57 protein-coding genes (2 of these 57 running past the window's edge) are annotated in these 57,671 nt (G+C 55.9%); 22 read left to right on the plus strand and 35 right to left on the minus strand.

All coding sequences use genetic code 11. The features are described 5' to 3' along the window. From ntrX to dusB, 5 genes are all read right to left on the minus strand, one after another. Positions 1-41: the start of a nitrogen assimilation response regulator NtrX gene (gene ntrX, locus BM320_RS07090; protein WP_090198193.1), read on the minus strand. The gene continues 1,366 nt to the left of window position 1, outside the view; 41 of the gene's 1,407 nt are visible here — the first part of the coding sequence; the start codon lies at positions 39-41; its stop codon lies off the left edge, out of view. An 8-nt stretch (positions 42-49) separates the two neighbouring features. Continuing rightward, positions 50-2,299, minus strand: coding sequence for a sensor histidine kinase NtrY-like (locus BM320_RS07095; RefSeq protein ID WP_090198194.1), 2,250 nt, complete (start codon positions 2,297-2,299; stop codon positions 50-52). Between the two features lie 105 nt (positions 2,300-2,404). Beyond that, positions 2,405-3,775, minus strand: coding sequence for a response regulator (locus BM320_RS07100; RefSeq protein WP_090198196.1), 1,371 nt, complete (start codon positions 3,773-3,775; stop codon positions 2,405-2,407). Further along, positions 3,775-4,851 carry a two-component system sensor histidine kinase NtrB gene (locus tag BM320_RS07105; protein WP_090198199.1) on the minus strand — a complete coding sequence of 359 codons (1,077 nt, stop codon included), beginning with the start codon at positions 4,849-4,851 and terminating at the stop codon, positions 3,775-3,777. Before BM320_RS07105 ends, BM320_RS07100 begins: the two co-directional genes overlap by 1 nt. Next, positions 4,848-5,849 (minus strand): tRNA dihydrouridine synthase DusB, encoded by a 1,002-nt coding sequence (dusB, locus tag BM320_RS07110; protein WP_090198202.1) that lies wholly within the window; start codon positions 5,847-5,849, stop codon positions 4,848-4,850. The genes BM320_RS07105 and dusB overlap by 4 nt, the downstream gene beginning before the upstream one ends. A gap of 183 nt (positions 5,850-6,032) precedes the next feature. On the opposite strand from dusB, the gene BM320_RS07115 reads away from it, so the two are divergent. The 4 genes from BM320_RS07115 (at position 6,033) to BM320_RS07130 (ending at position 9,447) form a co-directional block, all read left to right on the plus strand. Continuing rightward, positions 6,033-7,157, plus strand: coding sequence for a bifunctional 2-C-methyl-D-erythritol 4-phosphate cytidylyltransferase/2-C-methyl-D-erythritol 2,4-cyclodiphosphate synthase (locus tag BM320_RS07115; RefSeq protein WP_090198204.1), 1,125 nt, complete (start codon positions 6,033-6,035; stop codon positions 7,155-7,157). After that, positions 7,154-7,636 (plus strand): phosphatidylglycerophosphatase A family protein, encoded by a 483-nt coding sequence (locus BM320_RS07120; RefSeq protein ID WP_090198207.1) that lies wholly within the window; start codon positions 7,154-7,156, stop codon positions 7,634-7,636. Before BM320_RS07115 ends, BM320_RS07120 begins: the two co-directional genes overlap by 4 nt. Continuing rightward, entirely contained in the window at positions 7,633-8,118 is a 486-nt protein-coding gene (locus tag BM320_RS07125; RefSeq protein ID WP_090198210.1) for a CinA family protein, read from the plus strand. Before BM320_RS07120 ends, BM320_RS07125 begins: the two co-directional genes overlap by 4 nt. A 147-nt stretch (positions 8,119-8,265) precedes the next feature. Further along, positions 8,266-9,447 (plus strand): ammonium transporter, encoded by a 1,182-nt coding sequence (locus tag BM320_RS07130; protein ID WP_090198213.1) that lies wholly within the window; start codon positions 8,266-8,268, stop codon positions 9,445-9,447. 40 nt (positions 9,448-9,487) lie between these two features. Here the strand turns inward: BM320_RS07130 and BM320_RS07135 are convergent, their stop codons facing one another. Next, positions 9,488-9,931 (minus strand): type II toxin-antitoxin system RatA family toxin, encoded by a 444-nt coding sequence (locus BM320_RS07135; protein WP_090198216.1) that lies wholly within the window; start codon positions 9,929-9,931, stop codon positions 9,488-9,490. A gap of 80 nt (positions 9,932-10,011) precedes the next feature. On the opposite strand from BM320_RS07135, the gene hpt reads away from it, so the two are divergent. Next, positions 10,012-10,557, plus strand: coding sequence for a hypoxanthine phosphoribosyltransferase (gene hpt, locus BM320_RS07140; RefSeq protein ID WP_090198219.1), 546 nt, complete (start codon positions 10,012-10,014; stop codon positions 10,555-10,557). Beyond that, positions 10,554-10,739 (plus strand): hypothetical protein, encoded by a 186-nt coding sequence (locus tag BM320_RS07145; RefSeq protein ID WP_090198222.1) that lies wholly within the window; start codon positions 10,554-10,556, stop codon positions 10,737-10,739. The genes hpt and BM320_RS07145 overlap by 4 nt, the downstream gene beginning before the upstream one ends. On the opposite strand, the gene lipA is transcribed toward BM320_RS07145, so the two are convergent. Both lipA and BM320_RS07155 read right to left on the minus strand, forming a co-directional pair. Further along, positions 10,740-11,696, minus strand: a complete 957-nt coding sequence (lipA, locus tag BM320_RS07150) for a lipoyl synthase (RefSeq protein ID WP_090200447.1) — start codon at positions 11,694-11,696, stop codon at positions 10,740-10,742. A 100-nt stretch (positions 11,697-11,796) separates the two neighbouring features. Then, on the minus strand, positions 11,797-12,891 hold the full coding sequence (locus tag BM320_RS07155; RefSeq protein WP_090200450.1) for a DUF6456 domain-containing protein: 1,095 nt from the start codon (positions 12,889-12,891) through the stop codon (positions 11,797-11,799). 249 nt (positions 12,892-13,140) lie between these two features. Here BM320_RS07155 and BM320_RS07160 point away from each other — a divergent pair, with 249 nt between their 5' ends. Then, positions 13,141-13,443: a DUF6477 family protein gene (locus BM320_RS07160; RefSeq protein WP_090198225.1), complete on the plus strand. Its 303-nt coding sequence runs from the start codon at positions 13,141-13,143 to the stop codon at positions 13,441-13,443. Here BM320_RS07160 and BM320_RS07165 read toward each other — a convergent pair. Next, positions 13,440-14,990, minus strand: a complete 1,551-nt coding sequence (locus BM320_RS07165) for a trimethylamine methyltransferase family protein (protein WP_090198226.1) — start codon at positions 14,988-14,990, stop codon at positions 13,440-13,442. The genes BM320_RS07160 and BM320_RS07165 overlap by 4 nt on opposite strands. Positions 14,991-15,159: 169 nt before the next feature. Here BM320_RS07165 and guaA point away from each other — a divergent pair, with 169 nt between their 5' ends. The 4 genes from guaA to BM320_RS07185 all read left to right on the plus strand — a co-directional run bounded on the left by guaA (position 15,160) and on the right by BM320_RS07185 (position 19,120). After that, entirely contained in the window at positions 15,160-16,719 is a 1,560-nt protein-coding gene (gene guaA, locus BM320_RS07170; RefSeq protein WP_090200453.1) for a glutamine-hydrolyzing GMP synthase, read from the plus strand. Further along, on the plus strand, positions 16,710-17,006 hold the full coding sequence (locus BM320_RS07175; protein ID WP_090198239.1) for a putative quinol monooxygenase: 297 nt from the start codon (positions 16,710-16,712) through the stop codon (positions 17,004-17,006). Before guaA ends, BM320_RS07175 begins: the two co-directional genes overlap by 10 nt. A gap of 53 nt (positions 17,007-17,059) precedes the next feature. Then, a complete protein-coding gene (locus BM320_RS07180) occupies positions 17,060-17,935 on the plus strand; it encodes a DMT family transporter (protein WP_090198243.1) in 876 nt (291 codons plus the stop codon). A gap of 135 nt (positions 17,936-18,070) precedes the next feature. Continuing rightward, entirely contained in the window at positions 18,071-19,120 is a 1,050-nt protein-coding gene (locus BM320_RS07185; RefSeq protein WP_090198246.1) for an OmpP1/FadL family transporter, read from the plus strand. A gap of 49 nt (positions 19,121-19,169) precedes the next feature. On the opposite strand, the gene lpxB is transcribed toward BM320_RS07185, so the two are convergent. The 12 genes from lpxB to pyrH all read right to left on the minus strand — a co-directional run bounded on the left by lpxB (position 19,170) and on the right by pyrH (position 30,850). Then, positions 19,170-20,288 (minus strand): lipid-A-disaccharide synthase, encoded by a 1,119-nt coding sequence (gene lpxB / locus BM320_RS07190; RefSeq protein WP_090198248.1) that lies wholly within the window; start codon positions 20,286-20,288, stop codon positions 19,170-19,172. Beyond that, complete coding sequence (locus BM320_RS07195; RefSeq protein ID WP_090198251.1) at positions 20,285-21,163, minus strand: LpxI family protein; 879 nt, start codon at positions 21,161-21,163, stop codon at positions 20,285-20,287. Before BM320_RS07195 ends, lpxB begins: the two co-directional genes overlap by 4 nt. Further along, positions 21,163-21,945, minus strand: a complete 783-nt coding sequence (gene lpxA, locus BM320_RS07200; RefSeq protein ID WP_090198254.1) for an acyl-ACP--UDP-N-acetylglucosamine O-acyltransferase — start codon at positions 21,943-21,945, stop codon at positions 21,163-21,165. Before lpxA ends, BM320_RS07195 begins: the two co-directional genes overlap by 1 nt. Beyond that, positions 21,942-22,406 carry a 3-hydroxyacyl-ACP dehydratase FabZ gene (fabZ, locus tag BM320_RS07205; RefSeq protein WP_090198257.1) on the minus strand — a complete coding sequence of 155 codons (465 nt, stop codon included), beginning with the start codon at positions 22,404-22,406 and terminating at the stop codon, positions 21,942-21,944. Before fabZ ends, lpxA begins: the two co-directional genes overlap by 4 nt. Before the next feature lie 65 nt (positions 22,407-22,471). Then, positions 22,472-22,996, minus strand: coding sequence for an OmpH/Skp family outer membrane protein (locus BM320_RS07210; protein WP_090198259.1), 525 nt, complete (start codon positions 22,994-22,996; stop codon positions 22,472-22,474). After that, positions 22,996-25,302 carry an outer membrane protein assembly factor BamA gene (gene bamA, locus BM320_RS07215; RefSeq protein WP_090198262.1) on the minus strand — a complete coding sequence of 769 codons (2,307 nt, stop codon included), beginning with the start codon at positions 25,300-25,302 and terminating at the stop codon, positions 22,996-22,998. Before bamA ends, BM320_RS07210 begins: the two co-directional genes overlap by 1 nt. Before the next feature lie 88 nt (positions 25,303-25,390). Continuing rightward, positions 25,391-26,728 (minus strand): RIP metalloprotease RseP, encoded by a 1,338-nt coding sequence (rseP, locus tag BM320_RS07220; RefSeq protein WP_242650972.1) that lies wholly within the window; start codon positions 26,726-26,728, stop codon positions 25,391-25,393. 4 nt (positions 26,729-26,732) lie between these two features. Further along, positions 26,733-27,902: a 1-deoxy-D-xylulose-5-phosphate reductoisomerase gene (dxr, locus tag BM320_RS07225; RefSeq protein ID WP_090198264.1), complete on the minus strand. Its 1,170-nt coding sequence runs from the start codon at positions 27,900-27,902 to the stop codon at positions 26,733-26,735. Then, positions 27,899-28,684, minus strand: coding sequence for a phosphatidate cytidylyltransferase (locus BM320_RS07230; RefSeq protein WP_090198267.1), 786 nt, complete (start codon positions 28,682-28,684; stop codon positions 27,899-27,901). The genes dxr and BM320_RS07230 overlap by 4 nt, the downstream gene beginning before the upstream one ends. Then, on the minus strand, positions 28,685-29,413 hold the full coding sequence (uppS, locus tag BM320_RS07235; protein WP_090198269.1) for a polyprenyl diphosphate synthase: 729 nt from the start codon (positions 29,411-29,413) through the stop codon (positions 28,685-28,687). Between the two features lie 30 nt (positions 29,414-29,443). Then, entirely contained in the window at positions 29,444-30,007 is a 564-nt protein-coding gene (frr, locus tag BM320_RS07240; RefSeq protein WP_090198272.1) for a ribosome recycling factor, read from the minus strand. A 117-nt stretch (positions 30,008-30,124) separates the two neighbouring features. Beyond that, entirely contained in the window at positions 30,125-30,850 is a 726-nt protein-coding gene (pyrH, locus tag BM320_RS07245) for a UMP kinase (RefSeq protein WP_090198275.1), read from the minus strand. Positions 30,851-30,954: 104 nt separating this feature from the next. Here pyrH and miaA point away from each other — a divergent pair, with 104 nt between their 5' ends. After that, entirely contained in the window at positions 30,955-31,845 is an 891-nt protein-coding gene (miaA, locus tag BM320_RS07250) for a tRNA (adenosine(37)-N6)-dimethylallyltransferase MiaA (RefSeq protein ID WP_090198278.1), read from the plus strand. Between the two features lie 67 nt (positions 31,846-31,912). Next, positions 31,913-32,725, plus strand: a complete 813-nt coding sequence (locus BM320_RS07255; protein ID WP_090198281.1) for a helix-turn-helix domain-containing protein — start codon at positions 31,913-31,915, stop codon at positions 32,723-32,725. Here the strand turns inward: BM320_RS07255 and BM320_RS07260 are convergent. Then, on the minus strand, positions 32,709-33,290 hold the full coding sequence (locus BM320_RS07260; protein WP_090200456.1) for a lytic transglycosylase domain-containing protein: 582 nt from the start codon (positions 33,288-33,290) through the stop codon (positions 32,709-32,711). The genes BM320_RS07255 and BM320_RS07260 overlap by 17 nt on opposite strands. Positions 33,291-33,437: 147 nt before the next feature. On the opposite strand from BM320_RS07260, the gene BM320_RS07265 reads away from it, so the two are divergent. Further along, complete coding sequence (locus tag BM320_RS07265; protein WP_090198284.1) at positions 33,438-33,950, plus strand: single-stranded DNA-binding protein; 513 nt, start codon at positions 33,438-33,440, stop codon at positions 33,948-33,950. A gap of 5 nt (positions 33,951-33,955) precedes the next feature. After that, positions 33,956-34,261, plus strand: coding sequence for a hypothetical protein (locus BM320_RS07270; protein ID WP_090198287.1), 306 nt, complete (start codon positions 33,956-33,958; stop codon positions 34,259-34,261). Here the strand turns inward: BM320_RS07270 and aroB are convergent. Further along, positions 34,258-35,379: a 3-dehydroquinate synthase gene (gene aroB, locus BM320_RS07275; RefSeq protein ID WP_090198290.1), complete on the minus strand. Its 1,122-nt coding sequence runs from the start codon at positions 35,377-35,379 to the stop codon at positions 34,258-34,260. The genes BM320_RS07270 and aroB overlap by 4 nt on opposite strands. Next, positions 35,380-35,937: a shikimate kinase gene (locus BM320_RS07280; RefSeq protein ID WP_090198292.1), complete on the minus strand. Its 558-nt coding sequence runs from the start codon at positions 35,935-35,937 to the stop codon at positions 35,380-35,382. Between the two features lie 151 nt (positions 35,938-36,088). Here BM320_RS07280 and BM320_RS16385 point away from each other — a divergent pair, with 151 nt between their 5' ends. The 4 genes from BM320_RS16385 to BM320_RS07300 are packed head-to-tail and all read left to right on the plus strand — an operon-like array spanning position 36,089 to position 39,987. Further along, complete coding sequence (locus BM320_RS16385; RefSeq protein WP_090198295.1) at positions 36,089-36,241, plus strand: hypothetical protein; 153 nt, start codon at positions 36,089-36,091, stop codon at positions 36,239-36,241. Between the two features lie 25 nt (positions 36,242-36,266). Then, a complete protein-coding gene (locus tag BM320_RS07290; RefSeq protein ID WP_090198297.1) occupies positions 36,267-37,745 on the plus strand; it encodes a hypothetical protein in 1,479 nt (492 codons plus the stop codon). A 17-nt stretch (positions 37,746-37,762) separates the two neighbouring features. Next, positions 37,763-38,692, plus strand: a complete 930-nt coding sequence (locus BM320_RS07295) for a site-specific tyrosine recombinase XerD (protein WP_090200458.1) — start codon at positions 37,763-37,765, stop codon at positions 38,690-38,692. Continuing rightward, positions 38,692-39,987, plus strand: coding sequence for an HlyC/CorC family transporter (locus tag BM320_RS07300; RefSeq protein ID WP_090198300.1), 1,296 nt, complete (start codon positions 38,692-38,694; stop codon positions 39,985-39,987). Before BM320_RS07295 ends, BM320_RS07300 begins: the two co-directional genes overlap by 1 nt. Before the next feature lie 74 nt (positions 39,988-40,061). On the opposite strand, the gene BM320_RS07305 is transcribed toward BM320_RS07300, so the two are convergent. Next, entirely contained in the window at positions 40,062-41,591 is a 1,530-nt protein-coding gene (locus BM320_RS07305; protein ID WP_090198302.1) for a helicase HerA-like domain-containing protein, read from the minus strand. 373 nt (positions 41,592-41,964) lie between these two features. On the opposite strand from BM320_RS07305, the gene BM320_RS07310 reads away from it, so the two are divergent. Continuing rightward, the gene (locus tag BM320_RS07310) at positions 41,965-42,567 is read left to right on the plus strand and encodes an invasion associated locus B family protein (RefSeq protein ID WP_090198305.1); all 603 of its coding nucleotides are present in this window, start codon (positions 41,965-41,967) and stop codon (positions 42,565-42,567) included. Between the two features lie 40 nt (positions 42,568-42,607). Here the strand turns inward: BM320_RS07310 and BM320_RS07315 are convergent, their stop codons facing one another. The 4 genes from BM320_RS07315 to BM320_RS07330 all read right to left on the minus strand — a co-directional run bounded on the left by BM320_RS07315 (position 42,608) and on the right by BM320_RS07330 (position 46,842). Further along, positions 42,608-43,819: a beta-ketoacyl-[acyl-carrier-protein] synthase family protein gene (locus BM320_RS07315; protein WP_090198308.1), complete on the minus strand. Its 1,212-nt coding sequence runs from the start codon at positions 43,817-43,819 to the stop codon at positions 42,608-42,610. Beyond that, positions 43,819-44,079, minus strand: a complete 261-nt coding sequence (locus BM320_RS07320) for an acyl carrier protein (protein WP_090198311.1) — start codon at positions 44,077-44,079, stop codon at positions 43,819-43,821. The genes BM320_RS07315 and BM320_RS07320 overlap by 1 nt, the downstream gene beginning before the upstream one ends. A gap of 64 nt (positions 44,080-44,143) precedes the next feature. Continuing rightward, entirely contained in the window at positions 44,144-45,205 is a 1,062-nt protein-coding gene (locus BM320_RS07325; RefSeq protein ID WP_090198314.1) for a UDP-3-O-(3-hydroxymyristoyl)glucosamine N-acyltransferase, read from the minus strand. 32 nt (positions 45,206-45,237) lie between these two features. After that, the gene (locus BM320_RS07330) at positions 45,238-46,842 is read right to left on the minus strand and encodes a L,D-transpeptidase family protein (protein ID WP_242650973.1); all 1,605 of its coding nucleotides are present in this window, start codon (positions 46,840-46,842) and stop codon (positions 45,238-45,240) included. A gap of 347 nt (positions 46,843-47,189) precedes the next feature. Here BM320_RS07330 and mepK point away from each other — a divergent pair, with 347 nt between their 5' ends. Further along, positions 47,190-47,759, plus strand: a complete 570-nt coding sequence (gene mepK / locus BM320_RS07335) for a peptidoglycan L,D-endopeptidase MepK (protein WP_090198321.1) — start codon at positions 47,190-47,192, stop codon at positions 47,757-47,759. Positions 47,760-47,919: 160 nt separating this feature from the next. Next, on the plus strand, positions 47,920-50,271 hold the full coding sequence (locus BM320_RS07340) for a methyl-accepting chemotaxis protein (RefSeq protein WP_165615004.1): 2,352 nt from the start codon (positions 47,920-47,922) through the stop codon (positions 50,269-50,271). Positions 50,272-50,981: 710 nt separating this feature from the next. Here the strand turns inward: BM320_RS07340 and BM320_RS16265 are convergent. The 6 genes from BM320_RS16265 to BM320_RS07375 form a co-directional block, all read right to left on the minus strand. Then, the gene (locus BM320_RS16265; RefSeq protein WP_131802309.1) at positions 50,982-51,626 is read right to left on the minus strand and encodes a hypothetical protein; all 645 of its coding nucleotides are present in this window, start codon (positions 51,624-51,626) and stop codon (positions 50,982-50,984) included. Then, a complete protein-coding gene (locus BM320_RS07355; RefSeq protein WP_165615005.1) occupies positions 51,610-53,580 on the minus strand; it encodes a calcium-binding protein in 1,971 nt (656 codons plus the stop codon). Before BM320_RS07355 ends, BM320_RS16265 begins: the two co-directional genes overlap by 17 nt. A gap of 462 nt (positions 53,581-54,042) precedes the next feature. Next, positions 54,043-54,429: a hypothetical protein gene (locus BM320_RS07360; protein WP_090198334.1), complete on the minus strand. Its 387-nt coding sequence runs from the start codon at positions 54,427-54,429 to the stop codon at positions 54,043-54,045. A gap of 1,128 nt (positions 54,430-55,557) precedes the next feature. Beyond that, a complete protein-coding gene (locus BM320_RS16270; protein WP_131802311.1) occupies positions 55,558-56,424 on the minus strand; it encodes a hypothetical protein in 867 nt (288 codons plus the stop codon). A 12-nt stretch (positions 56,425-56,436) separates the two neighbouring features. Next, positions 56,437-57,159: a hypothetical protein gene (locus tag BM320_RS16275; RefSeq protein ID WP_131802313.1), complete on the minus strand. Its 723-nt coding sequence runs from the start codon at positions 57,157-57,159 to the stop codon at positions 56,437-56,439. Positions 57,160-57,161: 2 nt separating this feature from the next. Then, on the minus strand, positions 57,162-57,671 hold the 3' portion of the coding sequence (locus tag BM320_RS07375) for a TIGR04255 family protein (RefSeq protein ID WP_165615006.1). It continues 303 nt past the right edge of the window; 510 of the gene's 813 nt are visible here — the last part of the coding sequence; the start codon falls outside the window, past its right edge; the stop codon is at positions 57,162-57,164.

Here is a 57,671-nt window from a genome sequence, read left to right on the forward strand (position 1 = left end):
CGGATATCGCGTTCGTCGTCGGTAATCAGAATATCGCCCATAATGGTCCTCACGCTGGTATTTTTATGGCCTGCGCTGCGGCAGGCGTTATTGGTAATTGTACGATCGCGCAGGCACCTGCGTGATCTTCGCCGTCAAATTTTTCGGCATCGACAAGCGCCAATGTGCCGCCGTGTTCTTCGATGATCTTTTTGACAATCGGCAAGCCAAGTCCGGTGCCCTTGTCGCGCGTTGTGACATAGGGTTCAAACAAACGCGCGCGGTCGGATGGCAGCCCGACGCCATTGTCGGAAATGGTGATCTTTACATGCGTACCCTCTTGAGTCATCGCCACACGCACTTGCGGTTCATAGCCATCAGTATCAGTATTTTCCATATACGTTTCAGTAGCTTCGCCTGCGTTTTTAATCAAGTTCAACAAGGCTTGCGAAATCATCGTGCCGTCCATATCGGTCAGAATTGGCGCATCGGGCAATTCCGCAGATATTTTTACAGACGGCTGCCCGACCTGTTGCAATGTCACCGCATCAGTCACAAGCTTGGTCAAATCGGCAACGGACAATTGAGGTTCCGGCATGCGTGCAAACTTCGAAAAATCATCAACAATGCGCCGCAAGTCATTTGTCTGGCGAACAATCACATCCGTCAGTTGCTCCAATGCCTGCGCATCATCGCCCAGCAAACGCGCAAATTTACGTTTGATGCGTTCCGCGGACAGTTGGATCGGGGTGAGCGGGTTCTTGATTTCATGGGCGATCCGGCGCGCAACATCGCCCCATGCGGCCATGCGCTGGGCGCTGACCAGATCGGTCACATCATCAAAGGCCACAACATACCCTTCAAGCGCCCCGTCGGCATTGCGCCGCGGCGACATGCGCACCAGCAGGCTTTCTTGCTTGCCCATCCGCACGAGGTTGATCTGATCTTGCACATTTTCGGCCCCGTCCCCGCGCAACCTGTTGAAAAGCTGTGAAAATTCCGGAATAGCAACCGGAAGCGCCGTCGGACCATGATCAGGATCGACCGACAAAAGCCGCTGTGCAGAGGGGTTCATCATCGTCACGCGCCCTTCGGCATCTAGCCCGACAACGCCCGACGTCACCGAACTGAGCACAGAATCAAACAAGCGCCTGCGTTGCTCTGTCAGGCGGTTGGTTGCCAGCAATTCGTCGCGCTGGCCCTTAAGCTGACCGGTCATCTGGTTAAAATACTGCCCAAGCTGCGCGATTTCATCATCACCATCATCTTCGATAACGCGCACATCAAGATCACCGGCACCCACGCGCTGTGACGCCGAAACAAGCCGCCCGATCGGCCGCGACAGGCGTTCAGCGAACCAAAGTCCGGCCCAAATAGCCGCAAGGATCAAGATAACCGCAAACCCGAGGTATAGCAGCCCGAACTGGAACAGCATCTTACCGCGCTCGCTCGACAATAGTTCATATTGTTCAACGGTTTGCGTGGTGTCATTGAGCAGCGACAAAACGTTGCCATCAACCGACCGAGTCACATAGAGATACCGGTTCTGAAACGCCGAGAGCGCGACAAGCGCACGGAATTCGTTGTTTTGCGCGTCTTCGATCAGGATCAGCCCCTCGACATCGGCGCGCGCAATATCATCCGCGCTCGGGCGTTCGAAATTGAAATCATAAGAATTGCCGCCCCGCGCTTTGATGTCGCCGGATCCGTCGATCACAAAAGATTCGGTCAGTGATCTTTCGATCTGGGTTTGCACATCTCCCAAGGCGCGACGCACGGCACCGTCATCCATGAAAAGATCGGCTTGGCGTTCGCGGTTCAGGTAATTGGCCAGACCGCGCGCATCGCGTGTCAGTTCCTCACGGTGTTCTTGTTCGTAGGCCTGCGCGGTGGTGAGCGATGTGCGCAAAACATTGCCCACAGGCTCCGAAAACAACCCGTCAAGCGCGACCGAAATCAGCAGCACCGAAAACACAGCCACCAAAACCGTAGGGATCAATGCCCATGCTGCGAAAACGCCCGTCAGTCGGAAATGCAGCCGCGATCCGGCGGATTTGGCGCGCCGTGCGGCCACCATGCGTGCCACCTGCCGCATTACCACGGCCATAACCACCAACACATAAACCAGATCGGTCAGCAAGATAATGCGCAGCGGCGGCGAAGACGCGCCCTGCCCCAACGGGCCAATCACTAGATAGGTGGCAATCGCAAGCACGGGTCCGGCGACGATCAGGACGCTGGTCACAAAGCTTTGTACATGCCGCCGGCGCTGCCAGTGCGTGAACGCCTTTAGATTTGAGGCCAGAAAAGAACGCCGCACGCCTCGGTCTCGATTCTATTAGGGTGGGTCTTCCCCACGTTTACGCCAGAAAACAGTGGCTATTGCGCATCAATGACACCCAACAGCCACGGTCCTGTTGCGGTTTTACATCAATTTGCGACGGCGTGTCACGCGAATATCGAGATCGGTAATCTTCTTGCGCAAAGTATTGCGGTTGATGCCAAGCAAATCGGCGCATTTGGCCTGATTTCCACCTGTCGCATCCAGTGCTATTTCGATCAGCGGGCCTTCGACCTCTTTGAGAATACGGTTATAAAGTCCGGGCGCAGGCAAAACGCCGCCATGCAGGTCAAAGTAGCGGCGCAAGTGTTTGCCGACGCTGACGGACAGTTTTTCGCCCTCGCCGCCCGACCGCAGCGGTTCAATCGCAGGCTGGTTGCCCAGCACGGTTTCGACCTCGGCGCGCGAAATTTCCTCTTCGGCGGCGGTAAACACCAGACGGCGCACCGCGTTTTCAAGCTGGCGCACGTTGCCCGGCCAGCTATAGGCGCGCACCAGTTCCAGCGCCGCATCGCCAAAGCGCCGAACAGGCGCGCCGTCACGTTCTGATCGGGCAAGAAAATGTTCCGCCAAAAGCGGGATATCATCAACCCGTTCGCGCAAAGACGGCACATCAACCGTGACCCCGCCCAGCCGGTAAAACAGGTCTTCGCGGAATTTGCCGTCTTCCATGCGGGCCATCAAATCCGACTGCGACGTCGCCATAATGCGCGGCGCATTATCGCCAAGCGCATCAAGCATGCGCACAATCCGCCCTTGCGCCTCGTCGGACAGGTCTGAGACCTCGTCGAATAGTATCGTGCCGCCTTTTGCACGGCTCAGCACAGCAGACGGGCCGTCCATCCCTTCGAGATCCGCCGCAGAGACCACCACAAACGGCAGGCTGCGCCTGTCGGAAAAATCATGGACCGCGCGCGCGATCAGCGATTTTCCGGTGCCGCTTTCGCCGGTGATCAGCACGGGCAATTGCGTATTCATCACCCGCGCAACCAGCCGGTATAGCGACTGCATGACAGGGGTGCGCCCGACCAGCGGCAGATCGCCCGAATTTTCGCTTGCCGTTTCAGAGGGCCGCGATTGCGGCGCGCGGCGCTTGACCTCAAGCGCGCGGGCGGCGCGTTTCATCAGGTCAGGCAGATCAAACGGTTTAGGTAGGTAATCATAGGCGTCGGCTTCGGCGGCTTGGATCGCGGTCATGATCGTATTTTGCGCCGAAATCACGATGACCGGCAGGCCCGGGCGTGCCGCCGCGATTTTTGGCAGTTGTTCCAAGCCGTTACCATCGGGCATGACAACATCGGAAATCACCAGATCGCCTTTGCCTTCATCCACCCAGCGCATCAAGGTCACTAAAGACGATGTCGCGTGCACCTTGCATCCTGCCCGCGTCAAGGCTTGGGTCAAAACCGTACGGATCGTCCGGTCATCATCTGCAACAAGAACGGTTCCGTCCATTAGTTTTCTCCTGTTTCGCTGTCTTTGGGGGCCAAGGGCAATGAAATGCGGAACACCGTGCGGCCCGGCACGCTATCGACGGATATCCACCCGCCGCCGTCGCCGATCAGTTTGGACACAAGTGCAAGACCCAGCCCCGTTCCGTTTTCTTTGCCCGAGACAAAGGGTTCAAAAATGTCGTTTGCAATCGCGGGCGGCAGGCCTGGCCCGTCGTCGATGATTTCGATCTGCAAAGGCAGGCGCGCTTGGGTGCCATCGGCACGCCGCACACGCAAAGATGTATCATAAAAACTGTGCAAGCGGATCATGCCGCCCGTCTTGTTCGCCTCGGACGCGTTTTTCAAAAGGTTCAGAAACACCTGCAAAAGCTGGTCCGCATCGGCCATGGTTTGCGGCAGCGATGGGTCATAATCTTCGACAAACAGCATATGCGCGCCAAACCCGACCGAGGCCGATTGCCGCGCGCGGTCCAGCACGTCGTGGATATTCACCGGTTTCAGGAGCGGCGGGCGCAAGTTCCCGAACTGTTCAACCTGCTCAAGCAGCTTCACGATCCGGCGGCTTTCTTCGACGATCAGGTCGGTCATTTCCTGATCTTGCGCGCTAAGCCCCATCGACAGCAATTGCGCCGCACCCGTGATCCCCGCCAGCGGGTTCTTGATTTCATGCGCCAGCATTTCAGCCATGCCAATCGCGGATTTTGCGGCTTTTTCAGTGGAATGGTGCTGATTCATCCGGCTTGCGATTTCGCGCGGGCTGATCATCACGATCATCACATCCTCACTGCCCTGAAGCGGCGCAAATTGCAGGTTGCAGGTCAGTGGCGCGCGTTCGCCGCTGCCGACATCAACGTCGTTCACAAACAGCGACGACCGGTTGGCGCGTGCGCGCGCAAATGGCGCTTCGAGAGGCGCATCAATCATGACCTTCTCCCAAATGCGCTGTCCGGTCAGCGATCTGGACGACATGTTCAGAAAGCTTTCCGCGGCCGCATTGCTTGTGATGATCAGGTCATCCTTGTCGATCATCAACGCTGGCACAGGCAGCGATGTCCAAAGTGCGGTATCAAGTATCATGCGGCCACCTTTTGGGTCAAAGCATCTGGAAGATCGCGCAGCACATCGCGCGGGTTGATATGGGTAAGAATGGCCTTGCGCAGGGCCGGATCGGTTTGTGTACCGTCCATGTACCAGCCGAGATGTTTGCGTGACACGCGCCGCCCCAGATCAGTGCCATAAAACGACAGCATTGCCTCGTAGTGATCGCAGACCAATTGGGTCAGCGCCCCACCGGTCGGGGCAATCACCGTGCTGCCGCCGTGCAGCGCGGCTGCAACCTGCGCCAGCACCCAAGGCCGCCCCTGCGCGCCGCGTCCGATCATCACGCCGTTCGCGCCGGAAAGATCAAGCGCGCGCCTTGCCGTGGTCGCGTCAACAATGTCACCGTTCGCAATCACCGGAATGCTGACCACGTCCTTGATCGCGGCAATCGCCGCCCAATCTGCGGCACCCTTGTAGAACTGGCAGCGCGTGCGCCCGTGGATTGTCACCAGCTTGATCCCTGCATCTTCGGCCCGTTTGGCAACATCGGCCGCGTTCAGGCTGTCATCATCCCAGCCAAGCCGCGTTTTCAGCGTCACCGGAATATCTACCGCATTCACCACGGCTTCGATCAGCGACAGCGCATGGTCGGGCGTGCGCAACAGCGCCGACCCCGAATAGCCGTTGGTGACTTTTTTCGCGGGGCAGCCCATGTTGATATCGATCATCGCCGCTCCATTGGCTTCGATCATGCGCGCGGCCTCGGCCATCCAATAGGCGTCGCGCCCCGCAATCTGGACGGCGGTACCAGCCTGATCATAGCCCAGTTCAGCACGTTCGCGCACGCCAGGTTTAGCCTGCACCATTTCCTGGCTTGCGACCATTTCGGAAACCACCCAGCCCGCCCCGAATGACGCAACGAGCTGGCGAAACGGCAGATCCGTGATCCCCGCCAGCGGCGCAAGCGCGACAGGTGGTTGCAGAGCCACGTCGTTCAAAAGGATTGATTCGTCATTTGCCAAAGGATCAGTCATTCGCTTAATAGGTGGGCGTTGCCTCTGAATTACGTAGAAATGCCTGATTTCACAACGAATCTGACCCACAAAACACCAAATAAATCAGCATACGCCTAAAAATTAGGCACAATGCCGCGCAAACTGACGAATTGCACCAATCCCCTGTGCGGCATAAACCTGTGCCACCAAGGAAAGAACAAGATGACAATCACCGCCATCATTGTCGCTGCCGGACGCGGAACGCGCGCGGGTGGTGACACCCCCAAACAGTGGCAAATGCTGCACGGCAAGACGATTGCAGCGCGCGCGATGCGCCCTTTTGCCGGTCATCCGGCGATTTCGCAGATGGTGCTGGTCGTCCATCCCGACGATGATCCGGTGCTTTGGGCGGATACACCTGCGGCAACCATCGTCAAAGGCGGCGCAACCCGACAAGCATCAGTCCGCGCAGGGTTGCAGGCCGCGACCGGTGAGCTGGTGTTGATCCATGATGCGGCGCGCCCACTGATCAGCACAGCAGTGATCGACCGCGTTATCGCCGCACTTGCACATCACACAGGTGCTGCCCCAGCGATTGCAGTGACAGATACGCTTTGGCAGGGGGCCAGCGATCGGGTTAACGGCGTGCAGGACCGAACAGGGCTGTACCGCGCGCAAACCCCGCAAGGGTTCCATCGCGCCCCGCTATTGGCTGCGCATCTGGCATGCGACACGGACGCCACGGATGATGTGTCCGTCGCATGCGGCGCGGGACACCATGTTGCCATTGTTGCTGGCGACGAAAACAATATAAAAATCACAACGCCCGGCGATTTCGCCCGCGCAGAACAGCTATTGGGGCAAACGATGGATATCAGATGCGGCAACGGGTACGATGTACACCGGTTCGGGCCAGGCGACCATGTCTGGCTGTGCGGTGTCAAAGTACCATTTGATCGCGGCCTGCAGGGCCATTCGGATGCGGATGTTGGCATGCATGCTGTAACCGATGCGATTTACGGCGCGCTGGGGCGCGGCGATATCGGCCAGCATTTCCCGCCCTCCGACCCGCAATGGAAAGGCGCGGAAAGCCATATTTTCCTGACCCATGCCGTCACGCTTGCGCGTGATCTGGGCTATGTGATCAGCAATGTCGATTGCACGCTGGTTTGCGAATTCCCGAAAATCGGCCCGCACCAACCCGCGATGAAGGCCGCGCTTGCGCATATCATGGGGCTGGATGCCGACCGGATCAGCGTCAAGGCGACCACTTCTGAACGACTGGGCTTTACCGGTCGTGGCGAAGGCATCGCCGCAATCGCAACTGCAACATTGGTGAAACCATGACACATCTGATCGCGACTTTCTTTTATGTGGGGCATTTTCGTCCGGCCCCGGGCACTTGGGGGTCGCTGGCCGCCCTGCCCGCTGCATTATTCATCTTTACCCTATTTGGGGCTTGGGGGCTGCTGGTGGCGGTGTTTGCGTCCTATGCGCTTGGCGTTTGGGCAACGGCTGTGGAAACACGCGGCAAGGACAACCACGACCCGTCCGAAATTGTGATTGATGAAGTCTGCGGCCAATGGATTGCCCTGCTGCCCGTCGCGTTCGGGGCACAGATAATGGGCGCACCTTTCATGGCGCTTTGGCCGGGCTGGATCGCGGCATTTGCACTATTTCGCTTCTTTGACATCACCAAATGGGGGCCAATTGGCTGGGCGGACCGGATGCACGGGCCGACAGGCGTGATGCTGGATGACGTGATCGCGGGCATCTTTGCCGCCATCGGGGTTTGCCTGCTCGCGGCGGCGGCGCATTTGTTGTGAGCCTTGCCGCCGATATTCTGGCCAAGGCCCGCGCAAAAGGCGTCATGATCGCCACTGCCGAAAGCTGCACCGGCGGCATGGTTGCCGCTGCACTTACCGATATCGCAGGCAGTTCCGCGATTTTTGATCGCGGCTTTGTCACCTATACCAATGCGGCGAAAATGCAGATGCTGGGCGTGACCAAGACCAGTCTTGACGCGCATGGCGCTGTGTCCGAACAGGTTGCAATCGAAATGGCGCTGGGGGCCATCGCGCATTCTGCGGCGCAAATTTCCGTATCTATCACAGGCATCGCAGGCCCCGGCGGGTCGGACCATAAACCCGAGGGGCGGGTTTGTTTCGGGGTTGCGCAAGCGGGCGAATGTCTGGCGCAAACGATCGAGTTCGGGGCCTTGGGGCGCGCCAATGTCCGGCAAGCGGCGCGCGACCACGCATTGCAACTGCTGCTAACGACGCTTGATTCATTTGCGCCCAAAAATTAGACAAAGCGCCAAAATTCCGGTCATTACCCGCGCAATGTGCGAAGTGATGCAAACTTAGGCGGGTATTTGCGTGCTTGCCACTTTATTTAGCAGATCAAATCCGCACTAAGCCATTCCAACGGGGACATCCCAACGGAGGGGAACACTATGAACGGAGCCGATACCGCCTGGATCATCGTAGCCACGGCGCTTGTATTATTCATGACTTTGCCAGGGCTGGCATTGTTTTACGGCGGGCTTGTACGCGCGCGCAACGTGCTGAGCGTGTTTATGCACTGCTATGCAATTGCCTGTCTGATGAGCATTCTATGGCTCGCATTTGGCTATTCCATCGCCTTTGGCGGATCTGGCAATGCGTTCTGGGGCGGTTTGGACAAGATGTTCTTGCTGGGCATTGATGCGGACACATTGGCAGGCACCCTGCCCGAAGTGCTGTTCTTTGCCTTTCAAATGACCTTTGCGATCATTACGCCCGCGCTAATCGTCGGTGCATATGTGGAACGGATCGGCTTTGGCTTTGTCTTGCTGTTTTCATCGCTTTGGATGCTGTTGTGCTATGCGCCGGTGGTGCATTGGATCTGGGGCGGCGGGTTTCTGGCTGATGGCGGGATTTTTGGCGACACAGGCGTGCGCGATTTCGCGGGCGGGATTGTTGTGCATGAAACCGCAGGGCTTGCCGCGCTGATCCTTGCGGTCTTCCTTGGCGCGCGGCGCGAAGCCACCAAGCCGCCGCATAACCCCGGAATGGTGATGATCGGGGCGGCGATGCTTTGGGTTGGCTGGTTCGGCTTTAACGGCGGATCACAGCTTGCGGCCGATGGCGGCGCGGCGATGGCGATCACAGTCACACATATTTCGGCGGCAACCGCATCGTTGACATGGGCATTGTGGGAACGGATAAAATTTGGCCGCGCGTCACTGGTTGGCATTGTCACAGGCACCATCGCAGGGCTTGCGTCGATCACGCCGGCATCCGGTTTTGTCGGACCGATCGAAGCGCTGGTCATCGGGGCCGTCGCGGGCATCATGTGTCAGGAAATGGTCAATTTGATCCGCAACAAATTCAAGATCGACGACACATTGGACGTCTTTGCAGTGCACGGCGTCGGCGGGATTTTCGGCACGATCATGATCGCGGTCTTCGGGGCTGGCGCATGGGCTGCGCAGCTTGGTTCGCTGGTCATTGTGGGCGTCTTTACCACGGTCGTGACAGTGGCGCTGATCTATATCTGCAAAGCGATCACACCGCTGCGCGTGGATCACGAATCAGAAAATCTGGGGCTTGATATCACTGTGCATGGCGAAAGCGCCTATCACCTGAATTCGTAAATAAATCAAGGTGCTGCGCCATCTAGGCGCGGCACCTACCCTAGAGGTAAAGCTCTGCTGCACGCCGTTCAAACGCGCGCACCACACGCTGCATCGCCTCGTTAAAGAACATCCCAGCGGCCCCTTGCAGCAGACGGTTCTTGAATTCGAAATCCACATCAAACGACACTTCGCACCCGCCCTGCACATCACGAAACTGCCACTGGCTTTCAAGATGTTTGAACGGGCCGTCCAGATATGCCGTGTCGATCTTTTGCGCTTCTGGCCACAGGGTCACTTGGCTTAGGAATGTTTCGCGGAACACTTTGAACGAAATCACCAGATCCGCCAGCATCACCTGTTTTTTACCCTGATCATCCACACTGCGCACCCGTGCAGCCGCCGTCCAAGGCAGAAATTTCGGATAATTACCCACATCAGCCACCAAATCATACATTTGCTTTGCCGTATAAGGCAGCGTTTTTATCTCTGAGTGGCTCGGCATTTTGCGTCTTTCGCGGGTGACTTCACGCCCTGATGTCGTAAACTGCGGCCAGAAATGCAACCCTTGTCTAAGGCCACCAAATGACGCACCGCCCCTATGTGATTGATGAAATGATCAGCGCCAAGGCCATTGCCGCCAGAATCGAAGGGCTTGCGCGTGAAATCGGGCGCGAATTTGCCGATACCAACAAACTGGTCGTGGTCGGCCTGCTGCGCGGATCATTTGTGTTTATCGCTGATCTGGTGCGCGAATTCGACCTGCCGGTCGAGGTCGATTTTCTTGAGGCGTCGTCCTATGGCGACGGCATGGAAAGCAGCCGCGAGGTGCGTATTCTCAAGGATCTGCGCGGCCAGATTGAAGGGCGCGATGTGCTGGTCGTCGAAGACATCGTTGATACGGGCCATACGCTCAAACATGTGACCGAATATTTGCAAACCCGCCACCCCGCACGGCTGCGCAGTATTGCGTTGCTTGATAAACCCGCACGCCGCGAGGTCGACTTTAAGGCCGACCTGATAGGCTTTGAAATCCCTGATGAATTTGTTGTTGGCTACGGCATCGACTTTGCGCAACGCAACCGCAACCTGCCGTTTATTGGCAAGGTGCGGTTCACGGATGATGTATGAATATCCGCTGGCTTTTGCGCGCAAAACGAATGGCCCAAAACCCGCCGTCAGAAGCCAGATTCTGGCTTGTCGTGGGGGTTATCGCGGTTTGTGCGCTGCTGTGGGGCATCGAACATATCTTTGGCTGGCCGGAATGGCTTAGCGCCGATGACATGCGCAAGCTGCGCGTGAAACCGCAGTGATCAGGCGCCGAATTTTGCCAGACGTGCAGCCCGCAAACGCGCAAAATCATCGCCCGCATGATAGGATGACCGCGTAAGCGGCGTGGCAGAAACCATCAAGAACCCTTTGTTATAAGCGGCTTTTTCATAAGACGCGAATTCTTCGGGGGTCACAAAGCGGTCCACCTTATGGTGCTTTGGGGTTGGTTGCAGATATTGCCCGATCGTCAGGAAATCGATGTTGGCGGCGCGCATGTCTTCCATGACCTGAATGACAGCTTGGCGATCCTCGCCCAGCCCCACCATAATGCCCGATTTGGTAAACATAGTCGGGTCAAGTTCCTTGACACGTTGCAACAGGCGCAAGGAATGGAAATAGCGCGCGCCGGGGCGGACTTCGGGGTAAAGGCCGGGCACGGTTTCAAGGTTGTGGTTGAATACGTCAGGGCGTGCTTTCACAACAACTTCAAGCACTTCCGGCGCACAGCGGATAAAATCGGGCGTCAGGATTTCAATCGTCGTATCGGGTGACTGGCGGCGCACGGCACGGATTGTCTGTGCGAAATGCTCGGCTCCGCCGTCTTCAACATCGTCGCGGTCCACGGATGTGATCACAACGTGTTTCAGGCCCAGTTTCTTGACTGCATCGGCCACACGACCCGGTTCAAATACATCCAAGGCTTCGGGCGGTTTGCCGGTTGCGATATTGCAGAATGTGCAGGCGCGGGTGCAGACCTCGCCCATGATCATCATTGTTGCGTGGCCTTGCGACCAGCATTCACCGACATTGGGGCAGCCCGCCTCTTCGCAGACAGTTACCAGCTTGTTTTCGCGCATAATATCGCGGGTTTGCTTGTAACCCTCCGAAGTCGGCGCCTTGACCCTGATCCATTCCGGCTTTTTAGGTTGCGCAGAATCCGGACGGCGCTGTTTTTCTGGATGGCGCTGCGCCGGAATTTTCAGATCACGAGTGGTCATGGCGGTCTCCGCTGGTTTAAACGGATATTTAGCCGCGGGCGGCATGTTTGTCCAACGCTGATAGGCACGTCATGACGGAGCTGCATGTGACGCATAGACGCTATCCGATCAAAGGGCCAAATTTGCCGCCCGTCGTTTCATAGTGCCGCTGCAACCGCTCGAGCGCGATACGCAGCACGATCTTGCCCGAGCGCGCCGACCAACCCATTGATTTTTCTGTGGTTTCCAACCCCTCAAGAAAGCAGCAACATTGCAATACGATATCCCCCAAACCTGGCCCCAGTTCCGCAAGCGCCGCACGCACACGCATGCGCGCAGGGTCATCGGGCGTCGGGCCATCCATAATATCTTCCCACTTTGTGATCACATCGCCGGACAATTGCGCCAGTTCAAAGTCCTCGCGCAGCCGTTCACCGACAACGACCAGCGCGCGGTCCAGAAACGGGCTGCCATCGCGGTCTTTGCGGCGGGCAAGCCCCACCAGCGGGCTTTCGGTGCCGTGATAGCGGCGCGTGCGACGTGAACCGCCTTCGATAGCATCCAGATCCCATGCGGCCTCGGCCGCTGGATCACCCCGCCGTTGTCCCAGACCATGGGCGCGGTTTTCATCTTCGGCGGTGAGACGCCGCAGCGCCGCGCGCCCGTTATTGGTAATGAAATAACGCGCGATCCGGTTCTCGGGCTCCGGACAGCTGATCCAGTCCTTGAGCGCCATCGCCTGCGCAATTTCGCGTTCAACCATGGCCGTGCGCAGTTGGTCATCGTGACCTGCCGCGCGCACGACAACGGCCGTTTCCATCTCGCGCGCGACAGCCAGCACCGCACCCGGTTCGCAAAGACGCCGCAAAATGCGCTTTGCTTCCTGGTCAATCCGGCGCTGTGTTAGCTCTTGGTTCGGATCTGCACGGTCAATTTTCCGCTGTGTCATCAATTTGTTTTCTCCCCAGTTTTTTGTGGCCTCAGCAAGTGCAACCTGATCAGAAAGCGCATCAAGCGCCGCATCAATCAGCGGATCGTCGCGGCGGGTTTCAAAACGGCGGATCTGGCGCAATACGGTTGACGGATGACAGGCGCATTCACGCGCAACCGCCCGTATTGACAGACCTTTTTGTGTATGCGCCAAGTAATTGCGCGCCGCATGCGGAACCCAAACCGGGAACCGCCCAGACCGCAGCGGTCCCTTTTGTGCAGTCATCATCACGCGTCCTCTTTCGCAGGTTTCGATGCGCCAGCACAAAGCCGAAACCCCTACAAGCACATCGAAAAATCAACCTATGAATGCTTGGTTACCTAAGTGTTAACGGCCATGTTGGCCCGTCAACTATTCTTGCCAAAAGATAAACAAACCTGAGCGAAGCGTTCTTAACAAATCGGCATCCCGCAACACCCGCCCACGGCGTGCCATAGTTCGGCGACTCGGTAATTTGCTTGGAAAGGATTGATTATGCTGGATTTGGAAACACGGATCGCCGCGCTCAAACGCCCCACGTTACTGGCACGTGCGGCGCGCTTTGGCGTTGATGACTACCGGCGCGAGGTGCATTTGCCGCGTATTCTGGGGGTAGGTCACCTGCCGCGCCCTGCCGATGCAATCATGCGCCTGCTTGATCACGAATCCCAGATGAATGCGCTGCGGATCGCACGCGCAGGCGACTACCGGCTGGCGCAACATGTCGACATTCTGATCGCGATCGCAGCCGAGGCCCAATTGATGCGCGCAACCCGATTGCGGCTTGTCGCGCCCTAGCCGAATGCGTCGGGCATACTATCTTTTTTCGCGGCGACATAGGCGCGCAAACGGGTCTCGATCTCGGCGTCCAAAGGTGGCTGCTGATAAGTATCAATCATCTTTTTGACCCGCACCGCGGCCAGCGTCTGCGTGTCGCGCGCGCCTTCTTCGTCCCATGTCTCGAAGGGTTTATAGTCAAGTAGATCAGTGCGCCAGAAGGCGTTTTTAAAGTTAGCTTGCGTATGCGCGCAGCCCAGATAATGCCCGCCGGGGCCGACCTCGGCGATGGCATCCATCGCCTGCCCGTTTTCGGACAGATCCACGCCCCGCGCAAAATGGTGCAACGTACCCAGTTGATCCGCGTCCATCACAAATTTTTCAAAGGATGCAACCATCCCGCCTTCAAGCCAGCCACAAGCGTGCAACATAAAGTTCACGCCAGACAAAAGCCCCATCTTCAAGCTGCTGCCGGTTTCATAGCCCGCCTGCGCATCGGGGAGCTTTGATCCGCAAAAAGACCCCGCAGAACGGTAAGGCAGCCCCATCCGCCGCGCCAGTTGCCCAGCCCCATAGGTGATATGCTCAGCCTCGGGCGTGCCAAATGTCGGCGCGCCAGAATTCATGTCGATCGAGGTCACCATGGTGCCGAAAATCGCCGGCGAACCGGGGCGCACCAATTGTGAATAGGCCACGCCGGCCAGCACCTCGGCCAATGTCTGCGTTAATGTGCCTGCGACCGACACAGGGGCCATCGCACCACCAACAATGAACGGGCTGATGATCGACGCTTGGTTATTTGCCGCATAGACCTCGAGCGCGCCCATCATCGTGCTGTCAAATGTCAGCGGAGAGTTAATATTGATCAGCGAGGTCATCACTGTGTGGTCGCGCACAAATTCCTTACCGAACAGGATTTCACACATTTCAACGGAATCCTGCGCGCGCGATGGTTCGGTCACGGCGCCCATAAACGGTTTGTCGCTATAGACCATATGCGCAAGCAGCATATCCAGATGCCGCTTATTCACCGCAATATCAGTCGGTTCGCAGACGGTTCCGCCCGAATGGTGCAGCCATTTCGACATATAGCCCAGTTTCACGAATTTTTCGAAATCCGCGATTGTCGCATAGCGCCGCCCGCCTTCGACATCACGCACAAACGGTGGTCCGTAAACCGGCGCAAGCACAAGCGTATTGCCGCCAATTTCCACATTGCGCGCCGGATTGCGCGCGTGCTGGGTAAATTTTGACGGCGCCGTCGCACAAAGCTTGCGCGCAAGACCGCGCGGGATTCGCACCCGTTCGCCGTCAATTTCCGCACCGGCAGCGCGCCAGCGTTCCAGCGCGGCAGGGTTATCAACAAAATTGACGCCGATTTCCGCCAATACGGTTTCCGCATTGGTTTCAATTGTTTGCAGCGCTTCTTCGGTCAACACCTCGTAATTGGGGATGTTGCGTTCGATGTATTTCGCAGTCTCGATGCTGATGGCTGTGCGTTCGGCACGGCGCGCGGCCCCGCCGCCGCCACGTGCGCGCCGCCCTGTTGTTACTGGTGCATCTGACATGGTGTTTCCCTTTGCTATTGGCACCAATTTACCAACGCCCGAATTTTCGCCATGTATGCTTTGCGCCACTTTCCAATCGAAAACGACATTCACCGACAAAGCAAATTCGCGCCCGTTGAATCGCCCGCACCCTCTTGCACAAACGGGCGTCTGGCTTTACCGAAGCGCCATGGAAAACAGCACCCACGAACGCCTTCTCATCATTGATTTTGGCAGCCAGGTTACGCAGCTGATTGCGCGCCGCCTGCGCGAATTGAATGTCTATTGCGAAATTCACCCCTTTCAACTGGTGACAGACGCGTTTTTGGCGGAATTTGCGCCAAAGGCCGTGATTTTGTCAGGTGGCCCCGACAGCGTGACCCGCGAAGGGGCACCGCGCGCGCCGCAATCCGTCTTTGATCTGGGCGTGCCAATTTTGGGCATCTGCTATGGCCAGCAAACGATGATGACCCAATTGGGCGGCAAGGTCGTTTCCGGTCACGGCACCGCTGAATTCGGCCGCGCCTATGTCACCCCGAAAGACCCGCTTGATCTGTTGCAGGGTTGGTTCACCGCCGACAAAGAACAGGTATGGATGAGCCACGGCGACCATGTGTCTGAAATCGCACCCGGCTTTGATGTTTACGGCACATCGCCCAATGCACCGTTTGCGATCACCGCAGATGTGTCGCGCCATTTCTACGCAGTGCAATTCCACCCAGAGGTCCACCACACCCCGAATGGCGCCAAATTGTACGAAAACTTTGTGCGTATCGCGGGGTTTACGGGCGATTGGACGATGGGCCTTTACCGCGAACAGGCGATTGCCGCGATCCGTGAACAGGTTGGCGATAAACAGGTCATTTGCGGTCTGTCCGGCGGGGTTGATTCATCTGTTGCCGCCGTTCTGCTGCACGAGGCGATCGGTGATCAGCTGACTTGCGTCTTTGTCGACCACGGCCTGCTGCGCTTGGGCGAGGCCGAAGAAGTCGTGACCATGTTCCGCGACAACTATAATATGAAACTGATCCACGCCGACGAACAGGAATTGTTCTTGGGCGAATTGGATGGCGTCAGCGACCCCGAAACCAAACGCAAGATCATTGGCCGCCTGTTCATCGACGTGTTCCAGAAATACGCCAATGAAATCGAAGGGGCCGAATTTCTGGCCCAAGGCACGCTGTACCCTGATGTGATTGAATCCGTGTCATTTTCCGGCGGCCCTTCGGTGACGATCAAATCGCACCACAATGTCGGCGGGTTGCCCGAAAAAATGGGGCTCAAGCTGGTTGAACCCTTGCGTGAATTGTTCAAGGACGAAGTGCGCGCGCTGGGTGCAGAACTTGGGTTGCCGGCCAGCTTTATCGGGCGTCACCCGTTCCCCGGGCCGGGCCTCGCCATTCGTTGCCCCGGCGAGATTACTCGCGAAAAGCTGGAAATTCTGCGCAAGGCTGATGCCGTCTATATCGACCAGATCCGCAAACACGGGCTGTATGACGAGATCTGGCAAGCATTTGTCGCCATCCTGCCTGTGCGCACCGTTGGCGTGATGGGCGACGGGCGGACCTATGATTTTGCCTGTGCGTTGCGTGCGGTCACGTCTGTTGACGGGATGACGGCGGATTATTATCCGTTCACCCATGAATTTCTTGGTGAAACCGCCACGCGGATCATCAACGAAATCCAAGGCATCAACCGCGTGACCTATGATATCACATCAAAACCACCCGGCACGATCGAATGGGAATAGCGGGAAAATCGGGCAATGTGCGCCTTACCGGAACTATCACAATTCCGGTGGCGCAGATTGCGGATCTGCAGCCCCTGCTAGAAGAACATATCGCCCTGACCCGCGCAGAGCCGGGGTGCCTGCATTTCGACGTGACCCAAGACGCCAAAACACCCGCACTGTTCCATGTCAGCGAATTATTCACGGATGCAAATGCATTTGACGCGCATCAGGCCGCAGGCCGCGCGCGGGCATGGGGGCCTGCAAGTGCCGGATTGACACGCGATTTTTGCAAAGAAATTCTCTAGATGGTTGCATTTCACCGCTTGCAATCACGGCTATCACAGGCGCAACTGTCACGATGAATAACACCCTCAAAGCCGCGCTTTGGATGCTTGCCGCCATTGCCTCATTTACCAGCATGGCCGTCGCAGGGCGGGCGGTCAGCGGTGATCTTGATACGTTTGAAATCATGCTGTTTCGCAGCCTGACCGGAATTGTCATTGTCTTGGTCGTTGCCAGCGTCACGGGCAATCTGGGGCAAATCGGGCGTAACAAGCTTGGCCTGCATATGCTGCGCAACATTTGCCATTTTACGGGGCAAAATCTGTGGTTCTTTGCGATTGCGACGATTCCTCTGGCGCAGGTCTTTGCGCTTGAATTCACCACACCAATTTGGGTGATCCTCTTGGCCCCGTTGATATTGCGCGAAAAAATGACAGCTGTCGGCATGTTCAGCGCGCTTTTGGGGTTTGTCGGTGTGTTGATCGTTACCCGTCCCGATACAGCCGTGATGAGTCCGGGACTGATTGCAGGCGCGATCTGCGCGATCTTCTTTGCGCTCTCTGCGATTTTCACCCGCAAGCTGACATTAACCGAACCGATTACCGTCATCATGTTCTATTTGACAGTGACCCAAGCCGTCTTTGGCCTGATCTGCGCGGGCTACGACGGCGATATCACCCTGCCAACCGGCACCACCATCCCGCTGATCATCCTGATCGGTTTTGCGGGGCTATTCGCGCATTTCTGCCTGACCACCGCACTTAGCATTGCGCCGCTTAACGTTGTGATGCCGTTCGATTTTTTCCGCCTGCCGACGATCGCTGTTGTCGGGATGATCTGGTTTGACGAGCCAATTCAAATGATGGTTTTTGCGGGCGCTGCGCTGATATTTGGGGCCAATTACCTGAACATCAGCTACGGGTCAGCAAAACGCGGCCACGTTCATAAATAACTAAACAGTTCAGTTTATTGCAATTTTATGACGCCACGTTCCGAACCCTCGACTGACGCAGCGTCAAGAATTGACGCAAACCTTGCGTGATCCATAGGGTCACATCACGAGGAGATTCATGACAGGGATGAGGACATGAAAAACGTAATGACCGTCAGCGCAGCACTGCTGCTGACAACCACAATCGCACATGCGGGCGGGCTAGACCGTTCAGGACAAAGCATCAGTTTTATCTTTGAAGAGGGTGATGCAGCTTTCGGATCATTCGGGATCGTAAGCCCGACAATTAGCTCTGATCCAGAAGCGGCTGCCGGTGATACGGGCCAGAACTACACAAGTCTGAGCTTTGGTTACAAGCGCGCAATTAACGATAACATTGAACTGTCTGTGATCTTTGACCAGCCATTTGGCGCGGACATTGCGTATGAAACCGGCCCGCTTACCGGCACTAACGCAAGCGTGACTTCAAACGCGATCACCAGCATCTTGCGCTATTCTGCAAATGAAAACATCAGCGTTTATGGCGGTTTGCGCCTGCAATCGCTGCAAGGCGAAGCCGCTGTTCCGGCAGCCGCGTATACGCTCACAACAGATCCGTCATATTCTGGCGGCTATCTGGTTGGTGCCGCATACGAACGCAAGGATATCGCGTTGCGCGTTGCGCTGACATATAACTCGGCGATTGAGCACACGCTTGCTGGCGAAGAAACCTCGCCGATTCCGGGCGGGCCGATCACAGATTTCGACGTCACAACGCCGCAATCTGTTAACCTTGATTTCCAGTCAGGCGTTGCCGCCGATACGCTTGTTTTTGGCTCGATCCGCTGGGTCGACTGGTCTGAATTTGATATTACGCCAGCGCGTTACGCCGGTGGTTCGCTTGTTGATTACTCCGAAGATGTGGTCACATATACTTTGGGTGTCGGGCGTCGCTTTAGCGATGTGTTCTCTGGACAATTCTCGGTTTCTTATGAAGAAGCACAGGGTGGTCTGGCGCCAAACCTCGGGCCAACTGACGGCTATATCAGCTATTCGATTGGCGGCGAATACAAGGTCAACGACCAGACCAAGATCCGCGGCGGCATTCGTTATGTTGATATCGGCGATGCGACAACAACAGCCGGCATTCCTTTTGCTGACAACAGCGCAATCGCGATTGGCGCGAGTGTCGTTTACTCGTTCTAAGCGGTTTGCAATAATATGCAAAAGCCCCGTCATTATTTGGCGGGGCTTTTTATTTGGGCATCCGGTCCAGCACGGCTTGCGCGGCACGTAGCCCCGGCGCCTGCCCGCCCGCCCCAAGCCGTTTCATCGTCGCACGCATGGCATCTGTTTGGGCCTCCGGATTGCGCAGGGTTGCAACCACCGCATCGGCAATCGGTCCGGCCTCGCAGTTTTTACCAATAAATTCAGGAATCACACGGGTTTCCGAGACCAGATTAACCAGCGTCACCGTATCGATCCGCAACATGCGTCCGATAATTATCCTGCTCAGCCACGCCATATCATAGGCGATCACCATTGGTGTTTCGCTGGCGGCAAGTTCAAGTGAAACCGTTCCGGACGCAGCTAACGCGACATCCGCGCGCCGGAACCACGCCGCTTTATCCACTGAGCCGGGGGGCAGGATGGCGAGCGGCACGTCCCATGTGGCGGTTTTTTCGCGGACCAGATCGACAACGCCCGCAGTGGTGGGCACAACAAACATCGCATCAGGGATCTGCGCGGCGATCAGCTTGGCTGCCTCGCCAAACCGGTCGGACAGCCGCCCGACCTCGCCTTTGCGGCTGCCTGGTAGCAGCAGGACAACCGTGCCCTGCCCCAGCGCGTCGGCCTGTTCTTGCGTTGGAATCGGATCGGTCACAACCGGATGCCCGACAAAATCGCAATCCATGCCCGCGGCCTGCATATAAGGTGGTTCAAACGGGAAAAGTGCGAGCACATGATCAACATGCGCGGCCATTTTTTTGGCCCGTCCAGGCCGCCATGCCCAAACAGTCGGGGCGACGTAATGCACGGTGCGGATATCGCTTTGCGCCTTGACCAGTTTCGCAACCCGCAGACAAAAATCGGGGCTGTCGATAGTGATCAACACATCGGGTTTGGTGGCAAGAATTGCATCCGCCATTTCCCTAATACGCGCCTTAAGTGCGCGGTATTTGGGCAGGATTTCAGCCAAGCCCATTACGCTCAGCTCGTCCATCGGAAAGCGGCTGACCAGCCCTTGGGCCTGCATCAACGGCCCGCCAACCCCGTCAAAGGTCACATCGGGACGCAACTGTTTCAGCCCATCCATCATGGCTGCACCCAATTTATCGCCCGATGCCTCGCCCGCGATAACAAAGACCTTCATGCGCCACCTCTGGGCCGGACCCATAAAAACATGCCCTGCGCGTCAAGAACCTTGCGAACTGTGGGCAGGTCCAAAACCATGACGCCGCCCGCCTCGATCACGATTCCGTCGAGCCCCGCTTCGGCTGCCATCATCACCGTGCGTAGCCCGATCAGCGGCAGATCGGCGCGTTGATCTTGGTCGGGTTTTGGAGCCTTGAACAGGATGCCACCCTTGCGCGCGCCCTGCCCGTCTGGTGCACGCTTCAGGAATTTTTTGACCGCATTGCGCAGATCAACCGCCGCATCGGCCATCCAATCATCGGCAACAGGCGCGCAAAGTTTTAGCAGCATCGCGTCCGTGCCTTGCGCATCCTCGCGCAGGATCACATTGCCCGCACGGATCACGCAAGCCTGCCCGCTATCGGCCCTGCCCATCTGCACAAGACAGGCCTCGCCCGCGAATGCATCATTGGAATGACCGGAAGCCGGCCCGATCTTGCTGCGCACACCGGGTGCCGGCAAAAGATCGGGTGCGATCCGGTGCGCCGCGACCACCTGAAAGCCATGTTCTTCGATAATCGCAATGATGATGCGCAGCGCGCCGTCGTCGCCTTGGGTGAGGGCCGCTTGGACGCGCGGCACCAACGGCATTGTTGCCTTGTCGATCTGCGCGGGGTCGATTTGCGGGCGGCGCACGGCCCCTGCCATACAAATGCGGGTTACGCCGCGTGCGCGCAAATCGGCCAGAAAACTGCCCAGATGTTCCATCCGGAAAGTAATATCGACGGTCAGTTTCGGGGCAAAGCCACGCATCGCACAGATCAACGGGCGCTGCGGCAAACGTGCGACCAATGCGGGCGGCAAATCCCCCGTCCCTGCAATCAAAGCCAGCATCAGCCCGGCGTCAGGAAATTGCGGTCAGTATCGCCAAGGATAAAGGCGACCATCTGCTGCACATAGTCGCTTTCGCTTTCTTCGCCCAATTTGCGGGCGCGGTCCTGAAATGTGCCTTCGCCATCACGCAGCATCTGAAACGCGGCGCGCAATGCGGTGATATCGGCGCGCGCCACACCTTTGCGTTTAAGCCCGACAAGGTTCAGCCCGTCCAGAACCCCGCGCGGCCCTTGGACCAAACCATGCGGCACCACGTCATTTGTGACCATCGTCACCGCGCCGATAATGGCCCCCTTACCGATGCGCACCCATTGATGCACGCCGCAAAGCCCGCCGATGATCACATCGTCCTCGATCACGCAATGCCCTGCAATCGCAGAAGAATTGACCACGATCACACGATCGCCAATCTGCGCATCATGCGCAATATGACAACCAGCCATAAACAGCCCGTCATCACCGACACGTGTTTCACCGCCACCTTGCGCCGTGCCTGTATTCATTGTCACATGTTCGCGGATACGGTTACGCGCCCCGATCCGCAGGCGGGTGGGTTCACCGTCGAATTTCAGATCCTGCGGAATTTCACCGATGACAGCGAAAGAAAACGCCACTGTGTCCGCGCCAATATGTGTGTCGCCATCAACCACAACATGGCTTTTGAGCACCACCCGATCCCCCAAGACCACATTGGCGCCAATCACGCAAAACGGACCGATGCTGCAATCAGCGCCGATCACAGCGCCGTCGGCAATCACGGCAGAGGGGTGGATGTTGCTCATGCTTTTGGGATGTCCATCATTGCGGTGAATTCGGCCTCGGCAGCCATTTCGCCGTCAACCGTTGCCACGCCTTTGAAACGCCAGACCTTACCGCCCGGTTTTCCGCGCGTTGTTTCCACATGCATTTCCAGCACATCACCCGGCACGACCTTGCGGCGGAATTTGCAGCCGTCAATCGCCATAAAATAGACCAACAGATTGCCTTCGGTCAGGCCCAATGTTGCGCCGACCATAACGGCGGTGGTTTGGGCCATCGCCTCGACAATCGTGACGCCGGGCATGATCGGATTGCCGGGAAAATGGCCCTGAAAATGCGGCTCGTTCATTGTCACATTCTTGATCCCCACAGCAGAGGTCGTGCCATTGATGCTATGGACCTTATCGACCAGCAAAAACGGGTAGCGATGCGGCAGGATTTTCTGGATCAGCAGAATGTCGGCTTCGGTGACAGGGTCAGACATCTTTGGGGTATTCCTTGTATTTCGTCAAAACTGACTAGCAATTCCGTCGCACACGGGCAAGCGCGCTAGGGCTGTGTCCCGTCGCCCAATTCGGCATCAACACGTGCGATTACATCGTCGGTAATATTGGCCGCTCGCACAGACATCACCACGCTGCGTTGTTCCAGCACAATCACCGCGCCGCGTTCGAACATGACGTTTGCGATAATGCCCTGCACACGTTCTTCGAAAGCGGCCCTTTGTTCGGCGCTTGCGGTTTGCAGTTCGACGTTTTTGGCATCGCGGACGCGGCGCACCTCTTGGACCTTTGCATCAAATGCATCTGCTTCGGCGCGAAAATCTTCGGGCGTCATTTGCGGGCGGCGTTCGGTCAGGCTGCGTTCTTCTTCGGTCAGGGTCGCAACGATTGCCTCGTTCTCGGCCTGAACGGCAGTTGCGACCGCGTTCAGATCATCGGCAATGCGGCGACCATAAAGCGTTTCGAAATAGATCCGGTTCATATCAAAAACCAGAATCTGCGGCGTGACCTCTTGTGCGCGCGCGGGCAGAGCCGCGCAAAGACACATCAAAAGGACACGCCAGATTTTCATCAAAAGCTCGTCGAGATGGTGACGTCAAATGATTTGGTGTTGTCGAATTCTTCGGACTGCAGCGCCTCGGTAAAGTTGAACCGCAGCGGACCGATCGGGGTGGTCCAGAAAACTGACAGACCGGCAACCGCACGCGGGGTGAATTCGTCATAGATCACCGTTTCGCCAAAGGTTTCACCGACGTTCCAGACAGAGCCATAGTCGATGAACGCACCGCCTGTGATCCCGTATTCGCTTGGCAAACCAAGCGGGAATTCGGTTTCCAGACGCACGACAGCAAAGGCATTCCCGCCAAGCGCATCATCGGTCAGCGCGTCGCGCGGCCCGATCCCGCCAGCCTCGAACCCGCGCATCACGCGGCTGCCCATAAAGAAGCGGTCGGTCACACGGCTGGTGCCTTCTTGATAGGCGAGATGGCCGCCTTCAAGGGTTGCACGCAATGTCACCTCTTCGTTCCAGACCTTTGTTTCGGCACCGACAAGCGCTGTCGATTTGATGAACTGCGCGTCACCAAAGCCATATTCCTGACCAAAACGCAGCAACACACCCGCATTCGGGTTCAGACCCGAACGGCGCGTGTCATAGCTATAGGTGTAGCCCAAGGAATGGGTCGAAACGCTGCCGATCGCGGCTTCGTTGATGATAATCTGGCTGGCAGAAGCAGACACATCGGTCAAATCCGCATAATCAAACGCATATTGCAACGTCAGGCGGCCGTTTTCGCTCACTGGAAAGGTCAATGACGGGCTGAACCGGAATTTTTCGGTGTCATATAGCGCATTTTCGTTATCGGTTGTCGAATAGGCAAGGTTCAGGCCCATGCGCAGGTCGCGGCCCAAAAGCGCGGGCTCTGAAAAGCTGAACGACAGGTTGCGGTTGGTTTCTGCGGTCGACAGATCAAAGCTCAGGCTTTGCCCACGTCCTTGAAAGTTGGACTGCTTGTAGGATGCAACCAGACCAAGCCCAGTATCACTGTTATAGTTGGCACCAAAGCTAAGGCTGCCAGTTGGGCCTTCGACCACGTCAACGTCAACGATGACCTGATTTTCAGTCGTCCCCTGACGCGCATTCACAGCCACATCCTGAAAGAAGCCAAGCGCGCGGATACGGCGCGCGGAATCGCGGATTTCGCGCGGATTGAACGGGTCACCTTCGACCACGTCAACCTGGTTGCGGATCACACGGTCAAGCGTGGTGCCGTTGCCTTCGATATCAATGCGTTCCACGAAAATACGCGGGCCAGGCACCAGAACATAGTTCAGATCAAGCGTCAGATCACGCGGATTACGGGTGATACGTGTATCCACCTGCAAGAAGTTCACACCACGATTAACCGCAAGCCGTTCGATGCGGGTGATATCCGTTTCAATCGGTACGGGCGAATAGGTTGCACCCTGACGCACGCGGATCGCGTCCTGAAAGGGTGCGGGGTCAAGCCCTTCGATTTCAGAAGTGACGGTCACAGACCCAAAGGCAAATTTCTGGCCTTCGCGCAGGTTATAGGTGATCAGATAGGCGTCGCGTTCGCGGGTCAGCGCCACATCGACGTTTTGCACGACAAAATCGGGATAGCCGCGTGAATTGTAGAAATCGGTCAGCAATTCGCGGTCGGCGGCGACCCGTTCGGGTGAATAGGTGTCACGGCTGATGATTGCGCGCAGCACGCCTGCCTGTTTGGTGTCCAGCACCCGCTGAAGCCGCGAATCCGAATAGGTGCGGTTGCCCAGAAACGAGATGCGTTCGACTTCGGTCACTGCGGATTCGGTGACGACAAACACCAGATCAACGCGGTTGTCTGACAGCGGAATAATGCTGGGGGTGACGGTTGCGTTAATGCGGCCCTGCTGTGCGTAGGCTTGGGTAATTGCGGCGGTGTCGGATTCAGCCTGCGTCGGATTATAGGCGCGGCGCGGCTGCGATTGCACGAATGGCAGCAATTCAGAATCACGCAAACGCGCGTTGCCTTCGATATTGATGCGGTTGATCGTCGGATATTCGACCACGCGGATAAGCAACGTGCTTCCGCTCGGGATCACATCAACACTTTCAAAAAGCCCCGATGCGCGGATCGCCTGTGCGGCGTCATTCAGCCCTGCGGTTGTCAGGGCCTCGCCTTGCGAAATCCCTGCATATGTGAGGATTGTGCCAACAGCGACGCGTTGGTTACCTTCGATCGAGACGTTGTTGAACACAAAGCTTTGCGCAAACGCGGCCCCTGCTGTGAATGTCGCAATGACCGCTACGGTCGCAATCCGGCGCGCTGTTGCGCCGCCCTGCGCCAAAAGACGCCCCACAAATCTATGCATTTTGTTCGCCTGTTTTCGCAATTCAGTTCCCATCGAATTAGCCCGATTAAGGGGTAATGTCAAAACGACAAACCGGCGCGCAGCGCGTTTAGGGGCAAAGCACCGTATCGTTCAGCAGCGTAAAGACCATCAAGGTCAATATCAGCGTCAGCCCGACCGACATAAACAGCTGGATCGCCTTGTCAGAAGGCTTGCGCCGCGCCACGGCCTCATAGGCGTAAAACACCAGATGCCCGCCATCCAGCACCGGAATCGGCAGCAGGTTCATCAGCCCCACGGCCGCGGAAAGCATGCCGATCAACCAGATAAAGCTTTGCGTGCCCTGCCGCGCCATCGACGCGCTGGTTTCAGCGATTCCCACAGGGCCAGACATATTGCAGGTGGAAATATTGCCCAAAATCATATGCTTGACGGCAGAAAACGTCGTCGTGGCCGTGCGCCAGACGCCGTTTGCCCCATATTTCAAACCGTCTTGCAGTGAAACTGTTTCAACCATGGGATCAAAGAAGAAATCGCTTGTGACGCCAATCAGAAAGCGCGTTTCGAAACCGCCATCGGGCAGCGGCGTGTCGGTTTGACGCGCGGTCAGCGTAACCTCGCGCGTGCCGCCATTGTTCCAAAGCTGCAAGGAAACCGGACGCCCTTCGGCGGCAAAGACTTTGGCCTGCACCTGCATAAATGAAAACACAGGCGCTCCGTCGATGGCGGTGATCACATCCCCCGCAACCAGTCCGGCCTCATCCGCAGCAGAACGCGGCGAAACGCTGCCAATGCGCGAAGGCATCAAAAACGGTCCGCTGACAGTCATTTCAGCGCCATTGCGTTCGACAATATAATCAAGCTGCGGCGCGCTTTGCACCAGATCGACCAAGTTCTCGGTCCGCGCGGGGTCGTCGAACAGAACGCCACCAACGGCGATCATCACATCGCCCTGTTCCAGCTCGTTCACAAATGCGGACGGCAAGGCTTTTGCACTGTCATATGTCAGCGGGTCCACCGCCTGCCCCTGCACCATCACTGATCCCGCAAAGACCAGTATTGCAAGTATAAAGTTAAAAACCGGACCCGCCGCAACGGTTGCCGTGCGTGCCCAAAGCGGCGCGCCTTCCATCGTGCGGCGCGGGTCGATATCGGATGCGACCTGCGTGGATCCGACACTGGCTGCATTCGCATCGCCCAGAAATTTTACATAGCCACCCAATGGCACGGCGGCCACCTGCCAGCGCGTGCCATGCCTGTCAACGCGACTAAACAGGCGCGGGCCAAAGCCCAGTGAAAACACCACTGCGTGAATACCGCACCAGCGCCCGACGATGTAATGCCCGTATTCATGCACCGCGACGATCACCGATAGTGCGACAACAAAAGCCGCAATCGCAAAAGCGAGATTGCCGAACATCGGAACGATTTGCGAGATGAATTCCAAAGGTCTATCCTAGCTTTGCAATGGCTTCGCCCGCGTAGATACGGGCCAATCTGTCTGTCTCTAGAACATTATCAAGCGTAATGGCACCCGCAGTGATGCTCGGGTCCGATGACATTTTGTTCAACGTGGCCCCCACGACCTGCGCCATGTCCAAGAACCCAATCCGTCCAGCGATGAACCCATCAAGCGCGCGTTCCTTGGCCGCATTAAACACAGCCCCCGTCAGCCCACCCGTTTCCATCACCTGATGCGCGATTTCCAACGCGGGATAGCGCTGCATATCTGGTGCCTCGAATGACAATTGGCCGATTTTGGCCAGATCAAGCCGTTCTACCGGCAGTTTGCGTCGCTCGGGCCAGTGCAGCGCATAGCCAATCGCGTGGCGCATATCGGGTGGGCCGACATGGGCCATCAACGCCCCGTCGTTGAACCCCACAAGCGCATGCACCATGCTTTCGCGGTGGATCAGCACTTCGATCATTTCATGCGGAACGCCAAAGAATTCTTTGGTTTCAATAAGTTCCATTGCCTTATTAAACATCGATGCGCTGTCAATCGTGATCCGCTGGCCCATATCCCAATTGGGGTGGCTGGACGCCTGCGCCAGCGTTGCAGTCTTAAGCTTTTCCATCGGCCAATCGCGGAATGCGCCGCCGCTGGCAGTGATGATGATACGTTCGACCGCGGCCATATGTTCGCCGGTCAATGCCTGAAAAATGGCGGAATGTTCGCTGTCGACGGGCAGCACGGTCGCGCCATGCGCCTTGGCGCGGCCCAACAAAAGCGGGCCTGCAGTGACCAGCGATTCCTTATTGGCAAGTGCGAGCGTCGTGCCATGCGCCAGGGCAGTCAGCCCGGGCACCAGCCCCGCGGCGCCGACAATCGCCGAAAGTGCCCAATCAACGGGGCGCGCGGCGGCCTGCGCAATAGCGGCATCACCTGCGGCAACCGCGACCCCTGTCCCCGCAAGCAATTCTTTCAGATCGGCATAGCATTCATCATAGCAGGTCACCGCAATTTCGGCGTTCAACGCGATCGCATCGGCGGCCAATTGCGTAACATTGCGCCCGCCCGTCAGCGCAACCACGTCATAGGCGTCCTTGTCGCGCTTGATCAGATCAACGGTGCTTTGCCCGATTGATCCGGTGGCACCAAACAGCGTGATTTGCCTCAAAAGGCTACTCCCGGAACATTAAAGACGGACGCAATCAGCAGCAAAAACAAAGCTGCACCAAGCACCGCATCAAAGCGATCAAACAGCCCGCCATGACCGGGGATCAGGGTGGAACTATCCTTCACCCCCATGCGCCGTTTCAGCGCGCTTTCCCCGATATCGCCCATTTGCCCGGCAAAGCTGATCACCATAGAAATCACAATAATCCAAAGCCCGGCATTGGTGAAAATGGTAAAGATATATCCGACAACCGCCGCGCCAATCCACCCGGCGACTGTACCGCTCCAGGTCTTTTTTGGGCTGATTTTGGGCCAAAATTTCGGCCCGCCCAAGGTACGCCCCGCAAAATAGCCAAAAATATCGGTGACAATAACGACGGACATCATCCAAAGCAGCCAGACAAACCCGTAGTCCATCCGGAAATGCACAAGCCCCCAGCCTGCGACTTGAATCGCAAGCGCAAAGACAAAGAACGTCACCTGTTCTTTTTTCAGTTGGGTCGCGCCGATGATCGGCACAACAAAGAACAGCAAAAGCCCGAGCGATGTCCCGTCAGCGATCTGGCCAGAAAGGACAGAAGCCACCAATGCAGCGAGCAACATGCCCTTTGTTGGCTCGTCGCTGCGGATCATCATCCACAGTTCCCACACCATCACGGCGGTGACAAACACCACCAGCATTTGAAACCAAATGCCACCCGCGATCACGCCAAACGCACCAATAATTGTCATCGCAATTGCCGAAAGCACACGCGGTTTCAGGTCATCCCAATTGCTTGCCATCTATGCCTTTACCCCGCCAAAACGCCGTTCACGGCTGCCATAGCTGCCCAGCACATTGGCAAATTCCGCAGCCGTGAAATCCGGCCATAGCGTGTCAATAAATTCATATTCCGCATAGGCAGACTGCCAGAGCAGAAAATTCGAAATCCGCGCCTCGCCGCTGGTGCGGATCACCAGATCAGGATCGGGCAGCACATGGGTATCCAAGAACCCCGACAGTGTTTCGGCGTCGACATCTTTGTAGTTGATCCGCCCCTGAGCCACTTCAAACGCCAGCCGTTGCGCGGCGCGCGTGACCTCGTCGCGACTGCCATAGTTAATGGCCACTGTCAGATGCACCAGATCATTATCCGACGTCAGCAGTTCCAATTCATCCATCAGGCTGACCAGCTTGTCGTCAAGCTTGATCCGGTCACCGATAAACCGCACCCGCACGCCGTTTTTCAAAAGCGCTTTGGCCTCGTTTTCGATGTACTTGCGAAACAGGGTCATCAGACCGGATACTTCGGTCTGTGTGCGCTTCCAGTTTTCCGTCGAAAAGGCAAAAATCGTCAGATATTTCACGCCCAGTTCAGGGCAAGCCGCGACAATCTCGCGGACACGGCGTGCGCCTGCATGATGCCCGAACAGACGCGGGCGCCCGCGCTGCTGCGCCCACCGCCCGTTGCCATCCATGATAATCGCCACATGGTTTGGGCCGGTCTTGGATTTGTCTTGATCCTCTGGCATCACGCAGCCCCTTGGTTTTGCTATCGCGGGTTAAACCTGCATGATCTCTTCTTGCTTGCCCTCAAGCGCTTCATCGACCTTTTTGATATGCGCATCGGTCAGATCCTGCACTTCGGATTCCCAGAATTTCTGATCATCTTCGGACATGCCGTTTGCCTTGGCTTTTTTGATCTGGTCCATCCCGTCACGGCGCAGGTTCCGGATCGACACCCGCGCGTTTTCCGCATAGTTGCCCGCAACCTTGGTCAGTTCGCGGCGGCGCTCTTCGTTCAGCTCGGGGATCGGCAACATGATGATCGTGCCGTTCAACTGCGGGTTAATGCCAAGGCCGCTTTCGCGGATCGCTTTTTCGACCTTCCCGACAAGCCCTTTGTCCCAGACGTTAATTGTAACCATCCGCGGTTCGGGCACGTTCACGGTGCCAACCTGGTTAATCGGTGTCATTGACCCGTAAGCATCCACCATCACCGGTTCAAGCATAGAGCCCGACGCGCGCCCCGTGCGCAATGATGCGAATTCCGTGCGTAGGTTGGCAATGGCGCCATCCATCCGACGGGACAAATCGGTGGTATCTAGTTCAAAATCGTCTGACATATCTTCTGCTCTTCCTTGGCGGGCATCGCCCTGCTTTGCGTCGTTTTATGCGAAACACCTGTGATTGTATAGCTTAGCAAATGTGCAGCATTTGCGCAGAACAATCGGCGCGCCTTGTTATTCGTGTACAATCGTATGGGTGCCCTGACCTGCCAGAATACCCCGAAATCCGCCCGGTTCATCCAGCGAAAACACGATAATCGGCAGGTTGTTGTCACGGGCAAGCGCGATTGCGCTGGCGTCCATCACCCCAAGATGCTTTTGCAAGACCTCGTCATAGCTGACCTTGTCATAGCGGACCGCATCGGCATGTTTGGCAGGGTCTTTGTCATAAACACCGTCAACTTTGGTGCCCTTAAAGATAGCCTCGCAGTTCATTTCGTTTGCCCGCAGTGTTGCAGCGGTATCGGTCGTAAAATAGGGGTTTCCGGTGCCCGCGGCAAAGATACAAACACGTTTCTTTTCAAGATGGCGCACAGCACGGCGGCGAATGTAGGGTTCGGCAACCTCGTTCATCGTAATCGCCGAAATCACGCGCGTGTGGATGCCCAGTTCTTCGAGAGCGGATTGCATCGCCAGCGCGTTCATCACGGTTGCCAGCATCCCCATATAATCGGCTGTAGTGCGTTCCATCCCTTGGGCCGATCCTTGCAGCCCGCGGAAAATATTACCGCCGCCGATGACCATGCAGATTTCAACGCCCAGATCATGCACGGATTTTACTTCTTTGGCGATCCGTTGCACGGTTGGCGGGTGCAGACCAAAGGTCGTATCGCCCATCAGCGCCTCGCCCGAGATCTTTAACATGACGCGCTTGTAAGTCGTCTTCTCAGTGTCGCTCATGGTAGCCCCCAGCTATCTATTGTTGTGTGGCGCAAAATGTCGCAAAACGGGGCTGAATTCAATGGCAGCTTGCCCACAAAACGCAAAGCGACACAAATAGCGCGATGATCACCATCCCCCCCCACAAACCTGTGCTGATCGCGGGGCCGACGGCCTCTGGCAAATCGGCGCTGGCGCTGCATATCGCGCGCACCCAAGGCGGGGTGATTGTGAACGCCGATGCGCTGCAGGTCTTTGCCGGCTGGCGGATCATCACTGCGCGCCCTGATGATGCGGATCTGGCGGCGGCAGAACATGCGCTTTACGGGCATATCCCCTTTGATGCCGACTATTCTGTCGGCCATTGGCTGCGCGATGTAACCCCGTATTTGCATGGCGATCAGCGGCCCATCATTATTGGTGGCACGGGGCTGAATTTTGCAGCACTAACCCAAGGGCTGGCCGATATCCCCGCCACGCCAAATACATTAAGATCGCTAGGTAATACGCTGTCATTGCAAGATTTACTGTCGCAACTTGATGCAAAAACAACGGCCCGTATCGACATCCAGAACCGCATGCGCGTGCAGCGCGCGTGGGAGGTTCTTAAATCTACCGGCCGCCCGCTTGCCGACTGGCAGGACGCAACGCCGCCGCCGCTTTTGCCTTGCGATCAGGCGATTTGCCTGAATTTGAATGCCACCCCTGACTGGCTCAACGATCGGATCACCCGCCGCTTTGACCAGATGCTGGACATAGGCGCTCTGGACGAGGCGCGCGCCATGCTGCCAAGTTGGGACCCCGCCCATGCTTCATCCAAGGCTATCGGCGCGCCCGAACTGATTGCGCATCTGCGCGGAGAATTGACGCTCGCACAGACGCGCGACGCGGTGATTACCGGCTCGCGACAATATGCAAAACGCCAGCGCACCTGGTTTCGGTCACGCCACAAACACTGGCATCAATTGCAGATTGACAAAATCGACATTTCCGCAACACTCGACCTATCAACGTGACTGACCCGTTGATTTAAAACACTTTTTGATCAGACTGCAAAAAACGTTCAGCATTCGGGACGATGTGATGACGCATATGACGCAAATCAAGGCAGCGGTCGCGCTTGCGCCGATCAAACACGCGGGTCCGCAAGGCCGCTGGCGCAATGAGGCCATGCGCAGCCATGCCACGCCGCGCCTGATCCATATCACCAAGGGCCAAGGCCGGATCACCGTTGCGGGGCTGACCAACGGCTACGGTCCCAACAACCTGATCTATATTCCGCCCCATACCATGTACGGGATAGAGGTCGGCCCCACCGTTTTTGCACAAATCCTGACCCTGCCCGATACGGCTGGCCTGCCCGCCGCGCCCTTTCACATGCGCCTGCGTGATGTCGGCCCGCAAAAGGAACTGACGGGGTATTTCGAAGCGATCGAGCAGGAATTGCAGCCTTCAGGCGATGTGCGCGCTGTCGCCTGCCATCAGGTCTTGCTGACGATCTTTATCGAACGTCTTATTCAAGCCGGCGAGGCAAGCACCATTGATCCGCGCCGCAATTCTGCCGCGGCAAAACTGGTATCGCGCTATACCACATTGATTGCACAAGATTTTCGATCTGACCGCACTGTCGCCGATTATGCCCGCGATCTTGGCGTCACCGCAACGCATCTGACCCGCTGCTGCCAACAGACTTGCAACCGCTCTGCCCTAAAACTGCTGAACGACCGGATACATTTCGAGGCTTGCACGCTCTTGCGCGAGACACGCCAGCCGGTGCAGGAAATTGCGCAAACGCTGGGGTTTCAATCGGCCGCCTATTTCACCCGCACCTTTAAGGATCGCACCGGCAATACGCCGACAGGTTTTCGCAATACGGGCGTTATTGCCCCAAAATAACCTGCACATAGTTCTGGGTTTCCGCATAGGGTGGCACATCGCCATAGCGGTCAACCGCCGCAGGCCCCGCATTATAGGCCGCAAGCGCCAGCCGCCAGTTGCCAAAAGTATCATATTGCTGGCGCAGATACCGCGCGCCACCGCGCAGGTTTTGCGTGGGATCAAGCGGGTCAACGCCCAGATTGGCGGCGGTTTGCGGCATCAGTTGCGCCAGTCCCAGCGCGCCTTTGGATGATACCGCCTGCGCATTCCAGCCGCTTTCTTGCTGCACAAGCCGCAAGAACAGATCAACGGGGATGTTGTGGTCTTGGGCGGCGCTGCGCGCAATCGCCAGATAAGGGCCTGTGTAACTGCCTTCAAACGGTGCCACAAATGCGGCCAGATCCGCGCGCGGCGGCAAAAGCCTGTCGGAATCCGCGTATTGCGTTGCTGCACGGTTGTCCAAAACGGCCAATTGGTTTTGCAATAACTGGGTGCGCGTGCGCGTCGAGACTTGCTCTTGTGCCAATGCAGGCGTTGAGATGGCTAATAAGACCGCCCCGATTACCACTGATTGCGCCCGCATATCATCGCCCCGTTTGTGCTTGGATGCGCCTATGTAGGGTTTCTCGGGCATTTCGCCAACCCTTCGCGTTACAACCATTCCTTAACCTTGTTAGCCCATCCCCAGTCTGTCACAAAAGCGCAAACAAGAATCGTGGGAGATACCGCTATGGCCGGATCAGTGAACAAAGTCATCCTTATCGGCAATCTGGGCGCCGACCCGGAAGTCCGCAATTTTCAGAACGGCGGCAAAGTGTGCAACCTGCGCATTGCGACCTCTGAGACATGGAAAGACAAGAATACCGGCGAACGCCGCGAAAAAACCGAATGGCATCAGGTCGCGATCTTCCAAGAAGGTCTGGTACGCATCGCCGAGCAATACCTGCGCAAAGGTTCAAAGGTCTATGTCGAAGGCAAATTGCAAACCCGCAAATGGCAGGACCAGTCCGGCGCCGACCGCTATACAACCGAAGTTGTTCTGCAAGGGTTTGACGGCACACTGACCATGCTTGACGGGCGCGGCGAAGGCGGCGGCCAAGGTGGTGGCGGCGGCAATTACGGCGGCGGGCAATCTGGCGGCGGCTATGGTGGCGGCAGTTCAGGCGGCTACGGCGGCGGTCGTTCCGACAGCGGCGCGCCAGCAGGTGGCGCCAGCGACATGGATGATGAAATCCCGTTCTAAATGTGATGGCATTTACACCCGAAACGCAGATTCTGGCGCTCAACCTTGTTATATTGGGCGTCGCCTATCTTGGCATTTACCCAAGTTTGCAAAACAAGACTATGGACCGGATCATGCAGATTGATCTGGTTCTAACGGCCCTTGCACTGATTGTTTCGGGTGCATTGTTCTGGGGAACCGGTGTCCGGTTCAACCTGTTTTTTTTCCAATCGAATTGGGCCGTCTTTGCGCTGGTCACCTCGGCGCTAATCGAAGTGCCGCTGTTTGCGTTCTTTGTAAAACGGCACAATATCAAAATCTGCGGCGACTAGCGCGCCGCACGCATCGCAAGCGCGTCGTCAAGCACACCCAACACCACATCCGTTGGCACATCCGATGCCATGAACGCATCGCCAATGCCGCGCGCCAGCACAAAGCGCAGCTTGCCATCCAGCACCTTTTTGTCCTGCCCCATCAGCGCAAGCAGCCCTGCGGCATCAGGCAAATCGCCAGCGATATCAGCGATATCGACCTTCATCCCCATATCGCGCAGATGCGCGCGCACGCGGCTGGGGTCTTCTTGGCTGCACAGGCCCAGACGCGCAGAAAGTTCAAACGCCAGCGCACAGCCAATGGCCACACCTTCGCCGTGCAACAGCCGGTCGGAATAACCCGTCGCCGCCTCGAGAGCATGGCCGAACGTATGCCCAAGGTTCAAAAGCGCGCGATCGCCGTTTTCCTTTTCATCGCGGCGCACAATATCGGCCTTCATCTCGCAAGACCGCGTGACGGCCCGAATGCGGGCATCCATGTCACCTGCGGCCAAGGCGGGCCCTTGGGTTTCCAGCCAATCAAAAAACGCCGCATCCCCTAGCAGCCCGTATTTCACGACCTCGCCATAGCCAGCTAGAAAATCGCGGGGCGCGAGCGTGCCGAGCAACACGGTATCCGCGAGCACCAGACTTGGCTGATGGAATGCGCCGATCAAGTTCTTGCCATGGGGCGAATTGATACCCGTCTTGCCACCAACAGAACTGTCGACCTGCGCCAGCAATGTCGTGGGAATTTGCACAAAACGCACGCCACGGCGCATGATTGCTGCGGCAAATCCGGCCAGATCGCCGATTACCCCGCCGCCAAAGGCAATCACGACATCGCCGCGTTCGACCTTTTGTGCGAGCAGCCATTCGACGCTGGTTTCCAGCTGCGCCCAGCATTTTGTCGCCTCGCCCGCAGGCAGCGCCAATGCAGCACAGGTCAAGCCCGCAGCGTGCAGCCCCGCCTCGAGCTGTGCCAGATGCAAGGCGGCAACGGTTTCATCGGTCAGGATACAGACATGTTTGCGCCCGCCAAACGCCGCCACATATTTGCCGGCCTGATCCAGAAATCCGGGACCGATATGGATGTCATATTCACGGCCGGGCAGGTCTACATGCACAGTGGCGGTCATCTATTTTCTCTCCAGAATATTGGTATCACCCGCAAGCAGATCGATTGCGTTTTGGGTTGTGTCATCGATGGTTGCATTTGCGGCGATCGCAAGGCGCAGCCCTGCTTTTGCATAGATCGGGCGGCGGGCGTGGAAAATTTCAGTCAGTGTCGCCTTGGGGTCGGCGGTGCGCAGCAAGGGCCGCGTGTCCTTGTGGCGAACGCGTTCCCATAGGGTTTCAAGATCCGCATCAAGCCAAAGCGCCACGCCCATTTCCGCGATAGAGGCGCGATTGCGCTCTGCCATAAACGCGCCGCCGCCGGTGGATACGATACCGGGCGGGCCGGACAGGATGCGCCGCAGCACTTCGGCCTCGCGCTCGCGAAAGAATGCCTCTCCGTCGCGGGCAAAGATTTCGGCAATTGTCAGCTGTGCTGCCTTTTCAATCGCTGCGTCGCTATCGACAAATGGCACCGCCAGCCGCTCGGCAAGGTTACGGCCAATTGCCGATTTGCCGCAGCCCATCATTCCAACCAGCACAACAGTGCGGTGCAAGCACAATTGCGGTCCCTGCGTCATCTGATTTGCCCCCTGGCGCTTGGCATTTTACCGCCTCATGTAAAATTTATGAATGAATGCCGTGATATTGCGTAAAAGGCCAGTTATAATGACTTTAAATGTTGGCATTCAGACCACATATTGAGGCAAATCGAAAGAAACGGGGCAGATCATGTTACGGCTCATCAAAGTAGTGTTGTTCTTGGCGGTCCTTGCGGGCGTCGGATTGGTCGCATTTGCCTATATCGGCCCCATTTTTATGCCCCATGATTTTGCAGCCCCCACAAGCGAGGTAACGCACCCTGTCACGCTTGACACACATTAGGACATTTGCGCTTTGCAGCTGTCTGATGTCCGGCCCGCTTGCCGCCCAGCAAGAACCGCTGTCGGCGATCGACTGGTTGTCGCGCAGTGTGGAACCCAATGCCCAGACCTTTGAGCCGCCGGTCAGCAATGGCGCAACAGCACCGCAGATCACCGTCACCCCGCTTGACCGCCCGTCAAAGGACATGTTCGGCCTGCTGCCGCAATCTGTAACCGGCCTGCCCCGCAGCCTGTGGTCGGCCAGCGACGAGGACATGCTTGTCGCGCTGCTTCAGGCCGAACGCGTCGAAGCCCTGCCCGCGATACAGGATTTTCTGAAGGTAATCATCCTTGCCGAGGCCGATCCGCCGCGCAACGCCAGCCCCAGTGGCACATTGTTTTTGGCCCGCGTGGACAAGCTTTTGGACCTTGGCGCGATTGAACCTGCGCAGGCGCTAATCGAACAAGCATCGCCTGACACCGCGCCGCTTTTCCGGCGCTGGTTTGATGTGGCGCTTTTGACCGGTACCGAGAACGCCGTTTGCGATGTGATGGGCCAAAAACCGTCCATTGCCCCGACCTATTCGGCGCGGATATTCTGCCTTGCACGCAATGGCGATTGGGCGACGGCAGCGCTGACACTGAATACGCACCGCGTGTTGGGCGATGTGACCGATGCCGAAGAAATGCTTTTGACGCGGTTTCTTGATCCTGAAATATTCGAAGGCGCGCCTGCGCTTGCTGCACCTGCGCGGATCAGCCCGTTGATGTTCCGGATGCACGAAGCCATTGGCGAAGGGTTGACCACGTCCAATCTGCCGTTGGCATTTGCGCATGCGGATCTGCGCGCGACTGTCGGCTGGAAACCACAGCTCGAGGCGGCAGAACGGCTGGCACGCTATGGTGCGGTTTCCGAAAATGTGTTGCAGGGGTTTTATACCGCGCATACGCCTGCCGCTTCGGGTGGCGTCTGGGACCGTGCGCGTGCAGTGCAGCAGTTTGATCGGGCAATTACGGCGCAAGACCCCGCAGATATCGCAGCCACCCTGCCCGCCGCATGGGCCGCCATGCGCCAATCGCGCACCGAAGTCCAATTCGCCAAGCTTTACGGGCCCGCTCTTTTGCAGATGCCGCTGTCGGACGATGCGCAGGAACTGGCAATCACTATCGGGCTTTTGTCCCCCGACTATGAAACATTTGCGCGCGGGGCTGCGCATACATCGTATGACCCGTTCTTGATCGCGCTTGCACGGGGCCGCCCGCAAGAACAGGTTGCAACATCGCCAAAGGCCCGCGCAATCCAGGCGGCGTTTAATGGCTCCCAGCCACCGCCGGTGCTTTTGACGCTGGTTGATCAGGGCAAGCTGGGCGAAGCCTTGCTGCGCGCGATTGCGCTATTTAACGAAGGGTTTGTCGGGGACTACCGGCTGGTTACTGATGCGCTTGCGCTGATGCGTCATGTCGGGCTTGAAGATGTCGCGCGCAGATCGGCGTTGCAGCTGATGCTTTTGGAACGCACAACGTGACCCAAATTGATCTGCCGATGGCGCGCTGGATTCAGGTATTCCTAGAGGCCCAAGCCGCCGAACTGGATGCCGCGACCAACACCCAGCTTGCCTATGCGCGCGACCTGCAAGGCTTTGCTGAATGGCTTTTGGACAAGCGCCTGCATTTTGCGACCGCCACGCGCGATCACGTCGAAAGCTATCTGATTGATTGCGAAAACGAAGGGCTGGCGCAGGCCACCCGCGCACGCAGGCTATCGGCGATCAAACAGCTATACCGCTTTGCCTTTGAAGAAGGCTGGCGGGCGGATCATCCGGCGATCAAGATCAAGGGACCCGGACGCGCCAGACGCCTGCCCAAAACGCTTGATATTGCCGAGGTCGACAGGCTGCTTGACGCCGCACGCAACAGCAAACGCGACGCATTGCGCAATTGCTGTCTGATGGAACTGCTATATGCGACAGGCATGCGGGTGACCGAATTGGTCAGCCTGCCGGTATCGGCTGCGCGCGGCGATCCGCGCATGCTGCTGGTGCGCGGCAAAGGCGGCAAGGAACGGCTGGTGCCGTTGTCGCCGCCTGCGCGCAAAGCGCTGGCCGCCTTTCTGGTTGCACGTGACGCCTCCCAAGAGGACGCGCGCAAAGTGGGCGCGGCACCTTCACCCTATCTTTTCCCTTCACGCGGCAAATCGGGCCATCTGACTCGGCACCGGTTCTTTGGCCTGATCAAGGAATTTGCCGTCGCGGGCGGGGTTTCCCCCGATAAGGTCACACCGCACACGTTGCGGCATGCCTTTGCGACCCATCTGCTGGCCGGTGGCGCAGATTTGCGGTCGATCCAGACCATGTTGGGCCATGCCGATCTTGCAACGACAGAAATCTATACACATGTGCTTGATGAGCGGCTAAAAGAGCTGGTTCTTGGCCATCATCCGCTGGCAAAAACAGGTAAAATCGAAAGAAACTAATGGACACCCTGACTTCTGACGCCACGTTCTGGATCACAGCCGGCGCAATTCTCATTCTACTTGTTCTCTCCGCGTTCTTTTCGGGCTCGGAAACGGCGCTGACGGCTGCGTCGCGCGGGAAACTGCGCACTGCCGCCGACAGGGGTTCAAAGGGCGCGCAAACTGCGCTTGAAGTCACCGAAGACAGCGAACGGCTGATCGGCTCGGTTCTGCTGGGCAATAACGTGGTGAATATTCTTGCAACATCGCTGGCGACGGCATTGCTAACCAAGATATTCGGCCAAAACGGGGTTGCTGTCGCAACGCTGGTGATGACGCTTTTGGTGCTGATTTTCGCCGAAGTGCTGCCCAAGACATTTGCGATCACCTATCCCGAAACTGTTGCGTCGCGGGTGGCGGGCCCGATTGCCTTGGTAGTGTTGGTATTCTCGCCCATGGTTGCGGCTGTGCGCTATCTGGTGCGCGGGGTGCTTTATTTGTTCGGGGTCCGTACCGATCCCGATAGCAATATTCTGGCGGTGCGCGAAGAAATCGCAGGCGCACTGCAGATCGGCCATTCCGAAGGGATCGTTCAAAAAGAAGACCGTGACCGGATTTTGGGGGCGCTTGACCTCAACGAACGCGCGGTCGAGGAAATCATGTTGCACCGGTCCTCTATCCAGATGGTGGATGCGGATCAGGCGCCCCAAGACATGCTGGTGCAAATTCTCGACAGCCCGCACACGCGCCTGCCGCTATTCCGGGGCGATCAGGAAAACATTATCGGCGTGATCCACGCCAAAGACCTGCTGCGCGCTATGCACAAACTATTGGCCGGATCAGATGCCCAAGGGCTGGCAGCCTTTGACGTGATGAAGGTCGCGATGCCGCCGTATTTCGTGCCGGAGACCACGACACTGGGCGATCAGATGCGCAATTTTTTGAAACGTCAAACCCATTTTGCGCTGGTCGTGGATGAATACGGCGGATTGCAAGGGCTGATCACGCTCGAGGATATTCTGGAAGAAATCGTTGGCGAGATTGCCGATGAATTTGACGACCATGAAGAAGACCAGATCGAAGCCATGGCAGACGGTGCCTTTATGGTGGACGGCGGGATGACCATCCGTGACCTGAACCGTGCGCACGACTGGAACCTGCCCGACGATGAGGCCAACACGGTTGCCGGTCTGGTGATCCACGAGGCGCAGATGATTCCGGTCGAAGGACAGGTGTTTTCTTTCCATGGATTCCGGTTCGAGGTGCTGCGCAAAGAAGAAAACCGGATCGCGACGCTAAAGATACGCAAGCTTTAGGCATGGGTGGATCAAGATCCACCTTACGGCGCATTTGACACGTAGGGTGGATCCTGATCCACCTGCCCGCGTGTCTAGCGCCCCTTGAACAACCCGCCAAACAAGCCGCGCACAATCCGGCGGCCGGTTGTGCCCTTTAGCTCTTTGACCACGGCACTGGCGAAAGCATCCTTGATGTCGCCGCCGGTGGTTTTGCCCGATATCTGGCGCGACCGCGCAGATTGCCCGCCACCATAGCGCCGCGCATGGTTCAACCCGTCATCGTCATCGTCAGCGGCACCTTGTACCTCAGCCGCGCCCTTTGCGGCAGCTTCCGCCTTTTTCGACAGCCTTTCATAGGCGCTGTCACGATCGACGGGCGTCGTATATTTCGCCCCCATATCAGATGCATCCATGATCGCCTTGCGCGCCGCATCCCCCAGCGGGCCAAGCTGCGACGACGGCGGGCGGATCAATGTCCGTTCGACAACTTGCGGGCTTCCCTTGCGGTCAAGAAACGAAGTCACCGCCTCGCCCGTGCCGACTTCCTGGATCGCCTGAGCCGTATCAAAGCCGGGATTGTCGCGGTAGGTTTCGGCAGCGGTCTTGAGTTCCTTGCGGTCCTTGGCTGTAAAGGCGCGCAACGCATGCTGCACCCTGTTGCCTAGCTGGCCCAGCACATCATCAGGAATATCGCCGGGGTTTTGCGTCACAAAATAGACCCCGACCCCCTTGGACCGGATCAGCCGCGCCACCTGTTCGACCTTATCAACAAGCGCCTTGGGCGCATCATCAAACAGCAGATGCGCCTCGTCGAAAAAGAACACCAGCTTGGGTTTATCGGGGTTGCCGACTTCGGGCAGTTCCTCGAAAAGTTCAGACAAAAGCCACAAAAGAAACGTCGCATATAGCCGCGGACTGCCCATCAGCTGGTCGGCCGCCAGAATATTAATCTCGCCGCGCCCGTCGCGCAGCCGCATCATATCTGCCAGATCAAGCGCGGGTTCACCAAACAGCGCTGCCCCCCCCTGATTTTCAAGCACCAACAACGCGCGCTGGATCGCCCCGACCGAAGATGCCCCCACATTGCCATAGCGCAAGGACAGATCGGCAGCGTTTTGCCCGACCCAGACCAGCAGCGCCTGCAGGTCCTTGAGGTCCAAAAGCGCCAGCCCGTCTTCGTCGGCGACACGGAATGCGACGTTCAGCACGCCTTCTTGCACATCCGTCAAATCCAATAGCCGCGCCAGCAACAGCGGACCCATTTCCGCGACCGTCGCGCGTACCGGATGGCCCTTGGCCCCGAACAGATCCCAAAACGTGACCGGAAAGCTGTCATAAGCCAGATCAAGCCCGATCGTTTGCGCCCGCGCCATAAAGGCATCATGCAGTTTGAAATCGGCGCTTCCTGCGGCGGCAAGCCCCGATAGATCGCCTTTTACATCCGACAAGAACACCGGCACACCTGCGCTGGAAAACGCCTCGGCCATGATTTGCAGCGTGACGGTTTTACCCGTGCCTGTGGCCCCCGCAATCAACCCGTGACGATTGGCCATATCAAGCCGCATTCCCTGAGCAATGCCGTACTCCTGCCCTCCGCCGCCGATAAAGATGTGGTCTTTCATGTGGGTGCCTCTCGAAACCAGTCGCTGTCAAAATACATTCTTAACCAATTGATGCCACCCTAAACCATGTCAGGCGCCCCTTTGTGCGCCGGATAAATTTCCTCCCTGTTGAACTGCCGTGCCTGCGGGCACGGCTTTTTTACGGCCCGCCATTTTTTACATGTTTTGCTGTTGACGGCTTTGAAAGCATTGCGTAACTTTCGTTTCAAATAGTCGGCCAAGTTCGACAGGGAGAAAGAAAAAGGGTGCCTTCGGGGGCCCTTTTTTAATGCCACGCGCAATTGTGATCAGAACCCGGCCGACGCCACGCATTCGCCACTGACAGCCCCTTTGTGCCATGCTAAGCAATGAAAAAACTGAAAGGACCTCGCTTATGCGCAGTGCACTCAAATCTATTTTTCTTGCTGCAATGGTGATGCAAGCCAGTGTCGCAATTGCCCAAGACACCGCCGAAACACCCGCCACCGAGACCGCCCAAGTGGGCGACGATCTGGATCTGGGCCAGCCTGCGGGTCCGGCTGTCGGGCAGACCTATCTGCTGCAGCAATTTGGCGATTGGGCTATGCGCTGTGTACGCGCACCCGAAGGCGAATCCGATCCGTGTAATCTTTATCAATTGCTGAGCGATGATCAGGGCAACGCGATTGCCGAAGTGAACTTCTTTCGCTTGCCCGAAGGCGCGGGCGCCGCAGCCGGCGCGACGATCGTTGTGCCGCTGGAAACATTGCTGACCCAACAATTGACCATTGCGGTCGATGGCCAGAACGCGCGCAGCTACCCGTTCCGTTTTTGTAACGCGGGCGGCTGTATTGCACGGCTTGGCTTTACTCCCGAAGAAATCGACCAGTTCAAACGCGGGGCCAAAGCCACCGTTCGTCTGGTACATGCCGCAAACCCCGGGCAAGAAATCATGCTTGATCTGTCACTGAACGGATTTACCGCAGGGTATGAAGGCACAGTCGATACCGGCGAATGATATCAGGCGCGACCCGATGCCAAAATCGGGTCGCCGCCGCCTAGCTGAATTTGCGCAATGCGATCACCGCGTTCAGCCCGCCAAAAGCAAAGGCATTTGACAAGGTCACATCCACTTTGGCCTCGCGGGCGGTATTGGCGACCACGTCCAGCGCGCATTGCGGATCGGCCTCCTGATAGCCGATTGTCGGGGCGATGACGCCTTCGCGCAGCGCCATAATACACGCCAGAAGCTCAACCGCTCCGGTGCCGCCAATCAGATGCCCATGCATCGATTTCGTAGATGAAATCAAAACCTTATCGGCGTGCCGCCCGAATACGTCGGCAACAGCCGCGCATTCGGTTTTGTCATTGGCGGCCGTGCCGGTGCCATGCGCGTTGATATAGCCGATCTGGTCGACAGATGTCTTGGCATCCTTGACTGCCCCCGCAATTGCGCGCGCGGCCCCCTGTTTGGACGGCGTCACGATATCAGAGGCGTCAGATGACATCGCAAACCCTGCGACCTCGCAAAGAATCTGCGCGCCGCGGGCCTTGGCGTGTTCATAGTCTTCGAACACGTAGACTGCGGCCCCTTCGCCCTGCACCATGCCGTTGCGGGTGGCGCAGAACGGGCGGCAGCCGTCTTTGGACATCACCCGCAGCCCCTCCCATGCCTTGATTCCGCCAAAACACAGCATCGCCTCAGAGCCGCCGGTGATCATGACCTGCGACATGCCCGAACGCACCATGTTAAACGCCTGCCCCATCGCATGGTTTGACGACGCGCAGGCGGTTGCCACGGTAAATGTCGGCCCACGCAGGTTCCATTCGATCGACACATGGCTGGCGGCGGCATTGTTCATCAGGCGTGGCACGATAAACGGATGCACGCGATTCTTGCCTTCTTCATAGACAGCGCGGTAATTTTCATCCTGCGTGGTCAAACCGCCACCAGAGGTGCCCAAGACAACGCCCGACTGATCCGCCAGTGCGCCGGAAAATTCCAAACCCGATTGGGCAATCGCCTGACGCGCAGCCAGTAACGCAAATTGCGTAAACCGGTCATAAAGCACCAGCTGTTGCCGGTTAAAATGGGTTGCCTGATCATAGTCTTTGATCTGCGCCCCGATCTGGATGGTAAGCCGGTCAACATCACGGATATCCAATGGGCCGATTCCACAGCGCCCTTCGCGCATGGCTGCAAATGTCGTGGCAACATCTGGCCCAAGCGGGTTGATCGTGCCCGCCCCCGTGATCACGACGCGGCGCATTATTTTGCCTGCTCTTGCTTGAGCATCTCGACGGCTGCGATAATTGCGGCGACCGACGATATATCAAAATCGCTTTCGGTCGGGGCGTTTGCGTTAAACGGCACAGTGATGTCGAATGTTTCTTCGATGGCAAAGATGCTTTCAACAAGCCCGAGACTATCGATCCCCAAATCTTCAAGCGTATGATCGGGCTGCACATCTGCGGGTTCGACCATCGCCTGATCTGCAATTATTGCAACTACCTGTTCTTTGATGCTCATCTTTTGAGACCTATTTTTGTTTCTCTGGCATTTAGGTCGTTTTGCCTAAAAATGAAACAGTTTCTTAAAATTTCGAAAGTTTGTGCAACAATCGTGGCAAGCGCCGAAGCGCCTTGTAGCTGTCGATATGGGTGGTCATTTTGGTTGCCGGATAGCCCATCATCACCCGCCCTGCGGGCACGTTGGACAAAACAACTGATCCACCGCCCAAAACCACATCGGCGCCAATGCTAAGATTATCAGCAACACCGGCCTTGCCGCCAATGACCACGCGGTCACCAACGACCGTTGATCCGGCAACCCCCGCTTGCGCGCAAAGCAGGCAGTCTTCGCCGACAATGACGTTATGCCCCACCTGCACCAGATTATCGATCTTGGTGCCGCGCCCGATTCTTGTCGCGCGGATCGTGCCTGCGTCCACCGTGGAGCCTGCACCGATTTCGACATCATCCCCGATTTCAACGGCCCCAAGCGAATGAATGCGGTGCCAAGTGGCATCCGCGGGGGGCTGCAACGCATCAACGCCCAATGTTTCCCGCGCGCGTTCAACGTTGGATGGTTCAGTGCTGACAAACGAAAACCCGTCGCCGCCGATCACCACATTGGGTTGCAAGATCACGCCTGCACCCAATCGCACCGCGCGTTGCAGCCGCACGCCCGCATGGATTTGACAGCGCGCGCCAATCGTGACCCCTGCGGCAATACTGACATGGTCGCCGATCCATGTTCCTTCGCCGATCTGCGCCCCCGCGCCGATAACCGTAAATGCACCGATTGTCGCATTGGCGGCGATACTGGCGCTGGGATCAATCACCGCATGCGGGCTGATTCCACGGCCGGCTAAGGGCGCGTCAAGCATCCGCGTCAGCCCCGCCATTGCCAGCCGCGCCCGTGGCGCGATAATCGCAGCCTCAAGCCCCAGCGCCTGCCAATCGGCGTCGGGCCAGACCACAGCGGCACGCGCACGCCCTTGCGCCAGTGCCGCGCCATAGGCCGGCGTCATCGCCAGCGCGAGATCATCGGGCCCCGCTGCAGCCGGTTCGGCGGCGTTGCCCACCAAAATGTCAACGGCGCCAAAGGCTTTCGCCCCAAGCGCCGCTGCGATATCTTTGACTGAATGTGGCATGCTGATCCCCGGAAAAAATCCCGCGACCAGATTTACCCGCGAACGGCGCGGATCGCCACCCCTTCACGCGCCAGAGCGTTCCAAATCCGCCCGTCACGCCCGTAAACGTCGCGGCGATATTGCATCCGCCCGTCAGCCTGCGTGAAGGCCGTACGGTAAACCAGATGCACCGGCACCGGTTCAACAAGATCGACACGTTGTTCAACGCCTGTCGCCAGACGGCTTTGAAAGAATTCTTCGGGGTTGGCAACCTGCCGCGCCAGCAACGCATAGGCAAAATCGAACGGATCAGCGAGCCGGATACACCCGTGGCTGAACGCCCGCACTTCGCGGCCGAACAGGCTCTTGGCGGGGGTGTCGTGCAGGTAGATATTGTGCCGGTTGGGGAACATGAATTTCACCAGCCCCAGCGCGTTGCCGTTGCTTGGCGGCTGGCGCATCGAAAACGGAAAGTTCGAAGCCGTGTATTGGGTGAAATCGACCTCGGCGCGGTTGATGGTCCGGCCGCGCGCGTCCGTAATCTGCAACTGGCTGACAGAATTGGGGTTTTCCTGCAATTGGGGCAGATATTCCTTGGTGATAATCGAACGCGGGACGTACCAGCTCGGGTTGATGACCATAAATTCCATCACGTCCGAAAACTCGGGGCTGACGCGGTCGCGCTGGTTGGCACCGATCACCGAACGGGTTTCGAATGTGACAACATCATTGTCGACGATTCTTGCGGTGAAATCGGTCAGGTTCACCCAGATATGGCGGGTGCCGCGCGGGCGGTTGTTCCAGCGCTCGCGCTCCATCGCGACGATGATCGATTGCAACCTGCTTTCGGGGGTTGCGTTGATCTCGCGCAATGTGCCCTGTCCGGCTGTGCCGTCAATTGCCAGCCCGTGCGCCTGCTGGAAACGCTGCACCGCAGCCACCATTGCCGCATCATAGGTTTGCGTGTTTGTACGCTCAAGAAAGCCCATCGCGATCAAGCGGTTACGCAGCGCAACAACGCGGTTCCCTGTATCGCCCGCCTCGAGCTTGCCACCCGGAACAGTCGGGCCCCAGCCGCCGTCCGCAAGCAGCCGCTCCATCGCCAGTTTTTCGCGCATCAGGCGGGTATATTCGGGCGAGCTGGGCGGCAGCGCGCGCAAGAAACTGTCAGGGTTTGACTGCACAAATGCGCGGATTGTTGACAGGCGCGACCGGTAGGGAACCTCGCGGAGAATACTGCTGTCGATCTGCGAAGGAACCAGCATGCCGGTCTGCACGTCCCGCGCATATTGCATGAACAAACGGGTCAATTCGACCTCGACACTTGCCTGTTCGGCGGGCGTTGTCGCCGCCTGCAGACGCGCCGTAATCGGGGCCGGATCATAGCGCGACGTCGATAGCCCGTGATCACCCGCAGCGGCAAAAGCCGCCATCAGCGCGTTGCGACGGTTACGATCCGCACTGCCGCTCCAGATGCCTTCATAATTGCGTTCACGGTAAAATGCCGCAATATCAGCGTCAGAGGCGGCCGCTTGCGCCACGGCCTGACGAAAATCGGTGACCTGAGCCTGCGCCACAGGTGCGGCCAAAAGTAGCGGTGCCACCGCCGCACAGCCCAGCCATGTCCGTACCATCGTCGCCCGCAAAATATTACGCATTATCATCTTCACCGATCCCCCGAAATTCATCTGTCGCAGTAGTATAGTCGTCGCAAATCTTAAATAAGAGTATGAATATCCTTACTTTGCCCATGTCCATTCATAATCCCGCGAGGCAAAATCCGGCGCCAAAAGTGTTGCTAGGATGTCGATGCCGGCTCATGTGCCAAGGCCCACATTTGCACAATATTTAGGCAAGGTCCCGCCTGTTTTTCCATATATTCATATAAACCACATAAACAGCACTTGGTGAACGAATCAAATTGTGCCATAAAACCAGGACATCTGGGGACAAGGTGTAACTGCCGCAAAGCGGCAACTTCGAGCGACGGGACAGGCGCATTAATATGAACAAGAAAAACTCCTCTGGGATTACACGTCGCGGCTTGCTTGGTGCGTTTGCCGCTACCGCCGTTTCAGCGGCACCGACATTCGCGAATGCAGCCGGTTTCTTGCGTGGCGCAGGCGATATTCGCCGAATCGCGATGTATTCGGGGCGCACGGGCGAACGGCTTGATACGATCTACTGGATCGAAGGCGAATATATCGCCGAGGCGGTCCGCGAGATTAACATCCATATGCGTGACTGGCGTACAGGCGAAGCCGTACAAATGGATTTGCGGACCATCGATATCATGGCTGCCGCCGCGAATCTGATGGAAGTAAACGAACCCTATATGTTGTTGTCGGGCTACCGTTCGCCGCAGACAAATTCGATGCTGCGCAACCAGTCATCCGCTGTTGCGCGCAATTCGCTGCATATGCTTGGTCAGGCCGCCGATCTACGCCTGCAAGGCCGCACAACCGGCCAAATGGCCAGCGCTGCTGTTGCCTGCCGTGCGGGCGGTGTCGGGCGCTATAGCGGGTCAAATTTTGTGCACATGGATTGCGGTCCGATCCGCACCTGGCGCGGCTGAACAACAAATCCATTGCAAGAGTACATGCGCGCGCCCGACAAGGGTTGCGCGTTTTTTGTTGTCAGACCTTGCGATTGAAACTGATTTGGGCGGCTTAAGCGGATTTTAACAGGCGTGGTGCAAAAGTCATCGTGAACCGATGAATCTGCGCGAGGCCTCAATGAATTTTCTGAACGCAATCCGTATCTCGAAAAAGCTGCCGATGCTTGTCGCGACCCTGTGCCTGACAGCTTCGGCTTCTGTGGCGCTGCTTGGGTATTTTGATCTGCAGCGCAGTATATTGAAAACCCAGCACGATTCTTATGTATTGCTTGCCGCGGAACGCATTTCGGCACTGGATACCTGGCTCGAGAAAGTCAGCGATGATGTCATCCGACTGGGCAATGATCCGACAGTTATATCGGCGATCAGCGCGTTTAGCGCCTCTTACAACCTGATGATCGACCCCCCTGGCCTGCAAGCGGCCTATATCACCGACAACCCCAATCCGGTTGGCGAAAAGGAACTGCTGGATCAGGCGGCAGAATCGCTGCCCTATCACTTCCAGCATGGCAGTTTTCATCCGTTCTTTCGCCAAACCAAAGAGGTGAACGGCTATTACGACATCTTCTTGTTCAACCTTGAAGGGGATCTTCTGTATTCCGTCGTCAAGGAACCCGATTTCGCAACCAATTTCGAAAGCGGCCCCTTTAAGGACAGCGGCCTTGCGGATGTGTTCCGCGCAGCCCGTGACGGCACGGCTGGCGACGTTCATTTTGCCGATTTCACCGGATATGCGCCCAGCCACGGCGCGGCGGCGTCGTTCCTTGCAACACCGGTCGTCAACACCCAAGGCGCGGTGATCGGCGTTGTTGCGGCGCAGCTGCCTTCTGATCGTATTGACGCGATTATCAACAATCCGATCGGGCTTGGCGCGACCGGCGAATTATTCGCGGTCGGGCCGGATGGGCTGGCGCGCAGTGCGTCGCGGCTGACAAATGATTTTTCCGCGCTGACCCCTTTGCCTGCCATTGCGCATCTGCTTGGTAATCCCCACACCTATCATACCGACGTTATTGGTGTTTCCGGAACGCCGGTTGTTGCCTATGTCTCGGAACTTGACGTGTTTGACAGTCCTTGGCATGTGATCGCCCAGATGGATATGCAAGAGGTGATGGGCCCCGTTGCCGTTGCACGTAACAAGATGTTGCTGGTTAGCGCGATAGTTGCAGCCGGCGCCACATTGCTGGGCTGGCTGACCGCCCGTTCGGTTGTCACGCCGCTTAACCGGCTGGGACAATCCATGCATGCGGTTGCGGATCATAAATTCGACGATCCGATCAATGACCAGTACCGCGGCGATGAAATCGGAGAATTAAGCAAATCTCTCGTTGCGCTGCGCGACAAACTGAGCGCGGCAGAGGCCGCTGACAAAGCCCAAAAAGAAATCCAGCAAGAGCAGACGCGCGTCGTCCAGCGCCTGAGCACAGCGCTCACCAGTCTTGCCGATGGCGATCTTACCCAAACAATCGAAACACCGTTCAATGAAACCTACGACAAACTGCGGCTTGACTATAATCGGACGCTCGAGACGCTTCATGCAACGATCAGCGCTGTGGTTCAGGCAACCCGTGGCATCAAAACCCGCTCTGACGAGATGAGCAATTCTTCGGACGAATTGTCACGGCGCACCGAAAACCAGGCTGCGACGCTCGAACAAACGGCCGCGGCACTTGACCAGTTGACCGTCAGCGTAGGCGCTGCCGCGCGCGGCGCCAAAGAAGTCGAAATCATTGTCGCAGATGCGCAATCGGACGCGGATACCAGTGAAATTGTCGTGCATAACGCCGTTTCGGCGATGACCGAAATCGAAAAATCATCAACCGAGATATCCCAGATTATCGGGGTTATCGACGATATCGCGTTCCAGACCAACCTGCTGGCTTTGAATGCCGGGGTGGAAGCCGCACGCGCGGGCGATGCCGGTCGCGGGTTTGCCGTTGTCGCCTCGGAAGTGCGCGCGCTTGCCCAGCGTTCGTCCGAAGCCGCGCGACAGATCAAAGAGCTGATCAGCGGCAGTTCCGAACAGGTCGACCGCGGCGTGACGCTTGTCGGTCAGGCCGGCGAGGTGCTGACGCGCATCGCAAACCACATTGGCCATATCTCGAGCCATATGACAGAAATCGCGGCTGGCGCCGCCGAACAATCAACTGGTCTGGGCGAGATCAACATCGGTGTTACTCAGCTTGACAAAGTGACCCAGCAAAATGCCGCCATGGTCGAAGAAGCCACCGCAGGAAGCCATTCGCTCACCAATGAAGCAACGCAACTTGCGACCCTTGTTGAAAAATTCAAGATCGACACGACACGAAACACACCGCGCCATATGCGGACGCCAGCCGGCGGCAATGTGACGGCATTTGCGACACGGCGAAATGTCGCCCCGCCCGCGGCCGCGCCCGTAAAATTGGCGGTCAACGCGCCCCGCCCCGCAATGCCGAATGATCCCGAAGTCGGATGGGAAAATTTCTGACACTGCAAACCGAGCGGCCGAAAATTTTGGGGCCGGAAATCATGCCTACCCACAAAGGCCACAAAGGCAAACACTCACGCAGTCACGCTCAAATCCGCAACATGCAAAGTATGCTGAATGCAATGCACGCCCGAGCACACATTCAATCCAGCAATTGGTCGCACCAAAACGAAAAACTGCCAGCGCTATAAAGGGATTAAATGGCGCACCCGAGAGGATTCGAACCTCTGGCCTCTGCCTTCGGAGGGCAGATGCACGTAAGAAACTTCTTTAAAAACAACATGAATATAGCAATTCACCTCCCCTAATGTCATTGAATTCTCGCCCAAACAGGGGCGAAACAGGGGCGAATATCCATTGATGAAGCGTAAATCCAGGGAAGCGCGTTAACTCTTGAATCAATGCGCTATCTTAGCAAATGTAGTTTTTTTGGTGTCCATGAAATCTAAGGGGTAGTAGCCACTTTAGGCAAAAAAATTGCGGAGTAAGCCGAAACCAAGCTCTGTTGCGTGTAAAGGAAGCGGGCATGGCGCAAGCTATCAATTTCATACTTTAGAGCGCATTACCTAAAGGCGTTTTCACAAGATCCGCAATCTAGACTAGTTCAATTAGATTCAGTGGACTTCGGTGCAATTCCTAAAGAGGTTTTTAACTGCACAAGACGTCAAACAGCATGGATGCTGATGGAAAATGCCGCGACCAATATGTATTTACTGCTCTGCAGCAAAAATCCCCGTAGCAAAATGGTCCCCAACAAAACCATCGGCATTGCCTCCAATAGCTACTAAGTCACTTCCGAGAAAGTACCCCTCAAATGCCATCATGGTTGGAAAGGTTGAGCCATTATTAGCGAGGTCACCTTCAAGTGTAATGGATATTTGTGGAACGTCGCCCGTCGCATCGCTTCGTATAATACCAGTTCCGGCCAAAGTGCCGGTATACTCGCCGTTGCTTTCATGAATGAAGTTCCAAGCTGTCCCATCAAGCGTAGCTCCACTAAAACTTGCCGCAATGGAAACTTGCCCAATAAGACCTTCGCCTTCCGTGCTTGCTACGACAAAACCACTGAATGTAGCCGCTCCTGTCGTAGGCAATTCACTTTCCAGACTGCGGGGCAAAATAGGAGTACCATTTGAATCAACAAAGGCATCTGTCAGTATGGTTGAATCAACCTGAATCTCGCTAAAAGTTGCGTAATTGGTTACTGGGGCAACGACAACAGGTTCGTTTCCCCCTGTTCCTCCGCATCCAGATGCAGCAGCCGAAATGCATATCGATACACCGAGCTTCAGTCCAGGCAAGGCGCAAGTATCGGCCCGCGACCTAAAATATCTGTATTCAAAAAAGGAGATCATTCGCTACCTCTACAAATTCATCATTTAGAAATACAAAATCATCGATTGTAATTTGCTCGGGCAAAGTGCCCCTTACAATCATTAGGCTATCACCTAACTGGATAAGCGAGCCGCCGTCGCCGTATTGGGTAATTTGGATTTCGTCAAAATCAGCTTCGTCGCTTCCGAACAACGCAATTCGATCAACCCCATCTTCAAAGTCGTAGACGATATCCAATCCTGAATCGTCCGCGAAAACGAAGACGTCTGCTCCGGAACCGCCCAGCAGACGATCTATGCCGGCACCGCCGTCCAATATGTCGTTTCCTTCATTCCCGTCGATGTAGTCGTTACCAGCCAACCCACGGATCCAATCATCGCCGGCGCCGGCAAAAAGAAAATCTGAATTCCCAGTTCCTTCGAGCTCGATTGCAGACCCGTACTTTGCGTTTTCACCCTGAAACGTTACGTCAATTCTAACAACTTCGTATGGATCTAGTGAAAGGACAATGTTGCCATCAGAATCAAGAATGTGTTCGGCGCTAAGCTCGGTTATGGATGCAAGAACATCGTGCTCGTTGTAGATTTCAACTGGCAACATTCCGGCGCCCCTGACGAAATGCATCCCATCGCTAGTTGCTTGATCAACGCCCACCAAGGTGGCTTGAATCGAAAAATCAACAGCAGATAAAAATTCTTCCCCCAACAAGTCATCCATATTTAGGGTGATTGTATTTGCTGCATCACTTCGTAGGGTCACAAACACGTGGATTACAGAAGTATTCTGATATGCCGATACCTCAAATTCTTGTCCAAAATAATTATCGTCTAACAATGTGCTGCCGACTAAGACATCAGACATAAGAGCGAAGACCGCGCCTTGAGTGGTAAGGCCAGAATTTTCACCTGGTCGACCAGAAAGGTCATTTGTTGTGTTGTGTTGCACCGCCCAGATTTGAGCTGAATCCACGCCTGCACGCAGCATGTTTTCGAACTGTTGAAGATTATTTGAGGCGGCTTTCATCCCAAGTTGGTCGTAGGATTGACTATTGACGTTCCACTCCGTGACGTGAAAGTCAATATTTTCCAGTCCAGGTTGCGATATCCAGTGATCGAAACTGCTGGACATGGAGACGCTCTCAAAGTGTTGACCGCCCCACTGACCACCCTCGCCACCATTATCCTTTAAGTAATAGTGATGAACGACACCATCGATTGCTACCTTTGTCGTATCACTTAAGTTCGACGTAATGATCTCATTTACATAGCTTATCTTTTCATCCCACTTCCAAGTCGTTTCCGTACTATGTGGAGGGAGTTCTAGATAACCGCCGGCCTTGAATTCAGGTGCCCACGGCTGTCCTACCTGAACGATAATTCCGGGTTGAATTGTTCCTGTGACCAAATCTCCTTCTCCAGCAAGCCGATCAACAATCTCCTTTATTCTCGGCACAAGGTAGTCCACAACAAGCGCATATTCTGCAGTTGTCATATTTGCGGCGCCCCAGTACTCATTTCCTATTTCAATCGCTGAAATACTTGCGTTCGGGAGAGATGGGTCACTTTCTGAAAGTAGCTTCGTTACAAGCTCCAAGGTCGCATCAATTTGTTCGAAGTCCAGAGCTCTTGGAACTGAACTGCTAGGATCGCAGTCGCCAAGCAAGAGCTTCCGTGTAGGTATCACGAACGACGATGAAAGATTGTTATCATTGATGAATTCCAAAAATGTACTTAGTGGAGTTAACGGCAGCCCTCCGTCAAAACTGGAATAGTCAGCATCGTAATCAGTTACATCAAAAGCTTGCTCAGTCACTGTTCCACCTGGAAACCGAAGGTTATTGACGTTTAGAGTTTCCAACAAATCGCTATAGCCAGATGATGAACTAACTTGATCAATATGCGTAAGTGTATTGGCCCCAAAATGACCTGATGAAACCGTAAACTGGGTACTGCCAGAAATGTCTAATGTGTACATTCGCCCCTCCATCTCTAAGGTCGAAGATGCAAGAATATGCTTTAATATTCGTTTACGCTTGTTCCTGTGCCCAAACAGAAAAAAAACTAATTGAATAGAATCTTCCTATCGTGAGTAAGGACTGAGAAACCAAGGTCCAGCTCACACAGCGGCACAATTAACACTTTGTTAGTGCCCGCAGCATAGATTTGTATCGAGAAAACCGTTAAGGAACCGGTCTCATGCTAGTTAGACGACTTATGGCATTATTTCCAGAATCTGAACTTGACAGCATTGACTCATCTGACCCAGCTCAAGTTGAGCGCCTAATCCAAAAAATCGAAAAGAAATCAAATGCCGCCTTTGAATGCGGCAATATTTCCGATTACAAGAAGATCTCGTTAAGCCTCTACCTCTTGTATGGTCTACGACACGACCTGCATGAGCAGGTAACTTGTACAAGACACTAGAGAGTGTTCGAAATTAAGCGCAAAACTGTTGGCGAGATAGTCCGAGGCCACCTAACTCGCAATTTGCTAGCGCTAAGTGTATTTCAAGAGGGTCGATTTCAGTCTTTGCTAGTAGTTTTTTATAGCCGTTGGACTTAACGTGCCAGCTTGCTCGTTGATCGGAAATAGACAATGTCTGGTCTGCGTCCAAGAAAACCAGTTTCTTACTGCGCTCAAGTATTCGATGAATAGTGTTGCCGTGTAACGAAAGCTGCAAGCCGCCTAGGTCTAGGGCTGACATCAATCCAGCTAGAGCGACAATGAGTTCATCAACAGTTGAAATACATATTTGGTCACCAAGATCTTCCAACGTGCCGTTCCATTCTGGCCGCAGATTGCAATAGTTTTGGCTGTCGTGCATAACTCCGTTCACTTTAGTTTTCGGAGATAGTTCAACGGCCGCTAGAAGGTTGCCATTGCAATCTTCGACTACTGCGTAGAGCGGATTGTAATAGGCGTATTGGGCCGGGGACAACCTAAATTGGCCTAAAGTCCCTTGGTAAAGACCAGAACTCGATCCGTAATGTGATCGTCTAGCACAAATACAACTATATAGCGCCGGATACTTCGCTGCCATTGAGCCTCTTATGAACCTAATCATGGTTTCCTCGCCTTTGATTGAGGCCTAAGAATACCTCTGCGAAGATTGTTTTTTACTCAACCTACAGTGCCATGAGTTTACCAATTATTAACGTAACCGCGCACCTGAACCATCAGCCGTGGTCACGAATGGAGCTACACGATTTTGATGCCGCTTCCTAAATGCTCACGAAAGTAGGTGGAATAAGCTTAGCATATAATTAACCAACATCGATCAATCTGCACTAACTAGCCATCAAAGGAGAGCCAAAATGTCTTTTCAAAAAAAATTGCAACTTGCTCAATCTTCTTGTGAGGTGGTTTACAGAGATTCAAACGAACTTGCTCTGCATGACCACGAGCAACTATTACGCCTCGAAGAGCTAATCCTCGATATGGAGGAAACGGCTTACTCATTGGTTCGACTCGATAAAAAAAGTTCCGCACATCGTCTCTTTGAGTGCGTTGCGAGTCTACACAGGGAGTGCTTAAGCTCGAATTTTTCTATTTAGGTGCTCTAAAAAGTATCGGTAATTCGGCGCAAGACAACTAGATATCCAAATCTTCGGTGAAGTATATCCAAGTAAGAAATTGTAAAAAAAAACAAGAGGCTCAACACTATTCTCCACACTCAAGATCACCGAATTGAAGCGCAAACGGGTGCGAAACAAAGGTGAGTGCGCATTGGAGGGGCGGACAGACAGGGACAGGTGTTTTGCTTTGAATTCAAAGCAGTACGTTGGCAAAAGCCATTCTTACCGCTTCAATGATATCAATGACGTAGCTTCGGAGTTGGCAAAAATGGAATCGGCCAATAACGGTTTGCTCATCGTGTTGCATATTCGAAAAACGCATCGATTTCGAAAATAAGGCGGACAGCGTAGCTTTAGGTAGTTTGCGAAAACTGTGATTAACCTGCCGCTTGATAACGCTTGGCAAATGAGAGCGCATTCAACTCAAGTGGGTAGCTGTTTAGATATTCTGCGGCTGATAGCTCATTTAGGCTGGCAAGCCTGAGAACCACCTCATTAGGAGAAAACGGAGCAAACCATTTTATTTTTGATGCCTGGTCCATTAGTTCCCTCCTGAGCGATTCAATGTCGTCGATTTCTCGCTCATCCGCATCCTTAAGGATTGCCAGGATTGTTATTGGAACACTTTCAGGGTTGTCCCAAGGCTTGTGTGGAAATACCCGGAATTCAGATACTGAGCGTATAGCTTTCCCAAATTCTGAGTTCGGCTTGCCATACTTCCCATTTACCGCCTTCCTAAATGTCTCCATGGATTCATTGAATTCGTCAGGGTAACCAAATCTACCAAAAAAGCGCTCAAGCGATCTCGCGAAATTCTGTAGATCCACTTCGCTGGGGCAGCCACGCTGCTTATTCCATTTAACCAAGAGATCTTTCTTTACGCTCATCGCACGCGTAAAATCAACGACCGTGTTTTCTGGGGCTCCAACAAGCATACCAAATCTAGGAACCTCACCCTTTTCAATGGCTGAATTGTGCGCTGCGTTTAGCTTTACAAGAGGACACACAGTCACATACGAAATTGTACTTCTTTCTGGGTCGCGGACGATATCGCATGTCTGTGAGATTACACATATGCCCTGATGCTTTTCCTCAATATCAGCTGAAAACGGTGCGCCCTCATCTTCATCGTCAAGCGGGGAAGTGCAAAAAAGAAATTCACCACAATCAACGGTAAAATCGCCTTGCTGCCATTCAGCAAGGCGATCTGAAACACTTACTTCATCAACCTTTTTTGCGGACAATAGAAGGCCCCTTTACGCCTTCTCTCGACGAATGTTCTTCCGCCGAGTTTGTGGGCGTTGAAGAAGTTCTACCTCATTAAGTTGGGCAATTTCTGCAGATGGCATGAAGCTCTGAGGGGCATTTTTCAATCGGGCTTCATTGGTGAGGACTTTTCCGAAGGAAACTCGACCAACTCCCTTGCCAGCTATGTCCCTGATAGAACGGAATTCTGCATGCTTCATGAGATCAAGAAAAGTCCTCCCCTCAGATGCTTCACTCAATAATAGTCGCCTATTTTCTTCTGCTGTTCCGCGGTCAACAAATCGAAGCATGGCGATTGCAGCCCCCAATTTCTGGTGATTTTCAGCAGAAACTCTCTCTCCGCATTTCCAGTAATGAAGGGTCCGCGAATTAACCCCGAAAACATTGGAAATTTGAGCCCATGTGAGGCCGCTAAGACGTTTTAACTCAGCAATCTGTTCACTGGGTCGTTGCTCTGCAAAGCCTACCCCATTCGAGATCGTTGAAGTAAAAGATACACGAACACCGTCAGATGAAGACACTGAAAGCATCTTTTGCCGTCTGAGTAATTGAATTGCATTTTCAACTGAAATGGAAATACTGGGTTTTTCGGCAAATGGTGCAGCAATTCCTGGCCGCTCATCGTCGGGTATTATGTAGGGAATATCTGGGCGACCCGTAGCACCAACAGGAAGGCACATGGCCACGGCGGTGACTGCACTTTGAAATATCATAACTATCCGTCCTTAAAGCGCGTCAAAAACTTATCGGTGATACTCCACCGAAAAAAAGCGTAGGCCCTTGCCGCAACTTTGTCGAGTTCACCGTAAAGAAAATCTGGTTCTAGTTGATTGCCCGCGCAGTTAGTGCTGAATGAATCAACATCTAGCACCCAACTTGGCTCACCTACCGGAGGCGCCATAGCAGGATCATGGCTAAAACCTTTGGGGGCGAGGCCATAACGCGCAATCAACTTACCTTCAGCGGTCCTCCCAACAACTTCAGTCATCGATATTTCGATATGTTCAGCCAAGTTCGGTCGCAACACATTTAAAAGATCGGCCTGAATTAGATCTGCAAGAGCCCCCATACAATCCTCCCCCTCAAGACGATCCACGTACCGAAAACCGACACGCTCCACTAATGGTGGCTTCATACTGTTCGAAAAAGCTTCTAGGACAGTATGCATTTTCCCAAGAAAGTCGGCGCGCGAGACATAATTAGCCGTTTCGATCCCGATAAAATC

This window comes from Yoonia tamlensis, assembly GCF_900115105.1.
Lineage (GTDB): Bacteria > Pseudomonadota > Alphaproteobacteria > Rhodobacterales > Rhodobacteraceae > Yoonia > Yoonia tamlensis.

Coding starts and splice junctions, on each gene's coding strand:
- BM320_RS07145 (WP_090198222.1), top strand. CDS start 10,554: ATGAATATCCGCTGGCTTTTGCGCGCAAAACGAATGGCCCAAAACCCG.
- BM320_RS07340 (WP_165615004.1), top strand. CDS start 47,920: ATGAATTTTCTGAACGCAATCCGTATCTCGAAAAAGCTGCCGATGCTT.
- BM320_RS07135 (WP_090198216.1), bottom strand. CDS start 9,931: ATGCCGAGCCACTCAGAGATAAAAACGCTGCCTTATACGGCAAAGCAA.
- BM320_RS07330 (WP_242650973.1), bottom strand. CDS start 46,842: ATGCGTAATATTTTGCGGGCGACGATGGTACGGACATGGCTGGGCTGT.
- lipA (WP_090200447.1), bottom strand. CDS start 11,696: ATGACCACTCGTGATCTGAAAATTCCGGCGCAGCGCCATCCAGAAAAA.
- BM320_RS07295 (WP_090200458.1), top strand. CDS start 37,763: ATGGCGCGCTGGATTCAGGTATTCCTAGAGGCCCAAGCCGCCGAACTG.
- pyrH (WP_090198275.1), bottom strand. CDS start 30,850: ATGAGCGACACTGAGAAGACGACTTACAAGCGCGTCATGTTAAAGATC.
- lpxB (WP_090198248.1), bottom strand. CDS start 20,288: ATGAAGGTCTTTGTTATCGCGGGCGAGGCATCGGGCGATAAATTGGGT.
- BM320_RS07105 (WP_090198199.1), bottom strand. CDS start 4,851: ATGATACTTGATACCGCACTTTGGACATCGCTGCCTGTGCCAGCGTTG.
- BM320_RS16385 (WP_090198295.1), top strand. CDS start 36,089: ATGTTACGGCTCATCAAAGTAGTGTTGTTCTTGGCGGTCCTTGCGGGC.
- mepK (WP_090198321.1), top strand. CDS start 47,190: ATGAACAAGAAAAACTCCTCTGGGATTACACGTCGCGGCTTGCTTGGT.
- BM320_RS07155 (WP_090200450.1), bottom strand. CDS start 12,891: ATGACTGCACAAAAGGGACCGCTGCGGTCTGGGCGGTTCCCGGTTTGG.
- BM320_RS16265 (WP_131802309.1), bottom strand. CDS start 51,626: ATGATCTCCTTTTTTGAATACAGATATTTTAGGTCGCGGGCCGATACT.
- BM320_RS07360 (WP_090198334.1), bottom strand. CDS start 54,429: ATGCACGACAGCCAAAACTATTGCAATCTGCGGCCAGAATGGAACGGC.
- BM320_RS07115 (WP_090198204.1), top strand. CDS start 6,033: ATGACAATCACCGCCATCATTGTCGCTGCCGGACGCGGAACGCGCGCG.
- BM320_RS07120 (WP_090198207.1), top strand. CDS start 7,154: ATGACACATCTGATCGCGACTTTCTTTTATGTGGGGCATTTTCGTCCG.
- BM320_RS07160 (WP_090198225.1), top strand. CDS start 13,141: ATGCTGGATTTGGAAACACGGATCGCCGCGCTCAAACGCCCCACGTTA.
- BM320_RS07290 (WP_090198297.1), top strand. CDS start 36,267: ATGTCCGGCCCGCTTGCCGCCCAGCAAGAACCGCTGTCGGCGATCGAC.
- BM320_RS07100 (WP_090198196.1), bottom strand. CDS start 3,775: ATGGACGGAACCGTTCTTGTTGCAGATGATGACCGGACGATCCGTACG.
- aroB (WP_090198290.1), bottom strand. CDS start 35,379: ATGACCGCCACTGTGCATGTAGACCTGCCCGGCCGTGAATATGACATC.
- BM320_RS07310 (WP_090198305.1), top strand. CDS start 41,965: ATGCGCAGTGCACTCAAATCTATTTTTCTTGCTGCAATGGTGATGCAA.
- BM320_RS07320 (WP_090198311.1), bottom strand. CDS start 44,079: ATGAGCATCAAAGAACAGGTAGTTGCAATAATTGCAGATCAGGCGATG.
- miaA (WP_090198278.1), top strand. CDS start 30,955: ATGATCACCATCCCCCCCCACAAACCTGTGCTGATCGCGGGGCCGACG.
- BM320_RS07210 (WP_090198259.1), bottom strand. CDS start 22,996: ATGAAAATCTGGCGTGTCCTTTTGATGTGTCTTTGCGCGGCTCTGCCC.
- hpt (WP_090198219.1), top strand. CDS start 10,012: ATGACGCACCGCCCCTATGTGATTGATGAAATGATCAGCGCCAAGGCC.
- BM320_RS07180 (WP_090198243.1), top strand. CDS start 17,060: ATGAATAACACCCTCAAAGCCGCGCTTTGGATGCTTGCCGCCATTGCC.
- fabZ (WP_090198257.1), bottom strand. CDS start 22,406: ATGTCTGACCCTGTCACCGAAGCCGACATTCTGCTGATCCAGAAAATC.
- BM320_RS07280 (WP_090198292.1), bottom strand. CDS start 35,937: ATGACGCAGGGACCGCAATTGTGCTTGCACCGCACTGTTGTGCTGGTT.
- BM320_RS07185 (WP_090198246.1), top strand. CDS start 18,071: ATGAAAAACGTAATGACCGTCAGCGCAGCACTGCTGCTGACAACCACA.
- frr (WP_090198272.1), bottom strand. CDS start 30,007: ATGTCAGACGATTTTGAACTAGATACCACCGATTTGTCCCGTCGGATG.
- BM320_RS07300 (WP_090198300.1), top strand. CDS start 38,692: ATGGACACCCTGACTTCTGACGCCACGTTCTGGATCACAGCCGGCGCA.
- BM320_RS07265 (WP_090198284.1), top strand. CDS start 33,438: ATGGCCGGATCAGTGAACAAAGTCATCCTTATCGGCAATCTGGGCGCC.
- BM320_RS07230 (WP_090198267.1), bottom strand. CDS start 28,684: ATGGCAAGCAATTGGGATGACCTGAAACCGCGTGTGCTTTCGGCAATT.
- BM320_RS16275 (WP_131802313.1), bottom strand. CDS start 57,159: ATGATATTTCAAAGTGCAGTCACCGCCGTGGCCATGTGCCTTCCTGTT.
- BM320_RS07355 (WP_165615005.1), bottom strand. CDS start 53,580: ATGTACACATTAGACATTTCTGGCAGTACCCAGTTTACGGTTTCATCA.
- BM320_RS07195 (WP_090198251.1), bottom strand. CDS start 21,163: ATGCTGGCTTTGATTGCAGGGACGGGGGATTTGCCGCCCGCATTGGTC.
- BM320_RS07325 (WP_090198314.1), bottom strand. CDS start 45,205: ATGCCACATTCAGTCAAAGATATCGCAGCGGCGCTTGGGGCGAAAGCC.
- BM320_RS07175 (WP_090198239.1), top strand. CDS start 16,710: ATGGGAATAGCGGGAAAATCGGGCAATGTGCGCCTTACCGGAACTATC.
- BM320_RS07270 (WP_090198287.1), top strand. CDS start 33,956: ATGGCATTTACACCCGAAACGCAGATTCTGGCGCTCAACCTTGTTATA.
- lpxA (WP_090198254.1), bottom strand. CDS start 21,945: ATGAGCAACATCCACCCCTCTGCCGTGATTGCCGACGGCGCTGTGATC.
- BM320_RS07255 (WP_090198281.1), top strand. CDS start 31,913: ATGACGCATATGACGCAAATCAAGGCAGCGGTCGCGCTTGCGCCGATC.
- BM320_RS07315 (WP_090198308.1), bottom strand. CDS start 43,819: ATGCGCCGCGTCGTGATCACGGGGGCGGGCACGATCAACCCGCTTGGG.
- BM320_RS07305 (WP_090198302.1), bottom strand. CDS start 41,591: ATGAAAGACCACATCTTTATCGGCGGCGGAGGGCAGGAGTACGGCATT.
- dusB (WP_090198202.1), bottom strand. CDS start 5,849: ATGACTGATCCTTTGGCAAATGACGAATCAATCCTTTTGAACGACGTG.
- guaA (WP_090200453.1), top strand. CDS start 15,160: ATGGAAAACAGCACCCACGAACGCCTTCTCATCATTGATTTTGGCAGC.
- bamA (WP_090198262.1), bottom strand. CDS start 25,302: ATGCATAGATTTGTGGGGCGTCTTTTGGCGCAGGGCGGCGCAACAGCG.
- uppS (WP_090198269.1), bottom strand. CDS start 29,413: ATGCCAGAGGATCAAGACAAATCCAAGACCGGCCCAAACCATGTGGCG.
- BM320_RS07130 (WP_090198213.1), top strand. CDS start 8,266: ATGAACGGAGCCGATACCGCCTGGATCATCGTAGCCACGGCGCTTGTA.
- BM320_RS07260 (WP_090200456.1), bottom strand. CDS start 33,290: ATGCGGGCGCAATCAGTGGTAATCGGGGCGGTCTTATTAGCCATCTCA.
- BM320_RS07165 (WP_090198226.1), bottom strand. CDS start 14,990: ATGTCAGATGCACCAGTAACAACAGGGCGGCGCGCACGTGGCGGCGGC.